Annotated in this window: 49 protein-coding genes and 3 pseudogenes (2 of these 52 running past the window's edge); 38 read left to right on the top strand and 14 right to left on the bottom strand. The window is 39.9% G+C overall.

Features of this window, described 5'->3' with window-relative positions:
• The 6 genes and pseudogenes from CSQ79_RS06815 to CSQ79_RS06840 form a co-directional block, all read left to right on the top strand.
• Positions 1–491: the 3' portion of a carbohydrate ABC transporter permease gene (locus CSQ79_RS06815; RefSeq protein WP_289500742.1), read on the top strand. It extends 349 nt beyond the left edge of the window; only the last 491 of its 840 coding nucleotides appear in the window; its start codon lies off the left edge, out of view; the stop codon is at positions 489–491.
• 13 nt (positions 492–504) lie between these two features.
• Positions 505–1,329, top strand: a complete 825-nt coding sequence (locus CSQ79_RS06820) for a carbohydrate ABC transporter permease (RefSeq protein ID WP_099700681.1) — start codon at positions 505–507, stop codon at positions 1,327–1,329.
• A gap of 42 nt (positions 1,330–1,371) precedes the next feature.
• A complete protein-coding gene (locus CSQ79_RS06825; protein ID WP_099700433.1) occupies positions 1,372–2,130 on the top strand; it encodes a YebC/PmpR family DNA-binding transcriptional regulator in 759 nt (252 codons plus the stop codon).
• Positions 2,131–2,216: 86 nt separating this feature from the next.
• The gene (locus CSQ79_RS06830) at positions 2,217–3,455 is read left to right on the top strand and encodes an FAD-dependent hydroxylase (RefSeq protein WP_099700434.1); all 1,239 of its coding nucleotides are present in this window, start codon (positions 2,217–2,219) and stop codon (positions 3,453–3,455) included.
• 119 nt (positions 3,456–3,574) lie between these two features.
• The gene (locus CSQ79_RS06835) at positions 3,575–4,429 is read left to right on the top strand and encodes a DUF72 domain-containing protein (RefSeq protein WP_099700682.1); all 855 of its coding nucleotides are present in this window, start codon (positions 3,575–3,577) and stop codon (positions 4,427–4,429) included.
• Positions 4,430–4,595: 166 nt separating this feature from the next.
• A pseudogene (locus CSQ79_RS06840) lies at positions 4,596–5,295 on the top strand (Uma2 family endonuclease).
• 36 nt (positions 5,296–5,331) lie between these two features.
• Here the strand turns inward: CSQ79_RS06840 and CSQ79_RS06845 are convergent.
• A complete protein-coding gene (locus CSQ79_RS06845) occupies positions 5,332–6,036 on the bottom strand; it encodes a hypothetical protein (RefSeq protein ID WP_143755432.1) in 705 nt (234 codons plus the stop codon).
• A gap of 104 nt (positions 6,037–6,140) precedes the next feature.
• Positions 6,141–7,001, bottom strand: coding sequence for a helix-turn-helix domain-containing protein (locus CSQ79_RS06850; protein ID WP_099700436.1), 861 nt, complete (start codon positions 6,999–7,001; stop codon positions 6,141–6,143).
• A 411-nt stretch (positions 7,002–7,412) separates the two neighbouring features.
• Between CSQ79_RS06850 and CSQ79_RS06860 the strand changes: the two genes are divergently transcribed.
• The 3 genes from CSQ79_RS06860 to CSQ79_RS28825 all read left to right on the top strand — a co-directional run bounded on the left by CSQ79_RS06860 (position 7,413) and on the right by CSQ79_RS28825 (position 10,152).
• Positions 7,413–8,930 carry an acyl--CoA ligase gene (locus CSQ79_RS06860; RefSeq protein ID WP_099700438.1) on the top strand — a complete coding sequence of 506 codons (1,518 nt, stop codon included), beginning with the start codon at positions 7,413–7,415 and terminating at the stop codon, positions 8,928–8,930.
• Between the two features lie 69 nt (positions 8,931–8,999).
• On the top strand, positions 9,000–9,974 hold the full coding sequence (locus CSQ79_RS06865) for a 2-dehydropantoate 2-reductase (RefSeq protein WP_099700439.1): 975 nt from the start codon (positions 9,000–9,002) through the stop codon (positions 9,972–9,974).
• 31 nt (positions 9,975–10,005) lie between these two features.
• Positions 10,006–10,152, top strand: a complete 147-nt coding sequence (locus tag CSQ79_RS28825) for a DUF6887 family protein (protein ID WP_502693916.1) — start codon at positions 10,006–10,008, stop codon at positions 10,150–10,152.
• On the opposite strand, the gene CSQ79_RS06870 is transcribed toward CSQ79_RS28825, so the two are convergent.
• From CSQ79_RS06870 to CSQ79_RS06885, 4 genes and pseudogenes are all read right to left on the bottom strand, one after another.
• Positions 10,093–11,091 carry an alpha/beta fold hydrolase gene (locus CSQ79_RS06870; RefSeq protein WP_099700440.1) on the bottom strand — a complete coding sequence of 333 codons (999 nt, stop codon included), beginning with the start codon at positions 11,089–11,091 and terminating at the stop codon, positions 10,093–10,095. The genes CSQ79_RS28825 and CSQ79_RS06870 overlap by 60 nt on opposite strands.
• 83 nt (positions 11,092–11,174) lie before the next feature.
• Positions 11,175–12,755, bottom strand: a pseudogene (locus tag CSQ79_RS06875) (gamma-glutamyltransferase family protein).
• Positions 12,755–13,999 carry an EcsC family protein gene (locus tag CSQ79_RS06880; RefSeq protein WP_099700441.1) on the bottom strand — a complete coding sequence of 415 codons (1,245 nt, stop codon included), beginning with the start codon at positions 13,997–13,999 and terminating at the stop codon, positions 12,755–12,757. Before CSQ79_RS06880 ends, CSQ79_RS06875 begins: the two are co-directional and overlap by 1 nt.
• Before the next feature lie 251 nt (positions 14,000–14,250).
• Positions 14,251–14,901: a hypothetical protein gene (locus CSQ79_RS06885; protein ID WP_143755433.1), complete on the bottom strand. Its 651-nt coding sequence runs from the start codon at positions 14,899–14,901 to the stop codon at positions 14,251–14,253.
• A 305-nt stretch (positions 14,902–15,206) separates the two neighbouring features.
• Between CSQ79_RS06885 and CSQ79_RS06890 the strand changes: the two genes are divergently transcribed.
• Both CSQ79_RS06890 and CSQ79_RS06895 read left to right on the top strand, forming a co-directional pair.
• Positions 15,207–16,796 carry a glycoside hydrolase family 57 protein gene (locus tag CSQ79_RS06890; RefSeq protein ID WP_099700443.1) on the top strand — a complete coding sequence of 530 codons (1,590 nt, stop codon included), beginning with the start codon at positions 15,207–15,209 and terminating at the stop codon, positions 16,794–16,796.
• Positions 16,797–16,833: 37 nt separating this feature from the next.
• Entirely contained in the window at positions 16,834–17,304 is a 471-nt protein-coding gene (locus CSQ79_RS06895; RefSeq protein ID WP_099700444.1) for a VOC family protein, read from the top strand.
• A gap of 5 nt (positions 17,305–17,309) precedes the next feature.
• Here CSQ79_RS06895 and CSQ79_RS06900 read toward each other — a convergent pair whose 3' ends face one another.
• Together CSQ79_RS06900 and CSQ79_RS27480 are read right to left on the bottom strand one after the other, a co-directional pair.
• Entirely contained in the window at positions 17,310–18,512 is a 1,203-nt protein-coding gene (locus CSQ79_RS06900; protein ID WP_099700445.1) for an FAD-dependent oxidoreductase, read from the bottom strand.
• Between the two features lie 33 nt (positions 18,513–18,545).
• Complete coding sequence (locus tag CSQ79_RS27480) at positions 18,546–18,800, bottom strand: hypothetical protein (protein ID WP_289500746.1); 255 nt, start codon at positions 18,798–18,800, stop codon at positions 18,546–18,548.
• Here CSQ79_RS27480 and CSQ79_RS06905 point away from each other — a divergent pair.
• The 6 genes from CSQ79_RS06905 to devC all read left to right on the top strand — a co-directional run bounded on the left by CSQ79_RS06905 (position 18,787) and on the right by devC (position 25,111).
• Positions 18,787–19,761 carry an ABC transporter substrate-binding protein gene (locus CSQ79_RS06905; protein WP_289500747.1) on the top strand — a complete coding sequence of 325 codons (975 nt, stop codon included), beginning with the start codon at positions 18,787–18,789 and terminating at the stop codon, positions 19,759–19,761. The genes CSQ79_RS27480 and CSQ79_RS06905 overlap by 14 nt on opposite strands.
• Before the next feature lie 169 nt (positions 19,762–19,930).
• Complete coding sequence (locus CSQ79_RS06910) at positions 19,931–21,169, top strand: 5'-methylthioadenosine/S-adenosylhomocysteine nucleosidase (RefSeq protein WP_099700447.1); 1,239 nt, start codon at positions 19,931–19,933, stop codon at positions 21,167–21,169.
• Positions 21,170–21,347: 178 nt separating this feature from the next.
• On the top strand, positions 21,348–21,932 hold the full coding sequence (locus tag CSQ79_RS06915) for a TetR/AcrR family transcriptional regulator (protein ID WP_099700448.1): 585 nt from the start codon (positions 21,348–21,350) through the stop codon (positions 21,930–21,932).
• A 91-nt stretch (positions 21,933–22,023) separates the two neighbouring features.
• Entirely contained in the window at positions 22,024–23,193 is a 1,170-nt protein-coding gene (locus tag CSQ79_RS06920) for an ABC exporter membrane fusion protein (protein WP_099700449.1), read from the top strand.
• A 39-nt stretch (positions 23,194–23,232) separates the two neighbouring features.
• Positions 23,233–23,847, top strand: coding sequence for a GNAT family N-acetyltransferase (locus CSQ79_RS06925; protein ID WP_099700450.1), 615 nt, complete (start codon positions 23,233–23,235; stop codon positions 23,845–23,847).
• A gap of 100 nt (positions 23,848–23,947) precedes the next feature.
• Positions 23,948–25,111 (top strand): ABC transporter permease DevC, encoded by a 1,164-nt coding sequence (gene devC, locus CSQ79_RS06930; RefSeq protein WP_099700451.1) that lies wholly within the window; start codon positions 23,948–23,950, stop codon positions 25,109–25,111.
• Between the two features lie 49 nt (positions 25,112–25,160).
• On the opposite strand, the gene CSQ79_RS06935 is transcribed toward devC, so the two are convergent.
• A complete protein-coding gene (locus tag CSQ79_RS06935) occupies positions 25,161–25,523 on the bottom strand; it encodes a four helix bundle protein (protein ID WP_099700452.1) in 363 nt (120 codons plus the stop codon).
• A gap of 110 nt (positions 25,524–25,633) precedes the next feature.
• Here CSQ79_RS06935 and CSQ79_RS06940 point away from each other — a divergent pair, with 110 nt between their 5' ends.
• On the top strand, positions 25,634–26,320 hold the full coding sequence (locus tag CSQ79_RS06940; RefSeq protein ID WP_099700453.1) for a DevA family ABC transporter ATP-binding protein: 687 nt from the start codon (positions 25,634–25,636) through the stop codon (positions 26,318–26,320).
• A gap of 1 nt (position 26,321) precedes the next feature.
• On the opposite strand, the gene CSQ79_RS06945 is transcribed toward CSQ79_RS06940, so the two are convergent.
• The 3 genes from CSQ79_RS06945 to CSQ79_RS06955 form a co-directional block, all read right to left on the bottom strand.
• Positions 26,322–26,894, bottom strand: a complete 573-nt coding sequence (locus CSQ79_RS06945; RefSeq protein ID WP_099700454.1) for a methyltransferase family protein — start codon at positions 26,892–26,894, stop codon at positions 26,322–26,324.
• A gap of 21 nt (positions 26,895–26,915) precedes the next feature.
• Entirely contained in the window at positions 26,916–27,482 is a 567-nt protein-coding gene (locus CSQ79_RS06950) for a Uma2 family endonuclease (RefSeq protein ID WP_099700683.1), read from the bottom strand.
• A 159-nt stretch (positions 27,483–27,641) separates the two neighbouring features.
• Positions 27,642–29,141, bottom strand: a complete 1,500-nt coding sequence (locus CSQ79_RS06955) for a phytoene desaturase family protein (RefSeq protein WP_099700455.1) — start codon at positions 29,139–29,141, stop codon at positions 27,642–27,644.
• A gap of 1,242 nt (positions 29,142–30,383) precedes the next feature.
• Between CSQ79_RS06955 and CSQ79_RS06960 the strand changes: the two genes are divergently transcribed.
• From CSQ79_RS06960 to CSQ79_RS07055, 20 genes and pseudogenes are all read left to right on the top strand, one after another.
• Positions 30,384–31,760 (top strand): helix-turn-helix domain-containing protein, encoded by a 1,377-nt coding sequence (locus tag CSQ79_RS06960; RefSeq protein ID WP_099700456.1) that lies wholly within the window; start codon positions 30,384–30,386, stop codon positions 31,758–31,760.
• A 331-nt stretch (positions 31,761–32,091) separates the two neighbouring features.
• Positions 32,092–33,204 carry a glycosyltransferase gene (locus CSQ79_RS06965; RefSeq protein ID WP_099700457.1) on the top strand — a complete coding sequence of 371 codons (1,113 nt, stop codon included), beginning with the start codon at positions 32,092–32,094 and terminating at the stop codon, positions 33,202–33,204.
• Positions 33,205–33,248: 44 nt separating this feature from the next.
• Positions 33,249–35,441 carry a GumC family protein gene (locus tag CSQ79_RS06970; protein ID WP_289500748.1) on the top strand — a complete coding sequence of 731 codons (2,193 nt, stop codon included), beginning with the start codon at positions 33,249–33,251 and terminating at the stop codon, positions 35,439–35,441.
• Positions 35,442–35,476: 35 nt separating this feature from the next.
• Positions 35,477–36,403 carry a heterocyst development glycosyltransferase HepC gene (hepC, locus tag CSQ79_RS06975; protein ID WP_099700459.1) on the top strand — a complete coding sequence of 309 codons (927 nt, stop codon included), beginning with the start codon at positions 35,477–35,479 and terminating at the stop codon, positions 36,401–36,403.
• 27 nt (positions 36,404–36,430) lie between these two features.
• Positions 36,431–38,275: a heterocyst formation ABC transporter subunit HepA gene (gene hepA / locus CSQ79_RS06980; protein ID WP_099700460.1), complete on the top strand. Its 1,845-nt coding sequence runs from the start codon at positions 36,431–36,433 to the stop codon at positions 38,273–38,275.
• A gap of 51 nt (positions 38,276–38,326) precedes the next feature.
• Positions 38,327–39,475, top strand: a complete 1,149-nt coding sequence (locus tag CSQ79_RS06985) for a polysaccharide pyruvyl transferase family protein (RefSeq protein ID WP_099700461.1) — start codon at positions 38,327–38,329, stop codon at positions 39,473–39,475.
• Positions 39,476–39,522: 47 nt separating this feature from the next.
• Positions 39,523–40,563 (top strand): glycosyltransferase family A protein, encoded by a 1,041-nt coding sequence (locus tag CSQ79_RS06990; RefSeq protein WP_099700462.1) that lies wholly within the window; start codon positions 39,523–39,525, stop codon positions 40,561–40,563.
• Positions 40,564–40,741: 178 nt separating this feature from the next.
• Positions 40,742–41,710: a glycosyltransferase family 2 protein gene (locus CSQ79_RS06995; protein ID WP_099700463.1), complete on the top strand. Its 969-nt coding sequence runs from the start codon at positions 40,742–40,744 to the stop codon at positions 41,708–41,710.
• Positions 41,711–41,846: 136 nt separating this feature from the next.
• Positions 41,847–42,767: a glycosyltransferase family 2 protein gene (locus CSQ79_RS07000; RefSeq protein WP_099700464.1), complete on the top strand. Its 921-nt coding sequence runs from the start codon at positions 41,847–41,849 to the stop codon at positions 42,765–42,767.
• Positions 42,768–42,856: 89 nt separating this feature from the next.
• Positions 42,857–43,789, top strand: a complete 933-nt coding sequence (locus CSQ79_RS07005; protein WP_099700465.1) for a glycosyltransferase family 2 protein — start codon at positions 42,857–42,859, stop codon at positions 43,787–43,789.
• Positions 43,783–44,595 (top strand): glycosyltransferase family 2 protein, encoded by an 813-nt coding sequence (locus CSQ79_RS07010; protein WP_099700466.1) that lies wholly within the window; start codon positions 43,783–43,785, stop codon positions 44,593–44,595. Before CSQ79_RS07005 ends, CSQ79_RS07010 begins: the two co-directional genes overlap by 7 nt.
• Positions 44,596–44,671: 76 nt before the next feature.
• The gene (locus CSQ79_RS07015) at positions 44,672–46,042 is read left to right on the top strand and encodes an O-antigen ligase family protein (protein ID WP_289500749.1); all 1,371 of its coding nucleotides are present in this window, start codon (positions 44,672–44,674) and stop codon (positions 46,040–46,042) included.
• A gap of 118 nt (positions 46,043–46,160) precedes the next feature.
• Positions 46,161–47,396, top strand: a complete 1,236-nt coding sequence (locus CSQ79_RS07020) for a hypothetical protein (RefSeq protein ID WP_143755434.1) — start codon at positions 46,161–46,163, stop codon at positions 47,394–47,396.
• Positions 47,397–47,489: 93 nt separating this feature from the next.
• Positions 47,490–48,683 (top strand): glycosyltransferase, encoded by a 1,194-nt coding sequence (locus CSQ79_RS07025; protein ID WP_099700469.1) that lies wholly within the window; start codon positions 47,490–47,492, stop codon positions 48,681–48,683.
• 141 nt (positions 48,684–48,824) lie between these two features.
• Positions 48,825–49,970, top strand: coding sequence for a glycosyltransferase family 4 protein (locus CSQ79_RS07030; protein ID WP_099700470.1), 1,146 nt, complete (start codon positions 48,825–48,827; stop codon positions 49,968–49,970).
• 474 nt (positions 49,971–50,444) lie between these two features.
• Positions 50,445–51,923 carry a hypothetical protein gene (locus tag CSQ79_RS07035; protein ID WP_099700471.1) on the top strand — a complete coding sequence of 493 codons (1,479 nt, stop codon included), beginning with the start codon at positions 50,445–50,447 and terminating at the stop codon, positions 51,921–51,923.
• Positions 51,924–52,079: 156 nt separating this feature from the next.
• Positions 52,080–52,271: pseudogene (locus CSQ79_RS07040) on the top strand (NADPH-dependent oxidoreductase); the annotation flags it as partial.
• Positions 52,272–52,780: 509 nt separating this feature from the next.
• A complete protein-coding gene (locus tag CSQ79_RS07045; RefSeq protein ID WP_099700684.1) occupies positions 52,781–54,331 on the top strand; it encodes a flavin monoamine oxidase family protein in 1,551 nt (516 codons plus the stop codon).
• A 77-nt stretch (positions 54,332–54,408) separates the two neighbouring features.
• Positions 54,409–54,996 (top strand): RidA family protein, encoded by a 588-nt coding sequence (locus CSQ79_RS07050; protein ID WP_099700472.1) that lies wholly within the window; start codon positions 54,409–54,411, stop codon positions 54,994–54,996.
• Positions 54,997–55,001: 5 nt separating this feature from the next.
• Positions 55,002–55,607 carry a superantigen-like protein SSL4 gene (locus tag CSQ79_RS07055; protein ID WP_099700473.1) on the top strand — a complete coding sequence of 202 codons (606 nt, stop codon included), beginning with the start codon at positions 55,002–55,004 and terminating at the stop codon, positions 55,605–55,607.
• Between the two features lie 207 nt (positions 55,608–55,814).
• Here CSQ79_RS07055 and CSQ79_RS07060 read toward each other — a convergent pair whose 3' ends face one another.
• Both CSQ79_RS07060 and CSQ79_RS07065 read right to left on the bottom strand, forming a co-directional pair.
• Entirely contained in the window at positions 55,815–57,188 is a 1,374-nt protein-coding gene (locus tag CSQ79_RS07060; protein WP_099700474.1) for a selenium-binding family protein, read from the bottom strand.
• 15 nt (positions 57,189–57,203) lie between these two features.
• Positions 57,204–57,671 carry the 3' portion of a Crp/Fnr family transcriptional regulator gene (locus CSQ79_RS07065; protein ID WP_099700475.1) on the bottom strand. The gene runs 114 nt beyond the window's last position, so only the last 468 of its 582 coding nucleotides appear in the window; its start codon lies off the right edge, out of view; its stop codon occupies positions 57,204–57,206.

Genomic DNA, 57,671 nt, shown 5'->3' on the forward strand with positions numbered 1-57,671 from the left:
ATGGATTGCTTAACCGCTTATTGCATTTTTTAGAATTACCCACATATAACTGGCTTGGCGATCCTAATGTGGCACTCAAAGCAATTATGTTGATGAATATTTGGGCGACTGCACCACTCTTTATGGTGATTTATTTAGCAGCAATGCAAGATATTCCAGAAACACTTTATGAAGCAGCAACTTTAGATGGAGCAAGTGCATGGGATAAACTAGTTTGTCTTACTTTACCTTTTTTGCAACCTGTGACTTTTTTTATTATTGTGATGGGAATTGTAGGGACTTTTCAGTTATTCGATCAATCTTATATTTTTTCGCGTGGTTCAGGTGGACCAAATAATTCAACGCTGACAGTTGTTTTACTTATTTATCAATATGCTTTTAGAATTCTTGATATGGGGTATGCAGCAGCTTTGGCACTGTTGTTAGCCTTAATTATTATGACTGTTACTTTAGTTCAGCGCCTTTGGATAAAAGAGGAAAAGTTTAATTAACATGTTTATGAATATGAAATTGTTTTGGGCTGCACCTGTTTTATATACAATTTTGATTTTTTATTCTGTTCTAACACTTCTACCTTTTGCTTGGGCGCTATCTGCTTCATTTAAACCATTAGCAGAAATTGTTTCAGGGGTAGATAGTTTAATTCCACAGCAATTTACAATAGAAAATTATCAACAAGTTTTTACTCAAGAGCCTTTATTTTTGAGGTGGTTTTTTAATAGCGTATTTGTTGCTGTATGTGTAACAATAGGAAATTTGTTATTTAACTCTATGGCAGGGTATGCTTTAGCTCGAATTCGTTTTCCTGGCAATCAAATATGGTTTTTTATTATACTAGCTGTTTTAATGGTTCCTGGACAAGTTACTTTAATTCCTACTTTCTTAATATTAAAAAATTTAGGATGGTTAAATTCATATCAAGGTTTGATTGTTCCTAGCATTGTGAATGCCACTTTCATTTTTATGATGCGGCAGTTCTTTATTAATTTTCCTAAGGAATTAGAAGAAGCAGCAGCATTAGATGGATTGGGTTATTTAGAAACTTTTTTTCGAGTTGTGTTGCCATTAGCAAAACCAGCTTTAGCTGCACAAGCAATTTTTATATTTATGGGGGCGTGGAATAATTTTTTAACTCCTTTACTAATTTTGTCAGATCCAGAAATGTTTACTTTACCACTAGGATTAAATACATTTAAGGGACAGTACATTAGTTATTGGAATTACATCATGGCAGCATCAATGATTTTTACATTGCCAGCTTTGTTGATCTATGCCTTTTTTAATCGATACTTTATTCAAGGAGTGACTTTTACAGGAGGTAAGGGGTAATTAATTGTTTAAACTGAAATTAGGTTGTGAAGATTTTTCGTTATGGCAGGACATAGTAAATGGGCAAATATTAAGCGACAAAAGGCGCGGGTAGATGCAGTTAAAGGAAAAACTTTTACGCAATTGTCGCGGGCAATTATTGTAGCTGCTAGAAATGGCGTACCCGATCCCGCTGGGAATTTTCAGCTACGAACAGCAATTGAAAAAGCAAAAGCTGCTGGAATACCAAATGATAATATTGAACGGGCGATCGCCAAAGGTGCAGGTACTTATGCAGATGACTCTGCACAACTTGAGGAAATTCGGTATGAAGGCTATGGTTCTGGTGGTGTGGCAATTTTAATTGAAGCGTTGACTGATAACCGCAATCGTACTGCTGCTGACTTGAGAGCCGCATTTAGTAAAAATGGTGGTAATCTCGGTGAAACAGGTTGTGTCAGCTGGATGTTTGCCCAAAAAGGGGTAGTGATACTCTCTGGTGCGATTGATGAAGAGAAACTGTTAGAAGCATCGTTGGAGGGTGGCGCTGATTCGTATGAAATTGCAGAGGATGATACGGCTGAAGTATTTGCAGATGTAGGTAATTTAGAAGATCTCAGTCAATATCTAAAACACGAAGGTTTTGTAGTGGATGATGTGGAGTTACGCTGGATTCCTAGCAATAGTATAGAAGTTAGTGATGTAGAACAAGCGCGATCGCTGTTGAAATTAATTGATACTCTCGAATCTCTTGATGACGTGCAAAATGTGACTGCTAACTTTGAAATGGCAGATCAACTGATGGAGTTAAGTGTGACTTAAGTCAATGTCCTTGATTATCTGAGGGCGATCGCGTAACAATTAAGAAAAGTAAACAATGTGTTAGCTAGTTGTAAATTTTACTAACAATGGTGCTGGAGTTGGAGCAAGCGGTTTGTCCTCAGTTGGACTATGACTATGACTTAGCGATCGTCGGTGGTGGTATTGTGGGGCTGACACTGGCGTGTGCATTGCAAGATTCTGGATTGCAGGTAGCGGTAATCGAAGCAAAACAGCATTCTGTCGCAGCGTCTAAAGGACAAGCTTATGCAGTTCACCAACTGGCAGCACGAATCTTTGAGGGAATTGGTGTTTGGGACAAAATGTTACCCAACATTGCCCAGTATCGCCGAGTGCGGCTTTCTGATGCTGATTACCCTGGTGTCGTTGAATTTCAAACCACAGATTTAGGCACTGATGTTATTGGTTATGTGGCAGAACACCAAGCACTGTTAGCACCGTTGCAGGAATTTATGCAGGGATGCTCTAATATTACCTACCTGTGTCCGGTGGAAGTCGTAAAAACACAATATCAACCAGATGGTGTAGAGATTACAGCTTCTGTAAATGGTGAGTTGCAGACTATGCGTACTAAGTTACTTGTAGCCGCTGATGGGGCGCGATCGCGCATTCGTAATGCCGCAGGAATTAAAACTCGTGGTTGGCAATACTGGCAGTCGTGTATTGTTGCTTTTGTGAAACCAGAAAAGCTTCATAATGATACCGCTTATGAACGGTTTTGGTCGAGTGGTCCATTTGCTATTTTACCGTTACCAGGAAACCGTTGTCGAATTGTCTGGACAGCACCGCATGAAGAAGCAAAGGCTTTATTCGCATTAGATGACGAACAGTTTTTAGTAGAGTTGCAACGCCGTTATGGCGATCAGATGGGGAAATTGGAACTTGAAGGCGATCGCTTTATGTTTCCGGTGCAGTTGATGCAGAGCGATCGCTATGTCTTACCCCGATTGGCTTTAATTGGCGATGCAGCGCATTGTTGTCATCCGGTAGGAGGTCAAGGTTTAAACTTGGGTGTGCGTGATGCAGCGGCTTTAGCGCAGGTGTTGCAAAATGCGTACAAGAGTAGCCATGATATCGGTAGTATTCAGATATTACAGCAATATGAACGTTGGCGCAAGCGGGAAAATCTGACAATTTTAGGTTTTACTGATTTGTTGGATCGGATGTTTTCTAACGATTGGTTGCCGTTGGTAGTCGTGCGACGGTTGGGTTTGTGGATGTTGCGACGAATTCCAATGTTTAGGGTTTATGCGTTGCAGTTGATGATTGGATTGCGGGGGCGTTTGCCTCAATTGGCGCAGAGGTAGTGGAGAGAGCAGAGGAAGCAGAGGAGATATAGATATGATTTGACTTACTTCCATTACCTATTACCCATTACCATTTACCAGCCTTTACGTTGCTTGATTTTTACCTAATTACAAATTTAATTATGTTCCGTCTTGGGTGTGCGGTGTGGTCTTATAAGGGTTGGGTTGGTGATTTTTATCCGGCGGGGAGTCGGGCGAGTGAGTTTTTGCGGCTTTATAGTCGGCGATTAACGACGGTTGAGGGAAATACGACTTTTTATGCTACGCCTGATCCTGAAACAGTGGCGCGGTGGGCTGCTGATACACCGTCGGGGTTTGAGTTTTGTTTGAAGTTGCCGCGAGAGTTAACGCATCAAGGATTGTTGGAACCTGCGATCGCTGGTGCGTTGAGTTTTTTAGAACAGATGCGGGGTTTGGAAAGTCGCTTAGGACCAATTTTTGCCCAGTTACCACCGCGATATGGTCCTGAATTTTGGGAAGATTTGACGATTTTTTTGAATGCTTGGGCGCAGGAAAAGGCAGAATTAGCTCTAGAGGTGCGTCATCCTGACTGGTTTACGGAACCTTATAGAAGTCTACTTAATGATTTGTTGGAAGATTTGGGTATTGGGCGTGTTTTGCTTGATTCGCGTCCGATTTATGATACACCTGAAGATGTGGAGATTCTTGTAGAACGTCGCAAGCCTCAGTTACCTTTGCAATTGAGTGTGACTGCATCTTTTAGTTTGATTCGGTTTATTAGTCATCCGCAGCAGGAGTTGAATCAAAGCTTTTTGCAAGAGTGGGTGAGTGTTGTTGATGAGTGGTTGCGTCAAGGGAAACGAGTGTATTTTTTTGTGCATTGTCCGCAAGAAGTGCGATCGCCTGGAAATGCACGGTATTTTCAACAGATGTTGGAACAGCAAGATGTCTCGGTTCCGCAGCTTCCTTGGGATAATGTTGATGATACTCCTACGCAACTGAGTTTGTTTTAGATCAGCTTGGTGAATAAATTCGCAGCTAAAAAACTAAGTTCACCTCCGTGGACTAATGTGAAAATAAGAGTGATAAAGCTCTGTATGGTTTGAGACATAATTAAAGCAGTTCCCATACAGAAGTGTCCGATTCATCCCTGCTCTTTGCAGATTTAGCAGGCAATCTATGAGCAATCAACCGAGTGGCGATCGCGTAAGTAGCACGAATGTGGGATATGGTACTCCAACTCACTTAGCATTGTCTCCAGAGCAGCGGTTAACTTTATATGATGTCAGTTGGGATACTTATGAGAAGTTGCTAGAAGCATTTGGCGAACATCGGGCAGCACGGCTGACTTATGATCGGGGAGTACTAGAATTCATGGTTCCACTGGAAGAACATGAAAATCCTAGTGACTTAATTGGCGTTTTTATTCGCACTCTAGTTGAAGAGAGTGGTTGGAATATCAAAAGCTTAGCATCGACGACTCTCAAGCGTGAAGACTTGAAAAAGGCAGCCGAGCCAGATAAATGCTATTATATCCAAAACGAATCCTTAGTTAGAGGCAGAACGATCGACCTCAACTTTGACCCACCGCCGGATTTAGTAGTGGAAGTAGATATTACTCACACTGATATAGATAAGAATGCGCTCTATGCTCACTTAGGGATACCAGAATTTTGGCGCTATGATGGTGCGGTTCTTAGAATTTATCAGCTTCTAATTGGGAGCATATCAAGAAGTATCTACTAGCCCTACATTCGGTTGGTTACAGAAGGAAATGTTTTATCATTTTTTGGAGCAATGCCGTACTCAAGGAGAAGCTCAAGCCAATCGGCAACTTCGTTCCTTAGTGCAAGCACAGCTAGCAAAATTGTCCGATTAGCTGCGATTTCAACCGAATCAGCTCTTTTCTAAAAAATTAGCAGATATTTTTCACGACATCGTAAAGACCATGTTCATTATCAGCATAAGTTTGCCAGTAATTAGTTTCTTTGTCAAAACCAGGTTGTTGACCGAGTGACTCGAAATCTGCACGACTATTCCAACGGGCGAGTAAAGCAATTATCGATTTGTCTGTGCTAGGACACATCGCCGCCCACTGCAATCCTGGAATCATTTGTAGTACACTGGGCATCTCTTGAGTAACGATTGTTGCAAGTTCAGATTGATCTTGACCTGGCTTCATCTTAAATTGGCTAAGCATGATAACATCCCCTTGATTGAAACTTGGCGATGTTGTTCGCGTTTCGGTATGTTGAACTTGGCAAGCAAAGGTTTGCGGTGTCTGCGTGGCAACGTTTATTACGTGTTCTTTGGCGTATGATTGAAAGCTAGATAATTTACCTTTCCATTGAGATAGTGCAATGACTTGTGTACCATCTTGGGCTTTGAGAATTGCAGAGTCTTGAAAACCAGGAGTTTTGGAAAACTTCGGTTCGGCTTGGGAAACTTCAGAAAGAACTTTCGCTTGATTTGAGGTTGTGGGATAAACTGTGATAACGTTAACAACTTCGTTGGTGGTGTTTAGAGAAATACCTGTCTCAGCTTGTGCCGCATTTGGCATTCCTGTGAGAATACCAAGTATTAATAATGCGATCGCTGCAATTTTATGAAACTTACGCATAAATAAACTCAGCATAGAACCGCTTGATACGTGTTTGATAAATAAGACTACAAAGCTTACACTGCATCTGTATAGTCGTTTTTTGCGATTTTAGAAGATTCTTGCTATTTCATTAAAAATTGTTTTGGCGTCACTCCCGTAAGGCGCTTAAAGTGTCTGCCAAATTGACTTTGGCTAGCGAATCCAACTTGCAAAGCAACATTGATAATGTGCTGAGTGTGCATCAATAATTCTTGGGCGCGTTCAATACGGCATTTGATGAGATACTGATAGGGAGAGTAGCCTGTAGACTGTTTGAATAGTCGGGCAAAGTAATATTGGCTCATACCGAGTTCAGATGCGATCGCACTCAATGAGATATCTTCTGCTAAATGAGCCTGAATATAATCAATTGCTTGTTGTAGCTTATGGTTAGGTAAACCACCAGTATAAGAGCGAATGTTGTGCTTTTGTGTTGAGTATCGTCGTAAGATATGAACTGCTAAGGCATTTGCCATAGCTTCAGCATAAAGGCGATCGAGTCGATTTGATTTTAGTTCTGCTTTGAGTGCTAAACCGATTTGTTGCAGTAGGGAATCGCGAACTCTTAATTGTGGTGTAATTTCAATACGTTCTAGATCGACATCAGATCCAGCAGAAGTCAGAAGTTGTGGTTCAAGGCGAAGTAACAAGAATTCTGCATCAGTATTCCAAGACAATTTGCGATGTGTGTGAGGAGGCGTCAGCATGATGTCGCCTTGGGTTAAATACGTAGGGTTTTGTCGCCCATCAAGGATGCGTTCTAATTGAATAGGTTGTCCAAGATGAATGCTTACAAGATAATGAGGAAGACAACATTCAGACGATTCCTTTGCAGGTTGATAGTGTTGTTCAACACGCACAAGATTGGATACTTCTAGACTTGATAAAATTGGCGATCGCGGCACAATTTGTAAGTGAGACTTTGCACTAATATCTTGATTCATACTTTGTACGTATTTGCATAAGTGTTGTACTAGAACAAAAGCGATCGCCTAGCTATGTTAAAAACAAATTAGTAAATAAACGAACCACATCCTCTGCGGTTCGTTTCAAAAATAGTTTACAACATACAAAGAATTGTGGCATTGCTGAATCAATGTTGAATCAATGTATGAATCGTTAAGCAACCGCACTTGTATAAGCCCCCTAAATCCCCCACAAGTGGCGGACTTTGAAAATTTGATTTCCCCGCCCCCTCTCGGTCTCCCCAATTCTGGGGGAGAAGATAAGGAAAAGCGTTTGTTCACGGGGGTAAGGGGGCAAATCATACTCCTATTCAGCAACACACAAAGAATTGCTATAGTACTAAAAAATCTTAAAGATAGGTGCAACTATCGCAATTTAAAAGAAATCTTATGACTTCACTTAAATCAGTAACATTATTTAATCTACTAACAGGAGAAGAAAATCATCCAGCAATAGTTGCACCCAATAAACCGAGTTTAACTTATAGACAAGTACGCCAACAGATTATAGAACTTGCTGAGCAGTTAAACAACTTTGGAATTAAACGCGGATCGCGAATTGCGATCGCCATGCCAAATAGCCCTGAAATGATCTTAACTTACCTTGCAGCAGCAACGTGTGGTACAGCAGCCCCACTTAATCCTAAATATAAACAAGAGGAATTTGCGTTTTATTATCAAGACACGCAGGCGATCGCCTTAATTGTTTTAGGAGATGGTATTGCAGCAGCGCAAGCGGCGGTAACTTCTGAGATGATGTTAATTCAAGCAACACCAAAATCTGATGGTACGTTGTCTTTACACAAGATTCAAGGTCAAGAATATCCACCGCGAACAATTGAACAAACAGAATCAGAAGATGTGGCGATGATTTTACATACCAGTGGTACTACGAGTCGCCCCAAGCGCGTACCAATTAAACATCGCAATCTTGCAGCGTCAGCACACAACATCATTAGTACTTACAACTTAAGTGATAGCGATCGCGCTTTATGTATTATGCCGCTGTTTCACGTCCACGGAATTGTTGCTTCAATGCTATCTACCTTAGCATCAGGAGGAACTGTCATTTGTCCTACCGGCTTTAATGCAATGGAGTTTTGGCGGATTTTAAGCGAGTCTCAACCAACATGGTACTCAGCAGTACCAACAATGCATCAACTAATACTAGCAAGGGCTGAACGAAATCAAGAAGCGATCGCCGCAAGTCGTTTAAGGTTTATTCGTTCGAGTAGTTCCTCACTACCTCCAGTTGTTTTAGAACGCTTGGAAGCTACTTTCAATGCTCCAGTACTAGAAGCATACAGCATGACGGAAGCAGCGCATCAAATGACTTCTAATCCGCTACCTCCGAGTACGCGCAAACCTGGAAGTGTTGGTTCTGGGTTCGGTGTAGAAGTGGGAATTATGGATGAAGATGGCAAATTGCTATCGTCAGGGCAATTGGGTGAGATAGTCGTTAAGGGTGCAAATGTGTTTGATGGTTATGAAAATAACTCAGAAGCTAATGCTAAGGCTTTTAGAAACGGTTGGTTTCGTACTGGCGATCAAGGCGTGATTGATGCAGATGGCTATCTTGCTTTGACTGGGCGCATCAAAGAGTTGATTAACCGAGGTGGAGAAAAGATTTCTCCTGTAGAAGTTGATCATGTTTTACTGCGTCATACTGCTGTTGCAGAAGCCCTTTCATTTGCTGTACCGCATAAAACTTTAGGTGAGGATATCCATGCAGCGGTAGTTTTAAAAGATAATACAGTAAGCGAACAAGAATTGCGCCAACATTGTTCAGAACTTCTTGCAGAATTTAAAGTTCCCCGTCAATTGCATATTCTAGAAGAATTACCACGAGGTGCAACGGGTAAATTGCAACGGTTGAATATGGCAAAGTTGCTGAAACTGGAAGATTGATATCATTTCTAGTTATTCAATTAGAATATCCTTGAGTTATTAACCACTAGCCACTAGTCACTAATCACGATGAAAATTTGTATTGTTGGTGCAGGTGCTATTGGAGGATATATTGGTGCTAAGTTGGCGCTTGCTGGCGAACAAGTTACTTTAATTGCACGCGGGGTGCATCTGCAAGCTATACAGGAAAAAGGTTTAACGCTACGTAGTGCAGATGGTACAGAAGAGTTAGTTAAACATGTTGTTGCGACGCAAGATATTGCTGCTGCTGGAACTCAAGATGTCGTGATTGTGGCGTTGAAAGCGCAGAGTGTACCAAGTGTTGCGGCTAGTTTAACTGCGTTGTATGGTGATGAAACTGTTGTTGTTACTGCCCAAAATGGCGTTCCCTGGTGGTATTTTCGTAAACTAGATAGTCCTTTTGCTGATTATTGCATTCAGTCTGTCGATCCTCAAGGAGTTGTGGAAGCGCATATTCCTGTCGATCGCGTGATTGGGTGTGTGGTGTATCCTGCTGCTGAACTTGCAGCCCCAGGAGTAGTACAACATATTGAGGGCGATCGCTTTTCTTTGGGCGAACTGGATAGTACTAAGAGCGATCGCATTCAACAACTATCGCAAAGTTTTCGTCAAGCTGGAATCAAAGCCCCTGTTCGCAACCAAATCCGCAATGAGTTGTGGGTGAAACTGTGGGGAAATTTAGCTTTTAATCCCATTAGTGCGTTAACTAGATGCACATTAGAAGAGATTTGTCAATATTCTTTGACGCGAGAACTGGCAAAAAATATGATGCTTGAAGCGCAGGCGATCGCAGAAAAACTGGGAGTTGAGTTTGGTATTTCCCTAGAGCAACGTATCGAAGGAGCAGAAAAAGTAGGCGCACACAAAACCTCGATGTTACAAGACATTGAAGCGCACAGATCGACTGAAGTGGATGCGATCGTTGGTGCAGTTGCAGAACTCGGAAAATTAACGCAGACACCAACTCCTTATATTGATGCGATTTATGCGAGTGTTAAATTACTTGAAAAATCCGTAATTTGAACAGAAGCAAAGAGGTGCTGTGATGAGTTTAATGGATTATGCAGCAATGTCTTATCAAGAGTTGAGGCGTTATTTTCTGACTCATCAAGATGATACTGCTACATTTCCAACACGGTTGTTATGGAGTACTACCACAAAGCACTTGTTCCACAACTTGACGAATTGCATCAACGACTAACTCTGGTTTATCGAGTTGGATTGCGTGTCCACTTTCGCGAGCAATAATATGAATGCCTTGGGGGGACTCACTAGCCAAATCTGCATGTAATTCTTGCAGTTTCTGAAGCACATCTTGGGTTATATCGAAGTCTGGCTTTCCAGACGACAAGACAATTAGAGGGATGTCAGGAAATGGCTTTATCTTTCGTGCTTGTTCAACCTGGCTCATGCTTATTGATACCGCAGCTGACTCTTGAGCAAAGGTTTTGCCAAACTGTGTTTGAGAATAGAGTGCTTTAGCAAGAGGTTGCATTGAAGGTGGAAATTTTTGAAATAGACCAGCCGCCATAGGCAAAGAATCAAAAGCGACAAGCAAACGAAGCAGCCCGATACGAGCTATAATCGGCACTACATGAGTTAAAAATCTTTCAAGTCGTTGGTTCAATTCAACCCATTCGACTGGTGTCTCCTCATACATTCTCTCATGAGCAACATCCACTAAAACCATCCCTGCAACTTCTTCTGGATAGCAATAGGCAAATAAGCGACTAAATAAACCACTTAAAGACATTCCCACTAAGACATATGGCGGCTCAATTTCAACCTCTCTCAAAAGTTGCCGCAACTCACTAACAACTTGTTCAGCCGTGCGTGATTCTGAACTTATATCACTCCAGCCATAACCCGCTCTATCGTAGGTTAAAATCCTCGCAAATTTAGCCACTTCAGGCTGCACTAGTTGCCAATCTAAGTGAGTGCCTCCGGTTCCACTATCTACAACGACTGTTAAGTGACCTTCACCCATAATTTGATAGTGCCAAGTTTTACCATTGATTTCAATTAATTTTCCAGATGGCGGAAACTTTCGGCGATCGCGACTTGTGGCAAGTGCTTGATAAATGACTCCAAACCCGACTACTCCAATCATTACCCCAAGGGGTACAATAAGCCATAGCATCTTGTTGATTCCTCAAGCGTCAGTCCGTTTGCAATTGTCTTACTTGGTCATTGTCTGGCTTTTTGCTCTACGTCGAAAAATCTTTAACCTGCTAATGCAATACCGTCTGCACGCGGTTCAGAAGCAGCTACTAAGGTTTCTCCTTGTCGTAAGATGATTTGACCTTTACCAAAGTTGCGGCGTTCGGCAATAATTTGAATATCGTGTCCGCGATCGCCTAATGCTAGGGCAACAGATGATGGTACTGTGGATTCTAATAACACAGTCTTACCTGTCGTAAACTGCCAGCGAGGTGCATCTAAAGCCGCTTGGGGATTCATGCCGTAATCTGCTAAGTTAACTGCAACTTGAAGATGTCCTTGTGGTTGCATGTGTCCGCCCATAACACCAAATGGTCCTAGTGGGCGATTGTTTTGAGTAAGAAAACCTGGGATAATAGTATGAAATGGACGTTTTGCGGGTGCGATTTGATTTGGGTGTCCTGGTTACAACGTAAAACCTGCGCCGCGATTTTGTAAAGCGATACCTGTCTGGGGAACTAAAATTCCACTACCAAAACCCATGTAGTTTGATTGAATAAAAGATACCATTAAGTCGCGATCGGCAGTGGCAAGATACACTGTTCCGCCTTGGGGTAAATCTGATTGGGCAAATATGGCGTGTTCTTTAATTAACTGTCGTCTTTGCGCTGCATAAGTTTTATCAAGAAGGCGATCGCTTGTCACTTTCGTGTGTTCAGGATCGCCGACGTGGGCTTGAACGTCTGCAAAAGCGAGTTTCATTGCTTCAATTTGCAGATGATAACTTTGTACCGAATCGCGCGGGTAACGCGATAAATCAAAACCTTCGAGAATATTTAACGCCATTAAAGCAGCAATTCCTTGCGTGTTTGGCGGAATCTCCCAAACTGTTAAATCGCGATAATTTGTGGAAATTGGTTGTACCCATTCGGGTTGGTGATGAGTAAAATCTTTTGTTGTCAGTGTTCCTCCAGTATCAGCAGCAAAATCAGTAATTTTTGCGGCTAAATCTCCACGATAGAAGCTTTCTCCTCCTGTTACAGCAATTTCTTTTAAAGTTTTGGCGTGTGCTAAACTTCCCCAAATTTCACCTGCACGAGGGGCGCGACACGAAGGAAAAAACACTTGTTTAAATGCTTGAAATTCTGGAGCATCCAGTGATAATAAGTAAGATGCGGCTTGCCATGCTCTTGCCGTTTCCGGAGATACAGGAAAACCTTGTTCAGCATAACGAATGGCTGGGGCAAACAATTGCTCAAATGGCAGTTTACCCCAACGTTCCCACAGCGATCGCCACGCAGAAACTGCCCCTGGTACTGTCACCGTTAACCAGCCTACAAGGGGAATTTGCGTAATGTTATCAAGCTGAAGGTTTTGCGGACTTTTACCTGATGCATTCAATCCATGTAATTGTCCATCCCATACTAAGGCAAAGGCATCAGAACCAATGCCATTAGAAGTTGGTTCGACGACTGTAAGGGCGATCGCCATCGCTAACGCCGCATCAACCGCATTACCCCCAGCCCAAAACATCTCCATTCCAGCCAAAGTTGCTAAGGGTTGACTGGTACTAGCAGCGTAGTTCTTTCCCAGAATCACCCGTCGCGAGGAAGCATAAGGGTATTGAGTTAAGTCGAACGACATTAAGATTGACCTTGATTCACTGTTGCTTGAATTGAGTTTAAGTCAAGATCGAACTTATCAGCGATCGCTTCCATAATTCGTGCTGCTTCGGGTGTGATAATGCCATCTTTTTGAGCAATTCTATAACACTGTGCCAACAAAGGAATTGCAAAATCGCGATTAAGTTGGTTTAAAAGTGTTTCTAGAGGTTGGGGTGATTTGATGTTGTTACCAATGCTTGCGAGTGAAGATTCACTGAAATGAAGGTTTTTTAATTCAGGGAGAATCTCTTCCCAGGATTTCTCTGGGTGAGTTGCTAGGATCATGTGTACGAGAACTTGATCCATGACAGCTTCTTGGGCGATCGCCGTTTCAGCATAGCGATCGCTTTGTTCTTTTATGTCTGCGAGTGTTTCCTCAGAATCGATTGAGGTATTGTTATCTAACTTAGCCTCATAAAAGCGACAAGCTGCATATCCTACTGAATACATAATTGCCGCATTAGAACTTGAACCAATCATTGCCCCAGCAAAGGGAATATTACGCAGTAAGCCTAAGCCTGCGGTACGCAATAAACGTCCACCACCTAATGCTAAACCGAAGATTGCTAAAACTTCACCTTTACGTGCTGGTTCTTTTAAATCAAGTCCGTAAGCAGCTGCAATCTGGTACACCATTTCTGCTTGCAAGCGTGTCGTTGCAGCTAAATCAACTGCAAGCAATGCTAAAGCCGCACCTGGGAGAATACTACTTGCTAAACCAATTCCACCGGCGTATGTAGCTTTTTCCACCATGATGCGATGGGCGATTTCACTGGGTGACTCATGGGGATACTCTCGTTGTAACTTTCTCACTTCCTCGGTTGCTTTTGTGACATCAACGTTATCAGTTGCGCCGACTATCCATTGCAGATTGAGAACGCGAGAAAAGCGACGTACTAACCAGTTGTCGCCAACAAAGCTAACCGCTTCGCCAGCAGTTTGTGTTGCTTGAGAAATGAGATCGTGTGTTTGTTTTGTCGCTGCTTCACCAGCTTCTACTGCAGTTTGAGCCAGAGATAAGCCTGTTTGGGCAGCAGTCGTTGCTACTGCTACAGTGACATCACCAACTGTTTTGGCAAAGAAATCAAATAGTGATGCAGCATCAGATTTATCCTCTGTTTCTGTGTTTTTTGGAGAAGACGTGGAATTCTCAGTTTTTGGCGGAAGAATTGTCACTTCAATATCTGATGCATCGGATGCAGGCGATTGCTTGGGATCTGTCATAAGTAAACTTGATTTGAATTAACTTTACTTTCCTTGTAACGGAAATAATAGAGATAAAGCATCTACCTGTGATCGCATCTTAGCAAGTAACAAGACTGATCTTTGGTTTAGACTACCAAGTGAGTAGGCATAATTAAATACCACACTTTTTGTTACTGGGTAATGGGTAATGGGTAATGGGTAATGGGTAATGGGTAATTCTTAATAAGTATTTTTCCAATTACCAGTTACCAATGACCAATTACCAGCCTTTACTGAAGACGTCGATCTACTTTAGTTGCGACATCTTGAAGTGATGCTTGTGGTGTGGTGCGATTGAGTGACATGACTGCTGTAAATACGCCCACATTTCCCCGCCGAAAGCTACCAACATCAACTTGCGCCCTTTGATTTAATGCACCTATTGCGAGTGTCGCTCCTGCTGAAGAATTCCCAACATTTAAGCGATTTGGTTGGTGTTGGAGAAGATTAGCTGCAACACCAATTTGAGGTTGCAATTTAGCAAATAACTGTTGCCAATATTGTGGTTGTTCGACCTGTCTTAGATTAGCATCGAAGCGTAGTATGCTTAATGGTTGACTTGGTATTGTTGTCGTAAAGCCGGAAACAACTTCTAAGGTATTAGGGTTGACATAAACAAAGTAATCGTTGATTTGCAGATTTTGTTTCGTTAAAAGTGGCACGAATTGACTCAAGTAAGCTGCAAGTTGTGGTTTAAAAGCTGAAGGAACTTCTTCAAAACCTGCTGGTAAATCTTCGAGTCTGAGAGTAGCAGTTGATGTGGCTTGTTGTACTAATTGAGATGGTGGTGTGGCAGCATGGATGTTGTGAGGAGGGATAGCAACTATGGAAATTGCAGAGACTAAAGCAAGCGATCGCTTCCAGCTTTTACCAGTTTTCATTACAAAAAACATTCTTATATACAAACATGACTGACTTCTACTAGTGTCTCTATAGTTCCTGCACTTCAAGTAACTAAAATTCAGCACTACACAGTAAATCAACTAAATTAAATGTGGGATAGGTATCTTGCCTGTCTGGAACTAATAGATTATTGTTGTGTTGCTTTCACTGTTCTCAGTTCAACATCAAAGCTTTAGTGCAAAACAGGGCTTCTATGCGTCCCCATTTCGACATAAAATTTGTACAACATCCTGAGGTTCTCTCCATTACTGGTCTGTTCCTTAACCCATATTTTTAGATTGCTATGGCTATTGGCTACGTTGCCCTTGTTCTCCACGCCCATTTACCCTTTGTTCGTCATCCCGAAAGCGATTACGTACTCGAAGAAGAGTGGCTTTACGAAGCGATTACAGAAACATACATTCCCTTGCTGCAAGTCTTTGAAGGACTTAAGCAAGACGGTATAGATTTCAAAATTACGATGAGCATGACACCGCCATTGGTGTCGATGTTACAAGATCCGCTGCTGCAAGAGCGATACGATCATCACTTAGCCATGTTAGAAGAATTGGCTGAGTTGGAAGGGGAGCATAATACGCACAATGGTCATATTCGCTATTTAGCAGAACACTACGCAAGTGAATTCAACAAAGCACGTCAGTTGTGGGAACGCTATGATGGCGATTTGGTAACAGCATTTAAGCAGTTTCAAGATAGCAATAACTTAGAAATCATTACCTGTGGCGCAACTCATGGCTATTTGCCATTGATGAAAATGTATCCTCAGGCAGTTTGGGCACAAATTCAGGTAGCTTGCGAACACTACGAGCAAACTTTTGGTCGTGCGCCTAGAGGAATTTGGCTGCCTGAATGCGCTTACTATGAAGGCTTAGAGCGAATGTTGGCTGATGCTGGCTTGCGCTACTTCCTCACTGATGGACACGGTATTCTCTACGCCCGTCCGCGCCCGCGTTTTGGCAGTTATGCACCTATTTTTACTGAAACTGGTGTTGCTGCATTTGGACGCGATCACGAATCTTCACAGCAGGTTTGGTCATCAGAAGTGGGTTATCCTGGTGCGGCAGAATATCGCGAGTTTTATAAAGATCTTGGCTGGGAAGCTGATTACGAATACATCAAACCATACATCATGCCCAATGGACAGCGCAAAAATACGGGCATCAAATATCATAAAATCACTGGTCGCGGTTTAGGTTTATCGGATAAAGCACTTTACGATCCCTATTGGGCGCGGGAAAAAGCCGCAGAACACGCGGGTAATTTCATGTATAATCGCGAACGCCAAGTTGAGCATTTGCATGGGATGATGCATCGACCACCAATCATTGTGTCACCTTATGATGCTGAATTATTCGGTCACTGGTGGTATGAAGGTCCTTGGTTTATCGATTACTTGTTCCGCAAGTCTTGGTACGATCAAGGCACTTATCAAATGACGCACTTGGCAGATTATTTAGTTGCCAATCCAACACAGCAAATTTGTCAACCTTCGCAATCGAGTTGGGGTTACAAAGGTTTTCACGAATATTGGTTAAATGAAACCAATGCTTGGATTTATCCACACTTGCATAAAGCTGCGGAACGGATGATTGAACTATCACGCCGAGAACCTGCAGATGAACTAGAATGGCGGGCATTAAACCAAGCTGCAAGAGAAGTATTACTAGCACAATCATCAGACTGGGCGTTTATTATGCGCACAGGAACAATGGTTCCTTATGCAGTAAGAAGAACGCGATCGCATTTGATGCGTTTTAATAAACTCTACGAAGATATCAACATCGGTAAAATCGATAGCGGCTGGTTGGAAAAAGTAGAGTCAATGGACAATATTTTCCCTAAAGTTAACTACCGCGTGTATCGTCCGCTTTAAAATTCATGAGGGTGGGATATTCCCACCTTTTTTATTTATGGGCATTACAGGATTATTTCACATTGCCATCAAAACAAACGACTTAGACGCAACTATTGATTTTTATACTCAGTTAGGATTACGTAAAGTAGAGCGACCTGATTTTGGTTATCCTGGTGCTTGGTTGGCGTGTGCAACTCCTGGAGGCGAAGCAATTATCCATATTTATGCAGGAGGTGCAGCATTAGGAACAGAAGGAAAAGCACCCTTAGGAACCGCAGCAATTGACCACATTTCACTCACAGCGACAGGTTTCCATCAGTTTCGCCAAAAGTTTCAACAAGCCAATATAGAATGGCGTGAATTTATTGTTCCTGGAACAAATTTGTGGCAATTGTTTGTTTATGACCCCAATGGCGTGCAATTAGAGTTAACATTTGATGGTGCATTTGAAGAAGAACCGCAACCTGATATGTCACTAGGAAAAGCATACGTTGCAGGTAGTAACTTTTTTAAAGCTAGGAACTAATCATATTAATCACAATTAGGCGTGTCGCAATACAAACGCCTCAACTTTTCTAGAAATGAATTTTGAGTTTTTGCTTGCAGTTCCGTTATGGGGTTAGAACCAGCTAACAGCGAATCGCTAGCATCACGGGAGAACTGCTGGACAAATTTGATGCGATCGCGTCGTGTTGCTGTAAAACTCTCGACTAATGCAGGTACAGAGAAGTTTCGCTGATGTGCTAAATAACGACGCACTTGCGCCACAAAAAAACAACCATCTTCAAAAGCTTGCGTTGCGCCTTGTCCTAAAGTTGGAAACATGGCATGAGAGCTATCGCCTAAACATAGTATATGACCCCGTGCATCACCAAACGCTGGAGGAATTTCTTGAATTCTTGCCCAATGAATTTGTGCGATATTTTCGCAAATCGCAGCAACTAAAAACTCACAAACTTGACTATAGCCTTGCTGTGGTTTGTAGCATTGCCATAAAAAATCAGGTGATTTTGCTGTTTCTGGAATGACTAAATCAGCTGCAATAGGAAACGAACCTGCAATGTATACTTCATCTCCAGGAATACTAAAAGCAAGCAAGCGCGAACCATTGTGAAACCACTGCTGGTAATCATCAATTAATTGTGGTGTGTTGGGAACGAGTAAACGATAAATGCAAGTTCCTAAATGTGCAGGTTGGGGTGTATCAATAAATGTCTGTCGTACTTGGGAATAGCGTCCATCACAACCAAGAATAAGGTCAATTTCGTGAAATTGATGACGTTTTCCAGTAACTTGATCTGCAACAACTAAATATAAAGGTGCTGATGAGTGCGTATAACCCATCTCTACGACGGTGGTATTGTAATAAACGTTGGTCAGATGCGATCGCATTTGTCGATACAATTGTGACCAGCGAATCCGAATTCCAGGATTATCTGCTACTTGCAACAACGGTAAATCAAAAATCACTCTACCATCGGTTAACCCTGCTTTCCAGGAATTCCACGGCAAACTTGTTCCTGCTGTTTGCAATGCTGCTGCTAATTCAGGATCGATCTGTTGTAGGATTTTGAGTGCGTTTGGACCTACATTTAACCCTGTTCCTGCTAAAAGATTTTCTTCTGGTCCTTTTTCAATACAGAAAATTTCTACTTCTAATTGCTGCAATCCTCTCACAATCAAACAGCCAGCCACACCCGCCCCAATTACCGCAATTCGCAGTGGTTTGCTCATACTATTTGAATTAATTTACCTTTGCCTAAGCTCTCATTGAAAGCAGATGCGATCGCTGTATATTGCAATACAGAAACTTAGCAGTTGCCTCAACTTTAATGCGATCGCAGTCATTATCCGGTGATGATTCAAGGTGATCAAACGTTGTTCTCGTTTTATTCTCATTACCACATCCTTAATCCTCTTTTCTGGTTGCGGTTCACCTTCAGCAAATTCTCCGACAACCAACCCTGTTAGCCCCGCAGCTAGCCCTGCTGCAAATACGAATAATAACTTGACAAATGTCAATGTTCAGCTATCTTTTCTGTTTCAAAGTTTGGATGCACCCTTAGTTCTTGCTATCAATAAAGGGTATTTTGCCGAAGCAGGATTGAATGTTACCTACGAGCGAGGATTTGGCAACGTAGACACAATTAGTAAGCTTGGTGCAGGTGCATTTGATATTGCTTTTAGCGATATTTATAATACGCTGGAATTTAATGACAAAAATCCCAACGATAAAATCATAGCAGTTGCCGTTCCTTTTAATAAAGCACCTTTTGCCGTTCTCACTTTGGATCAGGCGATCGCCTCACCACAAAATTTAGCAGGTAAAACCCTCGGTGCACCAGCTGGGGATGGTCCGCGCAAATTATTTCCGCTATTTGCCAAAGAAACAGGAGTCGATCCAAATTCAGTTACTTGGACAACGATGGAACCAAGACTGCGCGAAACATTTCTCCTCCAAGGGAAAGTAGACGCCATTAGTGCTTTTTCGACTTCAGCTTTACCATCTTTACTCAAAGGTGGAAAAAGCATGGAAGATATTCAAGTTTTTTACTACAATGACTTTGGCTTAGACTTTTATGGCAACGCTATTTTAGCTAAAGAAAGTTTTATTCAACAAAATCCTGAAGTTATTCGCGGTTTTGTCAAAGCATATCTTAGAGGAATGCAAGATACCCTGAAAGATCCCAATGCAGCTTTAGATGCAGTTGTTGCAGCAGATCAAAGCAAATTAATTGATCGCGAAGCAGAGAAAGTTCGGTTACAAGTCGCACTTAATGACTTAATTATTACTCCTGAAGCAGAATCTCTTGGTTTAGGTGCAGTCGATCCACAGCGGTTACAAACATCAATTACACAAACAGTCGAGGGTTTTGGGTTAAAAAGTCAACCAACGGTTACAGATATCTTTACTGATGAGTTTTTACCACCCAAAGAAGAACGTATTTTACCACCACAAAATGAGCGACAACCGTTGTCTTAAGAACTGACAATAACGTCCATTTGAAAGTGCGATCGCACTTCTTTGGCAAGCATTATTTACTCTTAGAAAAAGTTTAAAAGCTACTATTTTTAAACTCTTTTAATCATAGTATTTGATTTGCTTAATAACAATACACAGCTCATCAAAACTTCTAAACAAGAAAGAAGCCGTGAAAAATCAAAAACTCAATTTCCATCCGCGTTGCTTTTATCTATTAGTTTGGCTTCTTGTTAGTGTCGCCCTACCCTTTAGCCGCACAAACGCCACACCAATTCAAGGAAAATGCGATGCAAGAACTGATCGAAAACCGAGATATGCTTTAATTTCTGCTTTTTCTGGAGAAGCCGATCGATTTATTAGTGAAATGCGCCGCAATAACAGCGAGAACCGCTATGAAGGCTGTGTCGTTATTAATGGTCATCGCTTTAGTAAGGGAAGATTGCGCGGTAAAGACGTTGTTGTTGTATTAACGAACATTAGCTTAGTTAATGCAACGATGGTTACGCAACTCACTCTTGATAAATTTAGAATAAGCAATATTATTTTTAGTGGTATTGCTGGTGGAGTTGGTGGAGTTGGTGCAAACGATGACGATCCCAACACTCCTAATGAAACACCTATTGGATCTGTCATTATTCCCAAACGTTGGGGTTTTCATCAAGAAATGTATTTTAATAACACTGCTGAAACTGTCCCCTGTGCAGCTATACCAGGACTTCAGCTAAATCACGTATTACAAGATCCTATCCAAGAAGCCGCAACGTGCAATTTTCTCTTTGGAATTGCAACGCAACCAGGACAAGCTAACCAAGAAACACTTTTTCAACCGGATGCAAAAAACGCATTTTTCCGCGATACTAACGTTAGTTCTGATAATACTCCACAGTACTACTTAGACAGAAATAACTTGCAACAACTGCGCCAAGTTCCCTTTCCAGGGATACCTGCATCAGAGAATCAAGAATTGAAGTTTTGGTTTTTAGTCGATCGACAGATGTATAAAACAGCGCGTAAACTTAATGTTGAGTTGCTAGATTGTCCGCAAGTCGATCAATTAGGTAGATGTACGACAACTCCTCTGGTTCCACCACAGTTAATTGTTGGTCAAAATGGATTGTCAGGTTCTACCTTTGTTGATAATGAGCAGTATCGGCGATTTGTTGCAAATACACTTAACTTTGACGAAAATGGCGATCGCAACGAAGATACAGATGTCTTAGTCCTCGATATGGAAACTACAGCTTCGGCAATGGTGGCATATTCTAACAATGTACCGTTTATTGCAGTACGCAGTGTTTCTGACTTAGCCGGTGGAAGTGAATCAGCAGCAGTACAACTTAATACTTTCTTTGCTGTTGCTGCCGAAAATCAAGCACGAGTTGTTTTAGCGTTACTAGACGCGCTGTAGAATTAGTTTTGGTAATGGGTGTAATAGGTAATCGGTAATGGGTTCAATACTCACATGAATCTTAGCTAATACCCATTTTTATTTTTGCTTGACTTATAACAAACGTTCGATATAAGATATTTGGCAAAGCAATTTACAATGCCGATTTAATAAAAGACTGGGGTTCGCTCGTTATTCTATGCCCAAAATTGTTGACCATGACCAATATCGCAAAGAGTTACTCACAAAATGCTTTGATTTATTTGCAACTAAAGGTTACGCCTCGGTAACAATGCGTCAAATAGCCCAAGAAATAGGAGTATCAACAGGAACTCTATATCATTACTTTCCGAGTAAGCAAGCTTTATTTTGGCAGCTATATGACGAATTTAATGAACGAGACACTGCAAGTATGAATGCCGTATTGAATAATATTCATACTTTACAAGAACGAATTACAGCAATTTTTGATTACATTGCCCAGAACGAAGATTATTTCTTCAAACAATTTCTGATTACAGGCGACTTTTATCAACAACAAGATCGCGAGGAAATTTTAGCAAATGAAACCCTCAAGCGCAACTATAAGTTAAATCAAGAGTTTGTTGCCAAAGCTTTGGAGACTGACGATCCGGCTGTAGTTAATTTTGCAATGTGTTTAGCAACAGGAATTATGGTTGTACGTTTATTTGAAGGCAATGTTGTTGAATATGCTGAGCAAGCACAACTGTTTCATAAAATGCTAACGCTTTATTTACAAGATGTATCGCTTAAAAGTTGGTAACTGGTAACTGGTAATTGGAAAGACTACTTATTAAAAATCACCCATTACCGATTACCGATTACCGATTACCCAACAAAAAAGGAAAAAATCAATGGCGCTTGGGCTATTCTCTAAAGGAGCAAATCGCAAGTTAATTGGGTTAATTGTTTTAGCAATGCTTACCGGAGGTATTGCATATTATGGAATTTCTCAGTTTGGACAAAGAAGGACACCTCAACCTACTGCAACGGTTCCCATTGTTAAAAGAGTCACCGCTTTAGGAAGAATCGAACCTGAAGGTGAAGTCATTCGCTTATCTGCACCATTAGCGTTAGATGGCGATCGCATTTCCCAAATTCTCGTTCAAGAAGGTGATAGAGTGCAAACAGGACAAGTTGTAGCAGTATTAGATTCACGCGATCGCCTGCAAGATGCCTTGCAACAAGCCCAACAACAAGTTAAAGTCACTCAAGCACGACTCGCACAAGTTAAAGCAGGTGCAAAACGCGGACAAATTCAAGCCCAGCAAGCCACAATTACGCGACTAGAAGCTGAACTCGCAGGTGAAATTGCTGCCCAAAATGCCGCGATCGCTCGTTGGCAATCAGAAGTTCGTAACGCCAATGCAGAGTATAATCGCTTTCAACAGTTGTATCGACAAGGTGCTATTGCAGCATCTAGCTTAGATAACAAACGTTTAATTGCTGAAACCGCCCAAGCCCAACTTGACGAGGCGCAACAAACTCAAAGTAAAACGATAGAATCTCTCCAAGCGCAACTCAAAGAAGCACGCGCAAACCTAAATCAAATCTCAGAAGTCCGCCCAGTTGATATTCAAGCCGCCCAAACTGAAGTTGAAGAAGCGATCGCCTCAGTTAACCGCGCCCGCACTGATTTAGCACAAGCCTACATCAAAGCACCAAGATCAGGACAAATTCTCAGAATTCACGCGCGAGTCGGCGAGAAAATTAGCGATTCTGGAATTGCCGATTTAGCCCAAACTGATACCATGCTAGTGATAGCAGAAGTATACCAAACCGACATCAGCAAAGTCAAGCCAGGACAAACCGCAATTGTTACCAGCGAAGCGATTAACGGCAAACTTCAAGGAGTTGTATCGCACGTAGGTTTACAAGTCGATCGCCAAAATGTTTTCAGCAATCAGCCAGGAGAAAATCTCGATCGTCGCGTCGTTGAAGTCAAAATTCGCCTTAATCCTACAGATAGTCAACAAGTTACTGGGTTAACAAATTTACAAGTACAAACAGCAATTGATCTTTAACCTTATTTATAACGAATGTGCGATATGCAAGAAAAAATCATGAATACACCAGTAGTTAAGTTAAAGCGATCGCAAATTGATGCAGCAAGCGAAGTTTTAGCCCAAGCATTCAACAATGATCCGATGTTTAGATACTTTGCATTAGAAGACGAACCAGCAAGGTTAGATCTGATCAACTGGGTGGCAAAAACAATCTTGCGCTACAGCCAACACTACAACCACATCTACACAACGCAAGACGACCTAAAAGGAATTGCCGTATGGCTACCACCAGGAAAATACCCACTCAACGATTTACGATTACTCCTATCTGGATTATATAGAATTCCTCCTAAACTGCGTTTCAATAGATTCAGACAACTAATCGCCCTCTACTCCAAGATTGAAGAATACCATCAACAAGATCTACCGGAAAAACACTGGTATCTAAATATGCTAGGCGTTTCACCCGCATATCAAAGCCAAGGAGTTGGTAGTTTACTACTACAGCCAATCCTCAAGCAAGCAGATCAAGAAAAACTCCCCTGCTACCTAGAAACCTCTACCGAAAAAGGTGTGCGCTTTTATCAAAAACAGGGCTTTCAAGTACTGCGATCCGGTACATTCCTAGAAATGAATCTCTCCTACTGGACACTCAAACGAGAACCGCAATAGGTAACTGGTAACTGGTAATTGGTCATTGGAAAAAACTTACTAAGAATTACCCATTACCCATTACCCATTACCCATCACCCCTTACCAAAACGCTATCACTATGCTTCCTAAATGGCTGCGCCGTACACCCTTAGCATGGCGACAACTCCTCAAAGAAAAAACTCGCCTGCTTGTAGCATTAGCAGGAATAGGCTTTGCAGATATGCTGATGTTTGTACAGTTGGGATTACTAGATTCACTTCTAGATTCAGCGACAAAACCCCATCAGAATCTCCACGCCGATTTGGTATTGATTAATCCACAGTTTCAAACGCTGATTGATGTGAAAAGCTTTTCGAGAATTCGATTGCAACAAGCTTTAGCAGTTGATGGTGTGGCTTCAGTGCGATCGCTCTACACTGGTAATGCGCAATGGCGGAATCCTGACACGCTTCTGAATCGAGGTATTATGGTATGGGGTATTGATCCAGTAAACCCAGCGTTTAACTTTCCCGAAATTAATCCACATTTGGATCAGTTGAAGCAACTAGATCGGTTAGTATTTGATCGCGCTTCTCGACCAGAGTACGGGGCGATTGCTGAATTAGTTAAACAACAAGGAACTCTACAAGCACAAGTTAATAATCGCACTGTTCAAACAGTAGGTTTATTTACACTCGGGGCTTCTTTTGGTGCAGATGGTAACATCATCACTAGTGATTCTACTTTCTTCCGGCTATTTCCAGAGCGTCAGCCAGATCAAATTGATGTTGGGTTGATGAACTTAGAACCAAAAGCAGACGTTGAAACTGTCAAAGCAGCACTCCAAGCTAGTTTACCAAATGATGTAAAGGTAATGACTCCGCAAGAATTTACCCAGATTGAAATTAACTACTGGGAAACTGGAGGTACTGGTTTTATTTTTGGGCAAGGTGTTGTTGTTGGCTTTATTGTCGGTATTGTGATTGTTTACCAAATTCTCTATTCCGATGTTTCCGATCACTTACCAGAGTACGCGACATTAAAAGCAATGGGATACAGCGATCGCTACTTACTCACTGTATTAATGCAAGAAGCTTTACTTTTAGCCGCATTAGGTTTTATTCCTGGATTCTTGTTATCTCTAGGACTTTATCAAATCACATACATGGCGACATTGCTACCAATTGCAATGAAGTTAGAACGCGCCGCCTTTGTACTGTTACTCACAATTATTATGTGTAGTGTTTCCGGTGCGATCGCCATGCGTAAACTACAATCCGCCGATCCCGCTGATGTGTTTTAGGGGGTAATGGGTAATTGGTAATTGGTAATTGGAAGAAGACTATTAACCGTTATCTATCTTCTAATGATCTTAAGTATGCATTTAATTTAGGAGATAGTTCGTCAATGATTTGCTTTAGCTTAACTGATTGTTCGCCATTAATTAACTGTCTCGTGTATGCCAACCGCAACCAGCTAATAGTTTCGTAGAGTGAACCTCTAGCAATTTTAACAAACCGTTGATTGTCTTTAAAATTGTAGCGACCTCTTCCCTCAGCGATATTAGCACAAATACTATCCGCCGCTCTCACAATTTGTTTTCCTACAGTGTCTTTAGCAAAAGTATCCCAATGTTTAACAACTTGCCAAACTTGATTTGCTAAACCTTCAGCCAATCTGTACACATCCAGACTTTCAAAATCAGGTCTTCCCATTACCCATTACCAATCACCCCTCCTCTTAATTCTTCCCATTACCCATTACCAATTACCATGCAACCCGTCATCTAATTCTTCCCATTACCCATTACCCATTACCAATCACCATGCATCCTGTTATTTCTATCAAAAGCCTCAACCATTACTTTGGTGAAGGAACGCTGCGCAAACAAGTTTTATCTGACATCAATTTGGAGATTCAAGCAGGTGAAATTGTGATAATGACAGGACCTTCTGGTTCTGGTAAAACAACTTTGCTAACGCTAATGGGTGGACTAAGATCTGCACAGGAAGGCAGTTTAAAAATTCTCAATCAAGAAATGTGTGGTGCTAGTAAACGGCAATTAATTGAGATTCGGCGCAATGTTGGCTATATTTTTCAAGCACACAATTTAATGACATTTCTCACTGCAAAACAAAACGTACGGATGTCTCTAGAGTTGCATGATGAGATGTTGAATCAAAATTTAGATGCAAAGGCGATTGCCATGTTAGAAGCTGTAGGTTTAGGCGATCGCGTCGATTATTATCCCGAAAAGCTATCAGGAGGACAAAAACAAAGAACTGCGATCGCTCGTGCTTTAATTAGTCGTCCAAAAATTGTTTTAGCCGATGAACCTACCGCTGCACTTGATAAAAAATCTGGGCGCGATGTTGTCGAAATTATGCAAAAGTTAGTTAGAGAGCAGGGATCAACAATTTTACTTGTAACTCACGATAACCGCATTTTAGATATTGCCGATCGCATTCTCTACATGGAAGATGGATGTTTAGTTAATAAACAACTTGTGTAAATTAGTAAACTAAGGGAATTATCTTATTAGTCTTTTCTTTATAGACTTTATAGTCTTCTCCAAATCTACTTTCTAGCATCTCCTCTTCTACACGAATACGATAATCACATGACACAAAACTAGTGAATGTAGTCATTAAAAGTACAATCCAATTAGATACAGCTAGTCCTGCACCAATAGTCATTATAAAAACACCTAAATAACCAGGATGGCGAATAATACTATATAAATCAATATCAATAATTTGGTGTTCTTCAACAATTTGAAGTGTTCGCGTATAAAATTTACCCAGTGTTTGAGCAGCCCAGTATCGAGTTGAAAGACCACTCATCATCATAATAATTCCTATCCAACTAACATATATATTATTCCAATGCCCTAAATTATAAAAATTTAAGATAGGTGCTAACAATACAAGTAAAATACTAAATAAACCATTAGCCCACATCATATAGGAACTATTACGATCAGATAAACCTGGTTGAAGGCTAAGGGCTTGTTCTCCTTTTCTGAGTTTCCTCTCTACAACAAAGTAACAAGCTATTAAAAAATAAGCTAAAAAAGTTGTTATCATTTTCACTGCTTTAGTATAACACTACCAAATTTCATTTAAATCAAGCTCAAAGTCTGGTAGTACATCTTCTCCTGACAAAGAGTTAGGCGATGATAGTATTTCCACAGAATGTCCTAGACGATAAACTTCTACTTGTCGATTTTGCGGATCAATAAGCCAACCTAAGCGCACATCATTAGTAATGTACTCTTGCATCTTCTCTTGTAAAGGCTTCAAGCGATCGCTACTAGAGCGTAATTCAATCACAAAATCAGGTGCAAGCGGAGGAAATTTTTCTTGCTCTTTTGGTGTTAATCTATTCCAACGCTCTAAACTAATCCAAGCAGTGTCAGGAGAACGAAAAGCACCGTTTGGTAACTTAAACTCTGTAGAAGAATCAAAAACTTTACCTAATTTTTTTTGCTTATTCCAAGCGCGGAGTTGATAGTTAATTTCTGAATTGCGATCGCCTGTAATTCCTCCTGTAGGTGGCATAACAATTAAAGTACCATATTGATCGAGTTCAAGCTTTAAATCAGGATTATCCTCACAGATTTTAAGATACTGCTCTTCTTTAATAGGAGCGATCGCACTAAGATTCAACAGCATCATTTTCTCGCGCCTCCCTTAAGTAACTCTAGATATTTAGCAGTCTTAAATCATTCGTGAAAACCTCTATATTTTCTTCTCTCTGTGTCTCTGTGGTTCGTTACATATACTTTGGGTAGTTAGTAAGGCTTTATAATACCAATTACCCAATTTTGCCAACTATACAGCAGCTAGTGATCCTAAGTCTTGATTCACAAAAAACGCTGCACTCCGCGCTGCTTCTAAAATAGTTAACAACCCACTACCAGGATGCACAGCACCACCAATCCAGTATAAATTGCGGACATTCTCAGAGCGAATGGGAGGACGGAATGGACCTAACTGACGCCATCCATGCCCTAAATTGAAAACTGCACCTAAGTAAACATTGTAATCATCGCGCCAAGTATCCGCTGTGTAGCAAGTTTCAGTGACAATATGCTTTTCTACATCTGCAAAGCCTAAAATTGACATCCGTTTAATAACTAAGTTTCGATATACCTGTTGCTTTGTAGCCCAATCAACGCCGTAGGATGTATTTGGAATTGGGGCTAAAACATACAGTGTACTGTGTCCTGCTGGAGCATTACTAGGATCAATAATTGACGGATTGCAGACATAAAATGGAGGATCTGTTTCATCTAATGCAGAATCATCCACCCAAGGGCGATCGCGCTTGCGGATATGTTCAGATAAATATAGTTGATGATGTGGTAATTCATAACGGCGATTAAGACCCAAGTACAGCATAAACGTTGAACACGAAAACTGCATTGATTTAAGTTTGTTGTCGCTGTAACGTCCCCGCGCCGATTCGGGAAGTAAATGTCGCACACCATAACCAAAGTCTGCATTGACAATAACTGCATCTGCAACAATGCGTTCGCCACTGACTAACTCAACACCACGAGTGCGATCGCCTTCTATCCACACCTGTTTAACAGGACAATTCAAGTGAATCTTAACGCCTAAATCCTTCGCCGCATGAGCTAAAGCTTGTGCTAGTCCACGAAATCCACCTTCAGGATGCCAAACTCCACCAGCAAATTCTAAAAAGGGAATCAAGCTAAATATACTCGAACAAACTGTCGGATGCATTCCCAGATACTTCGATGGATAGCTGAGTGCATATACCAAGCGATCGTCTTGAAAAAAGCGCCAAAAATGTTGATACAGTGTTTCCCAAGGACGAAAAGACAAGCCAGTTGCTATTTCACCAGGACGCAAGTATCCCAAAGGCGATCGCACAGGTGAACCTAAATAAGGCTTATAACCTGCCTCATTTTTACGAATATGCTCTGTATACCATCGATCAAATGCTTCTGGTAAATCTGGACGCATTGCCGCAAGTTGTGCTTTAAAAGCATCAAGATCTGAAGTTAGATCTAGCTGGCTATTATCCCAGAATCGTATCCGTGTATTTGGATTAAGCTGCTTGAAGTGAATATAGTCTGTTAACTTTAACCCCGACTCGGTAAATAATTCCTCGTACACGCGTGGTAGCTGTAAAATAGTCGGTCCAGTATCAAAAGCATAATCTCCATCAACAAATCCCCGCATTCTTCCACCAACGCGATCTGCAGCTTCAAAGATTTGTACTGAGTATCCTTGACTCGCTAGTCGCATCGCTGTTGCTAAGCCACCAGGTCCTGCTCCTACAATAATAATTTGTTGTGACATTGCCTAACCTTAAATATACAAGCCTTTCTTTTGCTAGCGTAGCGCCATCACTTGGCAATACTCTGAAGCTATAAGCCAGACGTCACAAATTATTTTAAATGGCTGTAGCGATCGCTCAATATAACTTAAGTCTATGCCAAAGTATCATTCTAGACAACGCAAGACAAGTAAACGCACTATCTCTAAAGCACTGTAAACTACTAATTTATTACCTAAGACACAAAATAGTTGGATGAGATTTTCTTGGTCGAGTATCTTACTCTGATAATAGAATTTTAGGTTAAAACTCGTATCAGTTTAGTTAATAGCCTTTGAAAGGGTTAGCGTATAATTGCTCCTACAATTTGACGCCAACTTCAAATCAATGGGCGCTAATACAAGCCCACTCTGCGTACGACTGGCGATCGCTAAACTTAAACTAATGCCTAGTGCAAATTTTTTCCTTGCATACACTACTCTAATAGCTTGAAGAATTGCTCTAAAGCCGCAACTAACAGCGATCTTTTTGACCCAATTAGCATGTTCCAATCCTCACAACTGATAAAAGTCATCTGAGTAGCCATTACTAGCTACTCAGATGAGCGTAAGCAAGTAGATTTGTAAAAAACTACGGTAAGTCGGTAGGAATACCGTGTTTATCTACAAGACTTAAATTTGGCATACATAGCTTGAAAAAGCAAGTACATAATTAACAATTCCATTTAAAATCTGATTTGCTGTAGCGTGACGAAGTGCAGCGATCGCCGTCACGTATCATGCTGATTGTGCCAACAATCAATTTACTTTTTAAGGAGTATACGTGATTAATGCTGATTGACTTTAATGTAGAGATATGTATGATATGAAAAAATACTATTAAATATCTACTCTTAGTTTCAATAATCTACTTTGTTACTACTGACACAGTTTAAGAAGGAGTAGTTTAATTGCGTTGTCTCGATTGATTTAAAATCAAGTAAGTTTAGTTTTGCTTACTGAGAAGACATTGAAGCAAAAATTTTGTTAACTAATAGCTTTTCTATCTTCAGAGAGAGTACATAAAGAAATCGTGATGTCATAACTGTGTCGATAAAAATGTATTCGTAACCTCAAATACATTAAGTCAGGAATATTAGTCCATCAACCAGGGCAATCAAGTTTCAAAACATGACGGCTGAGTAGCTTATAGACAAAGAGGTGTCGTGGCAGACAAGGTTCTTAATTTTCTTAGAACGTTGAAAAATTAAATTTAGAGCATCACTAATGAACATATCTGTAGAAAGGGCACTAGAAATCTTAGATCAATTCAAGGTGGACTTGAGCGAAGTCCAAGAAATGGTGTTCAAACAAACTTGGGAAGGACGTTCTTACCAGGAAATTGCCAAAAACTCTGGATACCAATTTTCTTATATTAGAGATATTGGTTATCGGCTATGGCAGTTACTATCAGCAGCATTTGAGCAGAAGATTACTAAAAATAATATTCAACAGGTATTAAAGCATTATGTTTTAAGTACCGAATCATCTAAACTCAATAGTAATAATTCAGTATATTTGCCAGAAAAAACACCAGGAACTATCCCTAACACATATCAAACAGAAATCGCGTTGCACAGCAGAGATAGGAAAGAAGCACTTGATATTTCCGCTTTCTTTGAGCGTGGAGCTGAAGTTGCAACCTTAAAACAGTGGATAGCACAACGCTGTCGTTTAATTACGATACTAGGCGTACGGGGAATCGGCAAAACGACTTTAGCTACTATTGCGACAGAACAAGTTCAACAGGAGTTTCAATATTCAATTTGGCGATCGCTACACAATACTCAAACAGTCAACGATTTGCTCAGAGAGATTATTGCAGGACTATGTCCGCATCTAGAGGTTAATTTGCCTCAATCTTTAGAGGGCTTGATTTCATGTTTGATGCAATATTTACGCGAGTACCGCTGCTTGTTAGTATTAGATAGTTATGAGTCCATACTTCAAAAAAAACAAAGATCGGGACATTATTCTGCTGAGTATGAAGGATACGGTCAATTTCTGCAAAGAGTTGCGGTTGAACGTCATCAAAGCTGTGTCATAATCGTTACTCAAGAAAAGCCAATTGGGATCTCAGCGGTTGAAACAGAATACTTACCTGTGCGATCGCTACATGTTCAAGGTTTGTCGCAACAAGCTGCTGAGCAAATTCTCAAAGCCAAAAATCTAAGTTTTACCACAGATGAAGGTAGTGAACTTATCAATGTCTATGATGGAAATCCCTTATTTCTAAGATCTGTTGCAGTATCGATTCAATCTCTATTTGGTGGAGATGTGTCTAGATTCCTATCTCAGAAAACTTTTGTTTTCGGAGATATTTGGGATGCGATCGAGCAGCAGTTCAACCGCTTGTCAATTGCAGAAAAACTTTTGATGTATTGGCTCTCTACCAATGATGACTGGTCCCTCTTATGGGAATGTCCAGATTCACTGCAATTTTCACGCAGAGAAATACTTGAAGCCCTGCAATCTCTGCAACACAGGGCATTGATTGAAATTGACTCTTTCTGCTTAACCCAGCCAGTGGTAATTAAAGAGTATATGGCTGAGTCTATTAAGCATCGCAAGCCTGACGTAATCGAGTTAGTCAAAGCGTCCTAAGTTACGATTAATAGCTTTACTGCAGCCTCGAACAAAGTTACTAGGCTGCAACTGTGTATTTTAAATAAAATTAAATGCATATAAGATTCGTATGTCTTACATTTTCAGTACACCTACGATATTTTTACGATATTTTTTACGATATTTTTACGATGTTTTAAATTGTAAAAAAAAGTGACAGCGTGTAAACTGGCATCTAAAGCAGAACAAAACAGAACAAATACCTAATCTGGTTCGCGATCAACTTTGCCTTTAGCCTTTAGTATTTGGGTCAGTTTGCGTACATAGGGCGTTTCACTTTTCTATTCGATAAGGAATAAGTGCATCAATTATGAAGATTGCTCTAGTCCATGATTACTTAACGCAAAAAGGAGGAGCGGAACGTGTCTTTGAATTACTATGTAGGCGCTATCCTGATGCTGATGTTTTTACATCGTTATATGATGCCAAGAACACAATCGATTTAGGTGAAAGAATCGTTTATACAACTGGGTTACAGAATATTCCAGGAGCAAAAAAGTATTTCAGATTGATGGCTCCACTCTACTTCCCAGCTTTTCGCACTTTAGACTTGCAAGACTACGATCTAATTATTAGTAGTAGTAGCAGCTTTGCTAAAGCTGTTCGTAAAAGAATTGGAGCGAAGCATATTTGTTTTTGCCACAATATAACTCGGTTTTTGTGGGACACCGCAACTTACCTCAGAGAATACCGCGATTATCAATATCTTCATCCGGTACTTGAAAAAATCTTTGGAGCTATGCGGCAAGTAGACTTAAAGTATTCGCAAGAGCCTGATTACTATGTAGCAAACTCTCAAATTGTAGCCCGCCGTATTCAACAAACATATCGAAAACCGGCACTAGTTATTAATTACCCAATTGATGTTACTCAATTTCAGTTCTCTCGAGAAAAAGACGATTTTTATCTAGCGTCAGCTCGCTTAATTAGCTACAAACGTATCGATGTTATTATTGAAGCTTTTAATTGGCTGGGATGGTCTTTAGTCATATTAGGGAATGGACCAGAAAGAGAACGTTTAGAGTCACGAGCTTTAAAAAATATTCGATTTTTAGGTCATGTTAGTGATAAAGAGCGTGCTTTTTTAATGTCAAAAGCAACATCTGTGATTGTGGCAGCATTAGAAGATTATGGATTAGTTCCAATAGAAGCAAATACAAGTGGAACGCCCGTGATTGCTTATGGTGCGGGAGGTGTGCTTGATACACAAATACCTGGCAAAACAGGAGTCTTTTTTCAGCGACAAACACCTGAAGCTTTACAAACTGCGTTGTTAGATGCTAAACAAATTCCTTGGAATTATTTGGAAATTCGCAATCATGCCATAAATAATTTTTCCGAAGAAGTATTTTTTAGCAAAGTTGAACAGTTAATTGAGCAAGTTTTTGATCAGCCAGAACCACTAGCGATATCAAATGTTTGATTTTACAGTTGGTGAGAATACCAATGAATAAAGACAATTTCGCAATGGCTACGGAACAGGAGGCAGGTTACGGACAGCTTTTATCAGTTTTAATGCGTAGGCGCTTTTTGTTATTGTCTGTATTTTTTGGCATCCTGTCGATGGCAACTGTTCTCACAATAATTACAAAGCCAACCTATAAAAGTTCGATGCAGCTTTTAGTTGAGCCTAACTATCAAGGAAAAACTGACCAAGGACAAGGAAAAACCACAGAAAGCGAATTTGCTGACTCTAATGTTGAGGTAGATATTGCAACTCAAATCAACTTGATGAGTAGTTCAATACTTTTACAAAGAGCAGTTTCTTTGTTACAGCCTGAGTATCCTGATATAGATATTAAGTCACTGAGAAAGTCTCTAACACTATCACCTGTACAAGGGCAAGATGGAACTGGTAAAAAAGTTAGGACAAAAATTGTTGAAGTTCTCTACACAGATAACGACCCACAGAGAACTCAAAATGTTCTCAACGCAATGCAGCAAGTTTATCAAGATTACAACTTAGAACAGCAGAAGTTACGCTTAGCAAAGGGTCTGACTTTTATCAATGAGCAGCTACCTGTCATTAAAGATAGAGTTAATCAAGCTGAAAATGCTTTAGAACTATTTCGTGAAAGCAATAATCTCATCGATCCAGAGTTACAAGCAAAAGCACTTACAGATGCTTTAAATAATGTTAAACAAGAACAACGCACAAATAGAAATCAAATTCAGCAAACTCAATCGCGTTTGCACAATTTACAGCAACAGCTTGCTCGTACGCCGCGAAATGCACTAGTTTCCTCGCGTTTAAGTCAATCGCAACGTTATCAAAACTTACTCAATGAAATTCAGAAAACAGAACTCGCCTTAGCGCAGCAACGCTTACGCTACACTGATTCTTCCCCCCAAGTTGAACTTTTGCTGTCTCAGCGCGATACCCAGCGTGAGCTTTTACAACAGGAGATGCAAACAGTTGTGGGAGAAAATGCGATCGCCAGTGAAGAAGATACAACAACTGCAGGACAGCAAGGTCAATTAGATATTAATCTAGCCGGAGAGTTAGTTGAAGCGCAGACAAACTTAGTTAGTCTTCAAGCAAATGCGCAGAGTTTAGCAAATGCAGAGCAGCAGTTGAGCGCAGAAATACAAAGATTTCCTACTCTGCTTGCACAGTACAATCGTCTCTTACCAGAAGTATCAGTTAATCGAGAAACACTCCAACAACTGATGACTGCACGTCAGGAGTTAGGTTTACAACTCGCCAGAGGTGGTTTTGACTGGCAAGTTGTCGAGCAACCAGGGATAGGCGAGCAAATTAGTCCAAGTATTAAGCGGAATCTGTTATTAGGAATCGTTGTTGGGCTGACTTTAGGATGTTTTGCTGCGTTTATCCGTGAAGCAGTTGATGATGCAGTTCACTCTTCGGATGAGTTGAAAAAGCAAGTAGCCCTACCTCTATTAGGTTTAATTCCAGAGTTACCACCAGCAAAACCGAATGGACTTATTAAGTTAAATAAGCAGCAAACACAAGTCCTTCCTATGCTCTGTTTGCAATCGTTTCGCGATGCGCTGGATCTGATTTACAAAAATATTAGATTGCTGACGGCATTTCCAGTAAAATCGTTAGCCGTCACTTCAGCCCTTGCTGGTGAAGGTAAGACAACTTTAGCTTTAGGTTTGGCGATCGCCGCAGCGCGGTTGCACCAAAAAGTATTGCTGATTGATACAGATCTACGTCGTCCTAGTTTACACAAGCAATTAGAACTATCAAACGAACAAGGACTATCAACTTTATTGACAAGCGATCGCGCTTTACCTTGTCGAAGACGCATTCAACTTTTTGGCGCACAGATTGATGTGTTGACTTCAGGTCCTACACCAGTAGATCCTGTGCAGCTATTAAGTTCCTCAAAAATGAAGGAAATGATGCTTGCTTTCGAGCAAGAGTACGATCTGGTGCTACTTGATACTCCTCCTGTTCTTGGTAGGGTAGATGCAATCCAAACAGCATCTTTTTGCAGTGGTGCAATTTTAGTAGCGCGTATTGATCGGGTCACTCGTACAGAAATTACCCAAGTCACAGAAATGTTGAGTCGCACAAATGTGTTTGGAGTTATTGCCAATGCAGCAGCTAATAGCCCTCGGTATAGCAGTACTTACGCTGAATCACCACGTAGCCGATTTTTACTGAATCACTCAGCTGCTGTTGAACGTTAACCACTAAATCACTATTGTAGGAAATGAGGCACAAGATGAGTAGCTTTAATGCGATCGCAATAGAATCAGATTTTCCCGTTCTTCAAAACCAACAAGACATTGGCGTATCACCGTGCAATCTAATTTGGCGACAGCGAAAACTCTTAGTTAAACTGTTCCCTCAATTTAAACAACCGTATATGCCTTCGTTGGATAATCAGCAACGATTAGTAGAGTGTCTGCAACGCTCTCCAATTCAACTTATTCGTCTCGATCATAATTTGAGTGAGGCACAAATTCGATTATGGGCGGACGCAAGTCACCAAGCAAACAAATCAGTTTATCTTGAACTCCCTGCTGCAGAATCAATTGCCAGAAAACGCAGATCATTTAATTGGATTGTCAAGCGTTGCAGTGATTGGCTAGCGGCGATCGTCTTACTACTGTTGCTCATGCCATTGATGGTCTTTTTATCACTGCTAGTTTATTTCTCTTCTCCAGGTCCAATTTTCTTTCAACAATGGCGCGTCGGCGAACGAGGTAAGTTGTTTCGGATTTATAAATTCCGCACTATGGTTGTCGATGCGGAAAAATTGCATCATCAGTTAATGGCTAACCAAAATGGTTTGCATAAACTTGCAGACGATCCTCGGTTAACACGTTTGGGTGCATGGATGCGCAAATACAGTCTCGATGAGTTACCACAGTTATTTAATGTCTTACGCGGTGAAATGAGTCTTGTAGGTCCGCGCCCTTGGGCTTTGTATGATGCAATGCGACTAAATGGAGAAGGAAAAAAACGATTAAATGCACTTCCAGGAATTACAGGAGCTTGGCAAGTACAAGCAAGATCAACTTTACTTGATATTAACGCCGTTAATAATCTGGATTTAGACTATTTGCACAATTGGTCTTTAGCTAGAGATCTCGCGATTTTACTCCAAACTTTTCCTAAAGTTTTATCTGGTTTTGGTGCATTTTAGTCTACTGCGCTATTTTTAAACCCAATCATGCGTTACAAATTTTCGCCTTTTATAGGTTTGCTGAAAAGCACTCACTTTTGGCAAGAGAACTACTTAATTTTACGGGAGTTACAGTATTTTCCTGCGGCTGTCATTTTAGCCATTGTATTTGCTTTGTTAGCAGCAGCTTTTGAGGGTTTCGGTATCGGTTTTCTACTTGCGTTTTTACAAAGTTTAGTAGACCCAAGTGGTACACCATTTCAAACAGGAGTTCATTGGTTTGATGTTTGGGTTTTAGGAATAAATACTTCAAAAATAAGTCGTTTGTATCGAATTTCTGCACTAATTTTAACTGCTACTTGGATTCGGGCAGTATTCAACTACTTGACACAGGTTTATATAGAAGTTGTTCAAAGTAAGTTAATGGCTTGCTTGAAAAAACAAATTTTTGAGCAACTGCAATCAGTGAGTTTAAAGTATTTTACTTCAACTAATTCAGGAGAGTTAATTAATAGCATCACAGGGGAAATCAAAAGTCTCAAGCAAGCTTTTTCTTTAGTAGCTTTTAACATCACTAAAGGTCTGACACTAGCAGTTTATGCGCTCATTTTGTTTCGGATATCTTGGGTACTGACAGTTATTGCCATTCTTTTATTTACATTATTAGCAGTAGGACTTTCTACCCTTAGTAAACGAGTACGCGAAGCAAGTTTTGCCGTATCGAGAGCGAATGGTGCATTTACGGCGATCGCTGTTGAATTGATTAATGGTATTCGTACTGTACAAGCCTTTGCAACCCAAGATTTTGAGCGAAAACGCTTCTATCAAGCAAGCGATCGCGTTGAGGAAGCTACGATTACATCAGTTATGGGATTGGCACTTGTTCGACCTCTTGCTGAAGGTGCTGCTACCACAGTTCTGGTATTAATGATTATTGTCGCGATGACGATATTCGTCGCGAATGGAACGCTAGAGGTTGCCTCATTACTCACATTTTTGTTTGTTTTATTTCGTTTAGTTCCAGCAATTCATGAAATTAATTGCAACAGCGCTCGTTTGAATAGTTTTCGCGGTGCGATTGAGAATATTAAGCAAGTGCTCAGAACTGACGATAAACCTTACTTACTCAATGGCACAAAACAATTTTCAGGATTGCAAAAAGCAATTGAATTTGTCTCACTAGATTTTGGTTACGATCGCGATCATTTAGTCTTAAATAATGTCACATTAACCATCAAGCAAGGGCAAACAACTGCACTCGTTGGTGCTTCCGGTGCAGGTAAATCGACACTCGTAGATTTGATTCCTCGCTTTTACGATCCGACGCAAGGCGATATTTTCATTGATGGAGTCGATCTACGCCAGTTCGATATCAAATCAGTGCGGCGGAAAATGGCAGTTGTTAGTCAAGACACTTTCATTTTCAACACTTCAGTACGCAATAACATTGCTTATGGATCAGACATAGATGAAGCAGCTATTTGGGAAGCAGCAAAACTAGCAAACGCTTTGGAATTTATTCAACAAATGCCCGAAGGTTTTGATACTCAACTAGGCGATCGCGGTGTGCGATTATCTGGAGGACAACGTCAGCGAATTGCGATCGCTAGGGCTTTACTCCGCGATCCTGATATTCTTATTCTCGATGAAGCAACAAGTGCTTTAGATTCAGTATCAGAACGGCTGATTCAAGAATCATTAGAAAAACTCTCTGTCGGGCGAACTGTCATTGCGATCGCACATCGTTTATCTACCATTGTTCGAGCCGATAAGGTTGTTGTGCTTGAACAAGGAAGAGTTGTTGAGCAAGGAAACTATAAAGAGTTATTAGAACAGCATGGCAAGCTGTGGAAATATCATCAAATGCAACATGAGTTAGGTCGAGTTAGCTAAAAAGCTCTCAACTATCAACCTTTACTAAAATTACGGAAAGTATTCACAATAATGATTGCAATTCATGGCTCTTACTACAATAACAATTTTGGCGATCTCCTCTTGATCAAGCTCGTTGAAAATTGGGTAAAATCCAAAGTTAATAGCACTATTGTTTACCCAATGGTAGACAAACAAGAACAAAAAGAGTTTAAAGAACACTTTCCTAATAGTTTTATAGGAATCAAACAACGTGAAACCTGGCAAGCTTTAGTTTGTACTGGGGGCGGATATTTAGGGGAACCAAATTGGAGTCATGGCAAAAAATTAGGAGGTAAATGGAATAAGCAGTTTTTTCGGCGTCATGTTTTACCGGCTGAAATATGTATATGGAGTAATACTCCTTACGCTATAGTAGGTGTAGAAGCAGGTCCACTTTCAAACATTTTCGTTAGACATGAAGTAAAGCGTATTTTATCTCATGCATCTGTACTATCTGTGAGAAATATTGAATCGAAAAAGTTTATTCAAGACACATTAGGTATCGACTCCGAAGTCATAGTAGCACCAGATGCAGCACTGACAATTAGTAAGGAAGATATTCCTACTACTGCTCTTAATTATGTAGATAGTCTCTTAGCTCCTTATCAAGGAATGATATCACTGGGGATTCACTATCCATCTAGATTTCTCTGTGATACTCCTCAAGCAGAACTATTAAGACAAGGCTTATTTTCCACACTTGCTTCGACACCAGATGTCTTACCCGTTGTCTTTTCTGATTGTGGATCTAACAATGTTCCCTCAGACACAGAAAAATTAGCAAAAATCATTCACAATTCAACGGGAAAAGAATGCTTGTCATTACCTTTTAAAGGTATATGGGAAACAGCAGCATTGATCTCAAAATTATCAGCTATTTTAACAACTAAGCTCCACGTAGGTATTGTGGCATATGCATTAGGAGTTCATTGTGAATCATTTGCAACTCATCAAAAAACTCCGCGTTTTTACAAGCAAATTGGTCGTGCTTCACAATGTATTATGTTAGATGATATTTCTGATAAAAACATAGTCATAGAAAAAATTGAGCGTGCTTTACAAGCTGCACGTAATCAAGTTTCACCAATCAACTGCCAAGAATATGAGCAGGTTAAGCAAAATTCATTGATTCACAAACAACTAGTTTTGAATTTTCTTAACTCTACTATTCAAAACTAAAAGTAGTTGCTAATCCTTTATGATGCTCTTAGTCTTAGGTCGATCAAATGGAAAATTCTGTAGCTGAACTTCCCAGTTTTTCTATAGTATTTGAAACAGAGAATCTCTCAAGTGTTGAACTAGAAAACATCTACCTTAGCCTAGCTTCACTTGAAAAACAAAATATGCCAATTACATCAGCCAACGAGTTTCTGATTATTGACGGTGGCTATGCACCTCAAGAAGTAATTGAACAGATTAGCTCAAAATATACCTGGATTAATATCAAACAAATCCCAGGAATCGGCTACCATGAAGCAAAAATGATGGGTGCTACCCTAGCTACAGGGGAAATTGTTGTTTTTTGTGATTCAGACTGTGTTTACAATTCAAATTGGCTAAAAAGTATTCTTACTACTTTCTCACAAAACTCAGACATCAACATTGTTGCTGGAGAAACAAGTACGCTAGTCAGAAATCCCTATGAGCTTGCTATAGCTATACACTACTTTTTTCCTCGGTTTTCCTACCAAGAGCAACCATATGTATCCCAAGGATACTACTTAAATAGTGTAGCCTTTCGCCGTGATTTTCTTTTACAAAATCCGATTCCTATAAAATTACCACTGTATCGTAGTAACTGCCAGATCCATATTCATTATTTGCGTAGTCATGGATACAACATATTAAAACATCCCCAAGCACAAGCTAACCACGAACCACCAACAATGTCTTTTATTAGCTGGCGCTATTTACTCAGAGGTCGAGATCGCGTTTTAAGAGAACAAATTAAACTAAGTTTAGCAAATAGTACTGATTTGAATAACATTTCTCAGCTAACAAGTGGTTATCAACTTACGCGATCGCAAAAAATTTACGCTGTTATTCGTACACTTTGGCAAGCAAAACCTTTCAAAAAAGCTCAGATTAGGGCAGTTTTACAAGAGGACTCACTTAGAATATTTTGCCTACCTTTGGCTATTCCAATTGTGATTTATTTTGAATTACTTTACACCATAAGTAGTATTATCACCTATTTTCAACCTAATTTATTGCTAAATCTTTATACACAAAAAGGAGCTAGAGCTGGTGAACTTACTACAGCTTAAGCATAGCTTATCTTATTATCTAATAGTACCTCATTTAAAAACAAAACTTTGCTTTATACCTATTTACTATTAGGTATAGTTTTTAAAACATCATCAAAGGTAATTAAAATAAGCAAAAATAGCAGCAAGTTCATTACACGATTAAGACAAGATAGCAACTTCTACGAACAATACAACTATGCCAACACAAACTTTATTTCCAGAATCCGGCAATCAAACTGTCGATGTATCAGTTATTATTCCTACACATAACAGGATTATAATGTTGGAGGAAGCTTTAATAAGTGTACTCTCTCAAAACTTTGATGGTATTGTTGAAATTATTGTTGTCGATGATAATTCTCAGGATAAAACCTCAGAATTTATTAGGGAAAAACACCCAGAAATTCGCCTTATTAGCCTTCAACAAAATGTCGGAGCTTATGCAGCAAGAAATAGAGCTTTAGTAGAAGCTAAAGGTAAGTACATTGCTTTTCTTGACTCTGACGATATTTGGGAGAAAAACTATCTAAAAACTCAAGTTACTACTTTGGAAGGTAAAACAAAATGCTTTTGTGTTAGCGATTTAGTCGTATGGAATACTGCAAAAAATCAAAGGCAAATTTTTGTTCAGAAACCTAACCTAGAAAAATATACTTCTCTCATTCACCACCTCCTCGTTGCCAGCTTTATATATACTCCTTCTTCTGTTGTCATTCCTCGAAAAGCCTTTGATGAGGTTGGATTATTTGATGAAACAATCAGAATAGGTGAAGACGCTGCTTTGTATGAGCGCTGTATCATCTCTGGATATCAACCTATCTTCACAGAAGTACCACTTGCCATCAAACGCAGACACAGTAGTGACCAATTGACTAATGCTAAGAACCTTGAAAATAGAAAAAAACATCGTTTGGCTCGCGTAAATAAACTTTATCCTTTAATTGAAAAGCAGTTTAGTACAGTTCCACTGCAGCGTATTTATGCAGAAATTCATGCAGATTTTGCTAGTCAATACATTAGTAACAACTACTTTTTACATTGGTTCACATCATCGATAGCTTCAGCTCATCATGCTTCTTTTAGCTATACTTTGTTCAACATGATGGACGATATTAAAGATTTAATCTATAAACATTTGCAAGAAAGTCTCATGAGATTTTCATAGAATCAACAGTTAATTAATTATAAGAAACAGCTTTTCTATATGTAACCTCTCCAATGTCGATTTAGTAGTAGTGAAGTTCAATATAGATTACATATCTACAGGTGCAACACAAATATGAGACGGAAACTATAAACTGATGAGTAACATCTCAACTCCATTTGTTTCTGTAATTATTCCAGTTTTCAATGACAATAAGCGCCTAAAAATTTGTTTAGAAGCTTTAGAGAAACAGACTTATCCCAAAAATCTATACGAAGTTATTGTTATTGACAATGGCTCTGATGAAAGCATCGAGAAAGTTGTTGAACCGTTTGAGCAAGCATTTGCTACTTACGAAAGTCAACTAGGTTCCTATGCTGCTCGAAACAAAGGGCTTTCAATCGCAAAAGGAGAGGTGGTAGCTTTTACTGATTCAGATTGTATACCTACTCAAAATTGGCTTGAAACAGGAGTTAATCATCTTTTATCTATACCAAACTGTGGCTTAGTTGCTGGAAAAATAGAAATTTTCTTCAAAAACCCAAATCGTCCAACTGCTGTAGAGCTTTATGATAGTGTGACATTTCTGCAACAGAAAAGATATGTTGAAGAAGAAAAATATGGAGCTACAGCTAATCTATTTACTACTAAAAAAATCCTTGACCAAGTGGGTGTTTTTGACTCGCAGTTAAAATCTGGTGGAGATGTAGAGTGGGGAAGACGAGTATATAGTTATGGCTATTTGTTATTCTATGCTGATAATAGTAAAGTTCTGCATCCAGCTAGAAGTTCATTAGAACAACTGTATAAAAAAGTTACTAGGCGAAGCGGTGGTATTTATCAACTAAATCAGTTAAATAAAGACAATACTTCAATACCTTTACTAATAAAATTAATCATTAATATGTTATCTGGTTTAAGACCTCCTCTTAGATCAGCAGTACGTAAATCATATTTCAACAAAAAATTAAAAGATAATGAGCAAAAAATTAAAGTCTTTATGATTGCAATGATTGTACACTACTTCGATTCTTTTGAAAGTATAAGAATGCAATTAGGAGCTACTCCCAAAAGATAAGAGTAGCTTGTATGTAATAACTAAAGATTCCGAAACTTAGTCATTTAATCAACAATAATTTCATGTATTAACTTAATCGAGTTAGTTCTATGCCTAAAGTTTCCGTTATTATCCCAGCATATAATGCTATGACCTATCTACCAGAAACTGTAGAGAGTGTTTTAAAGCAGACTTTCATCGACTTTGAGGTGCTAATTGTTGATGACGGTAGTTCAGATAACACTGCTGAGTGGGCTTCTCAATTAACTGATCCGCGAGTGAAATTAGTTTCTCAAGAAAACAAAGGTGCAGCTGGGGCGCGTAACACTGGAATTGCTAGTTCCCAGGGAGAATACATTGCCTTTTTAGATTCTGATGATTTATGGGAACCAACCAAATTAGAAAAGCAAGTAAAGTGCTTGGATGAAAATTCATCTGTTGGATTAGTGCATACATGGATAGCTTTTGTTGACCAACAAGGTAATCTTGCAGGTAAAGTAATGACTACCCGTGGAGAAGGGGACATATGGAAACAGGTTGTTGAGTACAACCCAGTTCGTTGTGGAAGTACAGCAATGGTTCGCCGTTGTTGTTTTAATTTTGGAGTTTTCGATCAAAGTATACGCTTTGCTGAAGACTGGGATATGTGGATTCGTATTGCTTTCCGTTATTCATTTGCCATAGTCAAAGAACCTCTAGTTTACTATCGAGAACACCCTCATAATAAGTCTAAAAATTACGAAAAATTATTGCTAAGCCTTTGCCAGATAATCGAAAAATCATTTCATTCTGTTACTCCAGAACTTCTATATCTAAAAAATAAAGCATATGGTCGCGCCTATCTTCATGTAGCTTGGAAAGCTTTTTATTGTGAAAATTACACTAGAGCATCTGAACTCCGTCAGCAGGCTATTACATGCTACCCTCAACTACGTTATCTCAAAAACTGTATCCGCTTAAGCTTGCTGCTTGTAATTCATCATTGGTTCAGTTCACAAACTTATCAAACAATGCAAAAAATGCTTAGATATAAGTCATGGTAAATACAAAAATCAAAACTGCATCATCTACATCTTTACATCAGATCTCAGCAATTATCATTGCTCAAGATGAAGAAGATTGTATTGCTAATGCAATTAAATCTTGTCTTTCTTTTGCAGATGAGATTATTGTCGTTGATGGAGGAAGTCAAGACAATACAATACAGATTGCCCAAGATCTAGGTTGTCATGTTTATTCAAATTCTTGGCCTGGTTATGCAAAACAGCGCAATTTTGGAGCAGAAAACGCTGAACATAACTGGATATTTTTTATTGATGCAGATGAAGTTGTCGATCGACAGTTAACTCAATTACTTTTAACCTGGAAAAATCAACCGAACTTAGAAGCTGATGCTTTTTCAGTCAACAGAATAGGTGATTTTTTAGGTAAATGGCTAGACAGCAAACCGGAAACTCATATCAGATTATACAATAAAACAGTTTTTCAAATCAAAGATGTTTTAGTGCATGAACAGCCAGACGTAAAAGATGCACGAGTTATTCATTTACCAGGTATTGTTTGGCATTTTGGATTTCGTAATATCGGAGAACTAGTAGAGAGATTTAATAAATATACAGATTTAGATTCTCAAAAAGCTTATCTTGAAGGTCAAAAGTTTAGCTTAGTACGACTTTTGTTAAAACCATATGGGAAGTTTTTACAAATGTATTTATGGCATGGTATGTGGAAGCATGGATTAATTGGCTTATTTGTTGCTAGCTTATGGAGCTATTATATTGTCTTAAAAGAGATCAAGCTTTATGAAATATACTGGCAGCGAAATAACTACAAACATACAGTTTTGTAGCTTGTTGGATAAAAAATGTGTAACCCAAGATAATTATTGAGTCAACTATACATAAATGCATTCTAGTAATTCTCAAATGAAAAGCTTTGACCTAAGCGTGCAACCAGCACAAGCTTGGATCGCAATTTTAGGATTCGTGCTGTTTAGTACACTGTGTATAGTACTTCATGCTAGCAACATTCTTAGGCTACTTTTTCCTACAAGTTCTTTTGCTGTAGGTCTTTTTCTTTATTTGCGTCACCCTGGAATTTATATTGGTTTTACATTTTGGATATGGTTTGTAACACCTTGGGTACGCCGTTTAGTAGATTATCAAAATGGTTGGCAAGATCCTAGTACAGTATTGCTTGCTCCTTATTTAGTGACGTTCATAACTGTCATAACATTTCTACGATATTTTCCTTTATATCGTCAGGCTGGCTTACCTTTTGTACTTGCCGTTATGGGTATATTGTATGGTTTTTTAGTAGGACTGATTAATTTACCAATTGCTACTGTTATTATCTCACTTCTGAATTGGCTCACTCCGGTTTTATTTGGCTTTCACTTATTTGTAAACTGGCAAGACTATCCAGGCTATCGACAGATTATTGAGCGCACTTTTCTGTGGGGAGCGTTAGTTATAGGAGCCTATGGGGTTTGGCAATACTTAGTTGCTCCTGATTGGGATCGGTTTTGGCTTATCAATATGGCTAATCAAGGATTAATTACCTTTGGACAACCTGAACCTTTAGCTATTCGGGTCTTCAGCACAATGAATGCTAATGGACCATTCGCAATTGTCATGATGGCAGCTTTATTATTGCTATTTAATACGCCAGGAATTTTGCGCTTTCCAGCTTCTGCAGTTGGTTATTTATCATTTTTATTATCATTAACTCGCGCTGCTTGGTTAGGTTGGTTTGCTGGAGTTCTTATTTTTGTCACTTCGGTTAAGCCACGCATACAAATACGCTTGATTATGACTATTTTAATTATGGTGTTATGTGTTTTACCGTTGACAACTATGGAGCCTTTTCATCAAGCAATAAATTCTCGGTTTCAAACTTTTTCTAATACTAGTAATGACATTAGTTATAACGAAAGATCCGAACGTTACGAGCAAAGTATGAATATTGCGCTTTCTGAGGTTGTTGGTAAGGGGCTAGGAGGCGCTGGAAACCATCTTGATAGTGCAATTCTCGATACACTCTTTTCATTGGGGTGGATTGGTACTAGTTTGTATTGGGGTGGGTTGCTTTTACTGATGTTAGGAACATTGCATGCTGTAAGCTTTGACCCTTTTGTCAGTGCTGCTCGGGCAATTAGTATTGGAGTATTTATCCAGTTAGTTTTTGGTAGCGTCATGCTAGAAGTTTCTGGCGTGATTCTCTGGGGGTTTCTCGGTATAGCTATGGCGGCTCGTCAGTATTACCAACATCGAGCAAAGTCTTATTTTTCAAAGTAGAGTGAGTTTTCGTTCATCAATTATTAATGTCTGTTGATGTCAGACTACGCAAACACCTTAGTTAACTCAGATGATGAACTTACTTCGTTGGAGACGCTACACAAATTTAGTATTGCTAATGCTTAGCACAATACTAATTATTAGTTGTACTGCTTTATTGACACCATCTGCTCAAAAACAAGTAGAACAAACTCGCAGTGCAGATACTTTCGTTGATTCAATTGGTGTTAACGTACATTTGACATACACTGATACAGCTTATGGAAAATATAAATCAATTATTCGACCTCGGTTACAAGAATTAGGGATACGTCATATCCGTGATGGTTTTGTGGATAAAAGACCAAAATACTATCAGAAGTTACAAGATTTAGCAGATATTGGAATTCACTCAACTTTAATTGCAGGTATTGGGTGGGTAAGTCCACAACAAGCAATAGCGATCGCACGCCAACTCGATAATTCCATAGAAGCTGTGGAAGGACCTAACGAATATGACATTGGTAAAAAGCCTCAACAGTGGGTACCCGAACTGCGTCAGTATATGGAACAACTGCACAATCAAGTCAAAAATGATCCAGCTACTAATCATTTACCTATTGTTGGTCCTTCATTTGTCGATAGAGATGCAAGTACAGCAATTGGCAAGCTGACTCAATGGGTTGACTATGGCAATATGCACCCGTATAACTACCCTCACAAACCAGGAGACAATATTGACAAAGAAATAAGTAACCGTTCGCGACCTTTTAACGAGCAGCCACTAGTTGCTACAGAAGCAGGTTATCACACTGGTAACAAACACTCCGATCGTCCACTTACAGAAACAGCACACGCTAAGTATTTACCTAGACTTTTCCTCGAATACTTCAACCGTGGAATTGTGCGTACATTTGCTTATGAATTCATAGATCAAAGAACTAAACCGAAGGATCGCGAAGCAAACTTTGGTATCCTCCGCAACGATGGTTCGCCGAAGCCTGCTTTTATCACGCTAAAAAACCTGATCGCCTTATTACAAGATCCAGGCGAAAGTTTCCCACTTAAATCTTTAGACTATAACCTTACTGGAAATACTAAAAATATCCATCATACACTTTTACAAAAACGCGATGGCAGACTATACCTAATTTTATGGCAAGAAGTGACAAGTTTTAACCCCAAAAAACATAGCGATCGCACCGTACCAGAACAGCCAATTACTATAAATATAAACACACCAGTTAACCAAGCTAATCTTTATCAAGTTAGTGAATCAATAAATCCAATAAAACAAAATAACCCCAAAAATATTAATTTAAACATTCCAGACTATCCAGTAGTTTTAGAACTCTTACCACCTACAAATAGTTAAATCTCATTTAAATTCATAACAGCCTAATCAAACCTATTTTTTTTACTGTTTTGTGTCTTTTGTGATAATGTGATTTGTTCAAATTAAAATTTTATGAATCTAACAGTCAAACCTCTCCACAAAACCACTACAAACCCAATCCAAAAAAACACTCATATTAGTATTTTTCTACCTAACCTTGATGGTGGTGGCGCAGAATTAGTCATGCTACGTCTAGCCCAAGGATTAGCAAATTTAGGACTAAAAGTAGATTTAGTTTTAGCAAAAACTGAAGGAGCATATCTGACAAAAGTTCCTGCAAATGTGCGAATCATCGATCTCAAATCTAAATCCCCAGTTATTTTATTCAAAACATTTGCACTGCGACGTTACTTGCAACAACAGAAACCAGATATCTTACTATCTGCACTTGATATAGTGAGTGCAGGAACTCTGGCAAAGTTACTTGCAGGCGTCTCTACTCGCATCATCATGTGCGTACATACCAATCTTTCACAGCAATTTCGCGACAAGCCTGATGTTTTTGTAGGAAAAGTTAGAGCGACTCTAGTACGCTGGTTTTATCCTTGGGCAGATGCAATCATATCAGTTTCCCAAGGCGTAGCGCAGGATATAGCACGTGTCGCTGGACTACCATTAGACAATATTCAAGTGATATACAACCCTGTAGTCACACCAGAAGTTCTCAGACAAGCGCAACAACCAACCAATCACCCTTGGTTTGCTGCAGGAGAACCACCAGTTATTTTAGGAGTAGGACGACTTGTTCGCCAAAAAGATTTTGCAACACTTGTGCAAGCTTTTGCATTAGTGCGACAACGCTGTGAAGCAAGATTAATGATTTTAGGTGATGTAGACAAACGCGAACCAACAATCAAACCACAACTAGAAAACTTAGTACAGCAGCTTGGCTTAGAGGGAGAAGTCGCTTTTCCTGGATTTGTGGAGAATCCTTATACATACATGGCGCAAGCAGGAGTATTTGTCCTTTCCTCAATTTATGAAGGATTTGGTAATGTGGTTGCAGAAGCGATCGCTACTGGTACTTCGGTTGTTGCGACTGATTGTGAAAGTGGACCTGCAGAAATTTTAGAAAATGGCAAGTATGGTAAATTAGTTCCCGTGGGTGACGCCGCAGCACTTGCTGATGCAATTGTAACAACACTCCGCAATCCTACTAATTCAGAAGAGTTACGGCAGCGATCGCAAGCTTTTTCAATGGATAGCGTCGTCGCGCAATATCTTCAAGTTATCAACTGTCTTATAGAACAAGTAGCAAGCAACTAGCAACTCCGCGTTAGTCTGGTTATGCAACTGGAATCGCTGCACCAAAATTTTCATTGCGTAACATAATGCAAAGCAATCCTATCTAACTCAATTACCAATGACCGATTACCAATTCACTACAAATCTAGGATTGCTACAGTCATGAAAATCCTTTTTTTAGATCAAAGTGGTAAACTAGGCGGCGCAGAGTTGTGCTTGCTCGATATCGCTAAACCTTATAAAGACTCTTGCTTAGTTGGACTATTTGCCGATGGTTCGTTTAAAGAGTTGCTACAACAACACAACATACCAGTACAAATTCTGACAACTCAATCGATCCAAGTTCGCAAGGAAAGTACTTTTCTGCAAAGCTTAGGCAGTATTAGTTCAATCGCACCATTAATTGCCCAAGTTGCTCGGCTAGCTCGTGACTACGATGTAATTTATACTAACACGCAAAAAGCTCTGATAGTAGGTGCATTAGCAAGTGTTCTCACGCGTCGTCCTTTAGTTTATCACCTGCATGACATTCTATCAACAGACCACTTCAGTTCCACAAATCGCTATCTCGCAGTTACTGTAGCTAATCGTTGCGCATCACTCGTCATTGCAAACTCACAAGCAACGCAAGCTGCATTTATAGCTGCAGGTGGGCGTGCAGATATGACTCATGTCGTCTACAACGGTTTTGATATTCGCAACTATCAGCAACACCAATTGCACTCTGAACAAGTCTGCAATCAACTAGGACTTGCTGGAAAATTTTTAGTCGGTCATTTTAGCCGTCTCTCTCCTTGGAAAGGACAGCATATTTTACTTGCAGCACTTGCGCAGTGTCCGGAAAATGTAGTAGCTATCTTCGTCGGTGATGCACTTTTTGGTGAAGAAGATTACGTTCAACAAATACATCAACAAGTCACTGAACTACAGCTAGAAAAACGCGTCAAATTTTTAGGTTTTCGTTCAGACGTGATTCCACTGATGAATGCTTGCGATCTCGTCACGCATACATCAATAGCACCAGAACCCTTCGGAAGAGTCATTGTCGAAGCAATGCTGTGTGGTCGTCCTGTTGTTGCTGCGCAAGCTGGAGGTGCAGTCGAATTAGTAGAAACAGGTAAGACAGGCTGGTTAGTTCCACCAGGGGAACCCACACAATTAGCATCAGTGATTGTGTCGTGTCTTAATCAACCAGAGAAAACTGCAGCGATCGCGTATCAAGGACAACTTGCAGCTAACCAACGCTTTGATTTACAAGTGATTGAACAGCAACTCACTCAACTACTTAATCAAGTAAACATTAAATAGAAAAATATTGTATCAAGGACAATAATAAAATAGCTAAGTTTAGCTGAACTAAAATCTCACAGCTAACAGTCTTTAATTTTAGCATTTTTCCACTATCTTGATTTGCACATTCTCTTCATTTTTAGTGCATTCACTTAAGTAATTTTCCACTGTTTTAAATATTCTCAGTAAAACTGCTATTTTTCTAGATTCAGTGTTATTTCTCTTGGGTATCAAACAAAGCTTTAGTTAACTTTAGCTTATTAGTTTATTCATTATTTATTTTCAAAAATTGATATTTACATAACTATTTTTTTTCATGAACTCATAATAATACTATTTTTACTACTAAGTAAACTACTCGTTTTAACATACTACAAAATAATTTCTCATACCTTTACTTAATTTAATAATTAAACTTTATTTTGTATGCTGCTTTTATTTATAAGAGCTACAACCCATTTTACTACTTTTTTTATTATTTAGAGAAATACAATGTCACTTTATAATATTGTAAATCAGTTTGGAAAAACACTACCAAATTTCGTAGTTGCACTTACGACTTTTACTTGCATAAATAGCTCAATTCCAGTTCAAGCGGCATTGGTAACAGCTCAAAGTGCTGATTCTTTTGTCAATAGTATTTGTGTCAATACGCATTTGGGTTACACTGATACTCCTTATGTACAGGGCTACAACACTGTTAAACAAAAATTAATAGAGATGGGCGTTCGTCACATTCGTGACGGTGGTAGTAGAGAAGATATCATCGCCAAAATGAAAGATTTGGCTGCTGTAGGAATTAAGACTACATACATCATGAATCCTCAAGCCGGAGTTGCCCCTAATTCTACTTATTGGGCAATTACACCAAACTATACGATTAATGATTTTGTTAAAAACAAAGTTGGAACAAATGTCATTGATGCTGTAGAAGTTCTTAATGAGATTGATCTGTTTCACAATCTGCATGGTGGCTATTACTGGCGTTCAACCGATACGCAAAAAGTAAATAATGACCCAAGTTCTCCACTATATTGGGCAAAATATGCCACTGTTATGACAAAAGATACTTGGACAGCTTTAAAAAGCGATCCAGCTACAGCAAGCGTGAAAGTTATTGGACCGTCACTAGGACACACTTACAATTACACAAATAAACCTCCTTTGGGAGATTTAAGTGAATACGTAGATTGGGGGAATTTTCACCCTTATCCTTATGGAGGTAATTCATTTAGCTATCCATCTAGTTACAATACAATTGATAAATATCACTGGCACGGCAATTTTCCCTCAGTAAATATTGATGAATGGCCTTATGCTTTTGATATGACAAAGCACATCTTTGGTTCTAAACCAATGGCAGCTACAGAAACAGGCTACTTCACAACTCAAACTAAACATGGAATTTCTGAAAAGATGCATGGCAAATATATGCCAAGGTTATTCTTAGAGTACTTCCGTAAAGGTATTGCTCGTACTTGTTCTTACGAATTTCTTGATGAGTGGGACGCACCTCGAAATCGGGAAGCTAATTTTGGGTTACTCCGCAACGATCTCAGCCCAAAACCGGCATATACTGCCTTAAAAAATGTAATTGCGCTATTAAAAGATCCAGGAACAAATTTCAACTTGAGTTCTTTAGATTACACGCTGAATGTTACTTCACCAGAGGGATACAATCGCAGAAAATATGTTAAGTCTTTACTTCTACAAAAACGCGATGGTGATTTTTATTTAGTACTATGGCATGATATTTCTAACGGTGATACAACGAGTGTTCCAGTGCGAGAAATTGAACCTCCACAAATGCCAACTCAGATTCAATTGAATACACCAATTAGCAATGCTACAGTCTACTTTCTAGACGATTTAGGCAATATGTCAATGTACAACACTACTATGAACGGCAAGACAATTAACCTCGATGTAACAGATCAGGCAATAATTGTTAAACTCACGCCTTACAAGTAAATGTATCATTTGAGGCGATCGCTGTTTTCAAACTTAGACAAAATACACCTATAAAATATGTGAGCTTTTAGCATTCAGCGAAAGCTCACTTGGCGTATTTAAACAAGGAAGTAAAAGTGACAATTAACCTAACTGAGTGATTGCGATCGCGCTATTGCCACAATTGCATCTGAATCACTCGGCTTAGGAACTGTATATATCAGTGCAGTGCGCAACCATCCAGAGGAAGTCGCTGCAACAATTAAATCACGACTGTCACAATCAGCAGTACTACATCGTGAAACTTATGACTTAAAGACTCAAGATGTAGCGATCGCACAATACAACGCAACCATGCAAACTTTCTACAATGTATAGCAATCTCAAAGCAAAACAGATAGTTAACTTGAGTAAGTCTAACATAGATCTATTTACTTGCAAGTAAATATAATTATCAATCTTATTTAGATTTACTCAGATAAGTATAGCATTTTACATCTTTGATTATAAATATGTCCACTTCAATAGTTATCTAATTATAACTATGTATTTATAGAGTCAACCAATCTATAAAAAGTAAGAAGTAAACGTTCTATAGAATCAGTTTTTCATCCTAATAAACTGTCTCAGAAATAACATTTTCGTAGTTTTAAAACAGAAATAAAAAAATATTCTTTTAACAAAAAACTGGAACAGATATTTGGTAACAACGATTGATTTTTATAGAAAAACTGTTAAATAAAAGACACTTTTTCACCAGTAATACATATATTGTCTTGTCATATCAAGTCGAGTGCAGCAATCTGCTGCAAAAAGATTCCTAGCGGAAAATGCCTAATTTAGGTATCCGCTTGCAAGAAAATAGTGAAGGGCAGTTTATGAAGAGAAGAGACTTCATAACGGCAGTTGCTGCGTCAGCAGGCTCAGCATATGCTGCAATGAAAGCTTTGGATTTACTAGAACAACCAGCTACTGCACAGGTACCATCCCAAACGGGACCCTTTCGATTGCAGCGCCGAGGTAGTCGCAAGCGCGTGATTATTCTTGGTGCAGGCTTAGCAGGAATGGCTGCGGCTTATGAGTTAGGTAAGGTAGGTTATGAATGCGTCATTTTAGAAGCGCGATCGCGTGCTGGGGGTAGATGCTGGACGTTGCGTAGCGGTGACACATTAACCGAAATCAATGGCACAACGCAAACAGTGCAATTTGATCGCGGTTTGTATTTCAATCCTGGACCTGCGCGAATTCCTTACCACCATGTCACGATAGACTACTGCAAAGAACTTGGTGTTGAGCTAGAAGTTATTGTTAACCTGAGTCGCCAACAATATTTTTATCAAGAAAACGCTGGTCCTTTGTCAGGACAAAAAGTTCATGTCCGCGAAGCCGTTACTGATATGCGCGGATATATCTCTGAACTCCTTGCCAAAAGCATCAATCAAAACGCGCTCAATGCATCGCTAACAACGGAAGATAAAGAAAGACTGATTGAATTTTTACGCACATATGGCGGTCTCGATCCTGACTTGTTTTACCAAGGATCAAGCCGTCGTGGCTATGCCACACCACAAGGTGCAGGCTTACAACCAGGAGAAGTTGCCGATCCCTATGATTTGAGTGCGTTGCTTCAACTAGGTTTTGCTGGTAATGAAGTGTTTGAATGGGGCTTCGATCAGCAGATGACTATGTTCCAACCTGTTGGAGGAATGGATCAAATCGCTAAAGCTTTTGAACGCCGTGTGGGTAACTCGATTAATTACGAGGCAGTTGTTAAAGAAATTCGTAAATTACCTGATGGGGTAGGTATTGTCTATAGCGATCGCTCTGGACAACGTCGTATTCGCGGCGATTATTGCATCTGTACAATTCCTTTATCAGTGTTGAGAGATATTCCCTCAGATTTTTCCCCAGATATGAAAGAAGCGATCGCCAGTGTCGCTTATGCTGTGACTGGTAAGAGTGGCTTGCAGTTCAATCGCCGCTTCTGGGAAGAAGACGAAAATATCTTTGGTGGAATTAGCTGGACTAACCAAGATATCAATCAAATCTGGTATCCCTCGAATGATTATCTTTCTCGTAAGGGTGTCATGTTGGGATATTACAACTTTGGTTCTGCTGCAGCTAATGTAGGGGCATTGTCACCCCAAGAGCGAGTCTCTTTAGCTATAGAACAAGGCAGTAAAATTCATCCTCAATATAAAAATCACTTTGAAAACGGTCTTGCCCTTTTCTGGTCAAACATTCCCTACAGCTTAGGGGGATGGGCAAGTTACACCACTGACGTCAGAACGCAATACTATCCCAGACTAAACGAACCCGACGGCAATATCTACTTAGCCGGAGAACATCTCAGCTATCTTACTGGATGGATGGCGGGTGCTTTTGAATCAGCGCGTTTAGTTACTGCCAAAATCAATGCCTTGGCATAGTCCATGTCAAGGAAAGTTGATGAAAACACTTCTTAACTTAATTCGCAAGCATTAGTAATCACAAGGAAACAAGAGCAATGAAGCGATATTTTAGCCGAGTTTTCAAACTAGGTCGTTGGTTAATTCTGAGTCTTTGTGTCAGCATACTTTTAATAGGTCTTCTTGGTGTTGATGTGCAAGCAGCAGTAAAAACGGCACCTTGGATGGTGACATTTTTTGGTTCACCCGAATCGCCAATTTCTTCGGCTGTTGCGGTTCCTCCCATTAAGGCTTATTACTGGACGAGTGGTACAGTGCCACCAGTGATAGATCCAAACGCACCAGCTGGTAGCCGCGAGCGTTATGGAGATACCAAAACTCAAGCAGTTGGTACTTTAGAGCGCATTCAATCGCTTTTACAGGAATCCGGTTTGAGTTTATCGGATGTCATCTATCTTCGTGTTTACCTTGTAGCTGACCCCTTCCAAAACAACATCGTTGATTACCAAGGTTGGTTTGATGCTTACGCGCAATTCTTTAACAACCCGACAAATCCTGTAAAAGTAGCACGTTCAACACTTGCGGTTGCGGGACTTGTTAATCCAGACTGGTTAATTGAAATTGAAGCAGTTGCTATCTATCCTAAACTTGGTAAGTCGTTCCCCATTCATTTATTATTCCATTAACAGCAATGGATATACGTCATTGGAATATTCTAGGTGCATCTTTACTCTGCTGGAGTATACTAGCTGCTCCAGCAGCAGCAGAAGTGATGAGAATAAATCACACGCTAAAATCTGAGCCTCATCAAACTTTTGCAACATTGATGCAACAAGCAGAGTCTTTAGCGACAAACCTAGTTGATCAAGGATTTGCTGAAGATAACGTCACTGAAGTTTCTGTTCATATTTTAGGTGAGCGCAATGGACAGCAAGTTCCACTTCTATCTTCTAGAATTTCTCGTGCTGACTGGCAAAAGCAACTAGGAATTCAGCAGTGGACGCGATATTTTCGTACTTCAGCAGTATTGCTAGGCTTCTACAAGCCCGCAGAACCAAACCAAAGCCCTCTTTCGGCTTTTCCTAGCCCTAATATTGAGCAATCGGTTTCAAAGCCAACGTCTGTTGATAGTTCGGTTCCGCAACCTTCTCCATCAGGGACTAACTCTATCCAACAACCAATTTCAAATCCTACATCTACAGGTACTACTGAGCAAACTACTCCAACACCAGATTCACCAAATAATTCTTTACTCAGAGGCGCTAGCCCAGAAGAAAGTGACCCAGGATATCGCTAAATTTTAAAGTTCTATTTTATAAAAGTTGCGATCGCTTTGTGCAATTGCTTATTCCTCATAAAATCTCAAGACAAAAAATTTGTTCTTTTCTTCAGGTTTCTTGCTGGTGTCATTGCCATGACCCTTGGCTAAGTTGCTAGCCAAAAAAATATCTGAAATCCTTGACAGGAGAAGCTTTTTATGCAACTTTCTTCAAACTAATATTAGCTATACCCAAATATCAGAAGTACAGTCTCCGCCAGGATAGCGCATTTCGTGGGCACGCGATGGACCTACAGGTTCTCGACCAAAGTCTACATAAAAGTCTTCATTAATTTTTAAACCGCCATTTTCTGTATCGCAGTCAATTTGCAACATATAAGAACCACTCTTTGCAAGTTCTGGATAAAACTGGTTGTCCCAAGTGCTAAATAGCGAATTGGTGACATAAAGCCGCTTACCATCAAGACTTAGTTGCAGCATTTGTGGTCCGCCTTGCAGTTGATGTCCTTGGATTTCTCCACCTTTACCTAGCAAGCCACCACACCATACTTGACCTGTTAACTGGGGATTCCCTGGATCTGAAATATCATATTGGCGAATGTCGCCATGCAGCCAGTTGGAGAAGTATAGATAGCGATCGCTCATTGAAATCAAAATATCGGTAATCAGCGATGGTACGGGAATTTGCCAACCTTCAACATCAACTGCTGGAACATCAATGATTTTCTCGACTTGCCAATGTCCGTTGAGTTTGTGCCAATGCCATACATTACTACTTAATGCTGCACCAACAAAACCATGAGTACTATCAGGATCGTGATGAAAGCGAACTTCTAAAGGAATTAAACCTTCCTCACCTAAATCTACACTTTGGATAATTTCATGCTTTGTCCAATCCCAAAAATGCAGTTGATGACCATAGTTTCCAGCGGCAACATCATTTAAGTCAAAACCAGGATAATAAGTTTTTGGTGCGCCCCACTCACTACTAACCATGACATTATGACGCGGTTGATACCAGAAATCATAGTTAAACTTCATTCCTGGAGACTGTTCCCAACGCCCCGCAATTCCAAAATCGGCGTCAAGTAATAAGAAGCCACCAGGTGCATTCCCTTCACCGTCACCTAACATGGAAATCATCACATGACCGTCAGCAAGACAGTGCACAGTATGAGGTGCAGTTAGATTTGTCTTTTGTTTAATTTCTTCAGGTTCAATAACTTTGTGTATTTTGGGCGATCGCTTCTCGGCAACATCGATAATATAAATCCGACTCGATCTCTGTCCAGGAACAACTAAAAAGCGCCGCGACTTACTCGCATCGCCATGACACGAACTGCAAGCATTCCAACCAAAGTGATGCAACTCATCACCAATATACGGCATCGGTAAACGATGAATCACTTGCGAATATGTTGGGGATTTGGGGTCAACGTCAATCGTTGCTAAGTAATCAGGTTCTTCAATTCCTGTACCGGTGTAGAGGGCGATTGTATACAGCAGATGTTCTTGTTCAGCTTGCATTGCAGCTGCTGGTGAGGCATAACCTGGTCCACAGCAGGCATGATTTTGATTGCTTTGGTGAAGTTCAGCCATTTTCCCTACGCCTCTTTAAATTTCGTAGTGCCAGAACGGTGGTTGATCTGGTAGAATAATAAATTGCCGACCTTGGCGCTGAATAATGCCTTGCTTTTCAAAGTTACTCAGTAGCCTTGTGACTGTGACGCGAGTTAGTCCAACCAGTTCGGCAATGTCTTGATGCGTTAAGCGTAAATCAATAAGTTGTCCTTGCTCAACTTCTTGACCAAACCGTTTAGCTAACCAAGCCAGTAAGTGCAAAAGTGCTGTTTCCGCTTGTCGGCGGTGTAAGATCTCCATCAACTCCCCTAAGCGTTGAATGTGTAAAACCATTGCTTCCACAACTTCTTGCCGATTGTCGGCTGGTAACAAGGTTGCTTCTACAGGAGTTAAACATTCAATATACAAAGGGTCAGCTAGTGATAAACTCTTGCCAACAACATCTCCTGGTCCCCATAATCCCAATGTAACGTATGTTCCTTCCTCAAAAATAGTTAAAGT

The sequence above is a fragment of the Gloeocapsopsis sp. IPPAS B-1203 genome, from assembly GCF_002749975.1.
Classification (GTDB): domain Bacteria; phylum Cyanobacteriota; class Cyanobacteriia; order Cyanobacteriales; family Chroococcidiopsidaceae; genus Gloeocapsopsis.

Excerpts from the sequence above, each read along its gene's own strand:
- devC (WP_099700451.1), top strand. The coding sequence starts at position 23,948 with ATGCTTCCTAAATGGCTGCGCCGTACACCCTTAGCATGGCGACAACTC.
- CSQ79_RS07050 (WP_099700472.1), top strand. The coding sequence starts at position 54,409 with ATGAAGCGATATTTTAGCCGAGTTTTCAAACTAGGTCGTTGGTTAATT.
- CSQ79_RS06825 (WP_099700433.1), top strand. The coding sequence starts at position 1,372 with ATGGCAGGACATAGTAAATGGGCAAATATTAAGCGACAAAAGGCGCGG.
- CSQ79_RS06940 (WP_099700453.1), top strand. The coding sequence starts at position 25,634 with ATGCATCCTGTTATTTCTATCAAAAGCCTCAACCATTACTTTGGTGAA.
- CSQ79_RS07010 (WP_099700466.1), top strand. The coding sequence starts at position 43,783 with ATGGTAAATACAAAAATCAAAACTGCATCATCTACATCTTTACATCAG.
- CSQ79_RS06865 (WP_099700439.1), top strand. The coding sequence starts at position 9,000 with ATGAAAATTTGTATTGTTGGTGCAGGTGCTATTGGAGGATATATTGGT.
- CSQ79_RS07030 (WP_099700470.1), top strand. The coding sequence starts at position 48,825 with ATGAAAATCCTTTTTTTAGATCAAAGTGGTAAACTAGGCGGCGCAGAG.
- CSQ79_RS06830 (WP_099700434.1), top strand. The coding sequence starts at position 2,217 with ATGGTGCTGGAGTTGGAGCAAGCGGTTTGTCCTCAGTTGGACTATGAC.
- CSQ79_RS06920 (WP_099700449.1), top strand. The coding sequence starts at position 22,024 with ATGGCGCTTGGGCTATTCTCTAAAGGAGCAAATCGCAAGTTAATTGGG.
- CSQ79_RS06880 (WP_099700441.1), bottom strand. The coding sequence starts at position 13,999 with ATGACAGATCCCAAGCAATCGCCTGCATCCGATGCATCAGATATTGAA.
- CSQ79_RS06925 (WP_099700450.1), top strand. The coding sequence starts at position 23,233 with ATGAATACACCAGTAGTTAAGTTAAAGCGATCGCAAATTGATGCAGCA.
- CSQ79_RS06970 (WP_289500748.1), top strand. The coding sequence starts at position 33,249 with ATGGCTACGGAACAGGAGGCAGGTTACGGACAGCTTTTATCAGTTTTA.
- CSQ79_RS28825 (WP_502693916.1), top strand. The coding sequence starts at position 10,006 with ATGGATTATGCAGCAATGTCTTATCAAGAGTTGAGGCGTTATTTTCTG.
- CSQ79_RS07005 (WP_099700465.1), top strand. The coding sequence starts at position 42,857 with ATGCCTAAAGTTTCCGTTATTATCCCAGCATATAATGCTATGACCTAT.
- CSQ79_RS06935 (WP_099700452.1), bottom strand. The coding sequence starts at position 25,523 with ATGGGAAGACCTGATTTTGAAAGTCTGGATGTGTACAGATTGGCTGAA.
- CSQ79_RS07000 (WP_099700464.1), top strand. The coding sequence starts at position 41,847 with ATGAGTAACATCTCAACTCCATTTGTTTCTGTAATTATTCCAGTTTTC.
- CSQ79_RS06990 (WP_099700462.1), top strand. The coding sequence starts at position 39,523 with ATGGAAAATTCTGTAGCTGAACTTCCCAGTTTTTCTATAGTATTTGAA.
- CSQ79_RS06820 (WP_099700681.1), top strand. The coding sequence starts at position 505 with ATGAAATTGTTTTGGGCTGCACCTGTTTTATATACAATTTTGATTTTT.
- CSQ79_RS06890 (WP_099700443.1), top strand. The coding sequence starts at position 15,207 with ATGGCTATTGGCTACGTTGCCCTTGTTCTCCACGCCCATTTACCCTTT.
- CSQ79_RS06955 (WP_099700455.1), bottom strand. The coding sequence starts at position 29,141 with ATGTCACAACAAATTATTATTGTAGGAGCAGGACCTGGTGGCTTAGCA.
- CSQ79_RS06985 (WP_099700461.1), top strand. The coding sequence starts at position 38,327 with ATGATTGCAATTCATGGCTCTTACTACAATAACAATTTTGGCGATCTC.
- CSQ79_RS07015 (WP_289500749.1), top strand. The coding sequence starts at position 44,672 with ATGAAAAGCTTTGACCTAAGCGTGCAACCAGCACAAGCTTGGATCGCA.
- CSQ79_RS06850 (WP_099700436.1), bottom strand. The coding sequence starts at position 7,001 with ATGAATCAAGATATTAGTGCAAAGTCTCACTTACAAATTGTGCCGCGA.
- CSQ79_RS06845 (WP_143755432.1), bottom strand. The coding sequence starts at position 6,036 with ATGCGTAAGTTTCATAAAATTGCAGCGATCGCATTATTAATACTTGGT.
- CSQ79_RS07020 (WP_143755434.1), top strand. The coding sequence starts at position 46,161 with ATGCTTAGCACAATACTAATTATTAGTTGTACTGCTTTATTGACACCA.
- CSQ79_RS07055 (WP_099700473.1), top strand. The coding sequence starts at position 55,002 with ATGGATATACGTCATTGGAATATTCTAGGTGCATCTTTACTCTGCTGG.
- CSQ79_RS06945 (WP_099700454.1), bottom strand. The coding sequence starts at position 26,894 with ATGATAACAACTTTTTTAGCTTATTTTTTAATAGCTTGTTACTTTGTT.
- CSQ79_RS06900 (WP_099700445.1), bottom strand. The coding sequence starts at position 18,512 with ATGAGCAAACCACTGCGAATTGCGGTAATTGGGGCGGGTGTGGCTGGC.
- CSQ79_RS06915 (WP_099700448.1), top strand. The coding sequence starts at position 21,348 with ATGCCCAAAATTGTTGACCATGACCAATATCGCAAAGAGTTACTCACA.
- CSQ79_RS06950 (WP_099700683.1), bottom strand. The coding sequence starts at position 27,482 with ATGCTGTTGAATCTTAGTGCGATCGCTCCTATTAAAGAAGAGCAGTAT.
- CSQ79_RS06870 (WP_099700440.1), bottom strand. The coding sequence starts at position 11,091 with ATGCTATGGCTTATTGTACCCCTTGGGGTAATGATTGGAGTAGTCGGG.
- CSQ79_RS06895 (WP_099700444.1), top strand. The coding sequence starts at position 16,834 with ATGGGCATTACAGGATTATTTCACATTGCCATCAAAACAAACGACTTA.
- CSQ79_RS06960 (WP_099700456.1), top strand. The coding sequence starts at position 30,384 with ATGAACATATCTGTAGAAAGGGCACTAGAAATCTTAGATCAATTCAAG.
- CSQ79_RS07060 (WP_099700474.1), bottom strand. The coding sequence starts at position 57,188 with ATGGCTGAACTTCACCAAAGCAATCAAAATCATGCCTGCTGTGGACCA.
- CSQ79_RS06860 (WP_099700438.1), top strand. The coding sequence starts at position 7,413 with ATGACTTCACTTAAATCAGTAACATTATTTAATCTACTAACAGGAGAA.
- CSQ79_RS06965 (WP_099700457.1), top strand. The coding sequence starts at position 32,092 with ATGAAGATTGCTCTAGTCCATGATTACTTAACGCAAAAAGGAGGAGCG.
- CSQ79_RS07035 (WP_099700471.1), top strand. The coding sequence starts at position 50,445 with ATGTCACTTTATAATATTGTAAATCAGTTTGGAAAAACACTACCAAAT.
- CSQ79_RS07025 (WP_099700469.1), top strand. The coding sequence starts at position 47,490 with ATGAATCTAACAGTCAAACCTCTCCACAAAACCACTACAAACCCAATC.
- CSQ79_RS06995 (WP_099700463.1), top strand. The coding sequence starts at position 40,742 with ATGCCAACACAAACTTTATTTCCAGAATCCGGCAATCAAACTGTCGAT.
- CSQ79_RS07045 (WP_099700684.1), top strand. The coding sequence starts at position 52,781 with ATGAAGAGAAGAGACTTCATAACGGCAGTTGCTGCGTCAGCAGGCTCA.
- hepC (WP_099700459.1), top strand. The coding sequence starts at position 35,477 with ATGAGTAGCTTTAATGCGATCGCAATAGAATCAGATTTTCCCGTTCTT.
- hepA (WP_099700460.1), top strand. The coding sequence starts at position 36,431 with ATGCGTTACAAATTTTCGCCTTTTATAGGTTTGCTGAAAAGCACTCAC.
- CSQ79_RS06885 (WP_143755433.1), bottom strand. The coding sequence starts at position 14,901 with ATGAAAACTGGTAAAAGCTGGAAGCGATCGCTTGCTTTAGTCTCTGCA.